The 57,227-nt window shown below is 66.4% G+C and carries 54 protein-coding genes and 1 riboswitch (1 of these 55 running past the window's edge); of the genes, 25 read left to right on the forward strand and 29 right to left on the reverse strand.

The genetic code is table 11. From position 1 onward, the window contains the following. The 3 genes from A5645_RS01115 to A5645_RS01125 form a co-directional block, all read right to left on the reverse strand. Positions 1–571 (reverse strand): nitrate reductase subunit beta (locus A5645_RS01115; protein WP_495525035.1); only part of this gene is annotated, 571 nt, incomplete at its 3' end. 1 nt (position 572) lies between these two features. Continuing rightward, entirely contained in the window at positions 573–4,265 is a 3,693-nt protein-coding gene (locus A5645_RS01120) for a nitrate reductase subunit alpha (protein WP_065128242.1), read from the reverse strand. A 108-nt stretch (positions 4,266–4,373) separates the two neighbouring features. Beyond that, positions 4,374–4,769, reverse strand: coding sequence for a (deoxy)nucleoside triphosphate pyrophosphohydrolase (locus A5645_RS01125; RefSeq protein ID WP_065128200.1), 396 nt, complete (start codon positions 4,767–4,769; stop codon positions 4,374–4,376). A gap of 26 nt (positions 4,770–4,795) precedes the next feature. Between A5645_RS01125 and A5645_RS01130 the strand changes: the two genes are divergently transcribed. The 3 genes from A5645_RS01130 (at position 4,796) to A5645_RS01140 (ending at position 8,198) form a co-directional block, all read left to right on the forward strand. Beyond that, positions 4,796–5,080: a 4a-hydroxytetrahydrobiopterin dehydratase gene (locus A5645_RS01130; protein ID WP_065128201.1), complete on the forward strand. Its 285-nt coding sequence runs from the start codon at positions 4,796–4,798 to the stop codon at positions 5,078–5,080. A gap of 86 nt (positions 5,081–5,166) precedes the next feature. Continuing rightward, positions 5,167–6,717: an alpha/beta fold hydrolase gene (locus tag A5645_RS01135; protein WP_065128202.1), complete on the forward strand. Its 1,551-nt coding sequence runs from the start codon at positions 5,167–5,169 to the stop codon at positions 6,715–6,717. Continuing rightward, complete coding sequence (locus A5645_RS01140; RefSeq protein WP_081288094.1) at positions 6,714–8,198, forward strand: serine hydrolase domain-containing protein; 1,485 nt, start codon at positions 6,714–6,716, stop codon at positions 8,196–8,198. Before A5645_RS01135 ends, A5645_RS01140 begins: the two co-directional genes overlap by 4 nt. A 41-nt stretch (positions 8,199–8,239) precedes the next feature. Here A5645_RS01140 and A5645_RS01145 read toward each other — a convergent pair whose 3' ends face one another. Then, positions 8,240–9,505, reverse strand: coding sequence for a mannosyltransferase (locus tag A5645_RS01145; protein ID WP_065128245.1), 1,266 nt, complete (start codon positions 9,503–9,505; stop codon positions 8,240–8,242). A 168-nt stretch (positions 9,506–9,673) separates the two neighbouring features. Between A5645_RS01145 and A5645_RS01150 the strand changes: the two genes are divergently transcribed. Both A5645_RS01150 and A5645_RS01155 read left to right on the forward strand, forming a co-directional pair. Then, positions 9,674–10,486 (forward strand): hypothetical protein, encoded by an 813-nt coding sequence (locus A5645_RS01150; RefSeq protein ID WP_065128203.1) that lies wholly within the window; start codon positions 9,674–9,676, stop codon positions 10,484–10,486. Positions 10,487–10,503: 17 nt separating this feature from the next. Continuing rightward, positions 10,504–11,679 carry an Rv1157c family protein gene (locus A5645_RS01155; RefSeq protein ID WP_155767795.1) on the forward strand — a complete coding sequence of 392 codons (1,176 nt, stop codon included), beginning with the start codon at positions 10,504–10,506 and terminating at the stop codon, positions 11,677–11,679. A 30-nt stretch (positions 11,680–11,709) separates the two neighbouring features. Here the strand turns inward: A5645_RS01155 and A5645_RS01160 are convergent, their stop codons facing one another. The 6 genes from A5645_RS01160 to A5645_RS01180 all read right to left on the reverse strand — a co-directional run bounded on the left by A5645_RS01160 (position 11,710) and on the right by A5645_RS01180 (position 14,092). Then, positions 11,710–11,856 carry a DUF1059 domain-containing protein gene (locus A5645_RS01160; protein WP_065037196.1) on the reverse strand — a complete coding sequence of 49 codons (147 nt, stop codon included), beginning with the start codon at positions 11,854–11,856 and terminating at the stop codon, positions 11,710–11,712. After that, positions 11,853–12,434 (reverse strand): HhH-GPD-type base excision DNA repair protein, encoded by a 582-nt coding sequence (locus A5645_RS01165; protein WP_065037197.1) that lies wholly within the window; start codon positions 12,432–12,434, stop codon positions 11,853–11,855. The genes A5645_RS01160 and A5645_RS01165 overlap by 4 nt, the downstream gene beginning before the upstream one ends. Before the next feature lie 65 nt (positions 12,435–12,499). Next, positions 12,500–13,189: an SMP-30/gluconolactonase/LRE family protein gene (locus A5645_RS01170; protein WP_253866824.1), complete on the reverse strand. Its 690-nt coding sequence runs from the start codon at positions 13,187–13,189 to the stop codon at positions 12,500–12,502. A 14-nt stretch (positions 13,190–13,203) separates the two neighbouring features. Beyond that, positions 13,204–13,347, reverse strand: a complete 144-nt coding sequence (locus tag A5645_RS28465) for a hypothetical protein (RefSeq protein WP_253866825.1) — start codon at positions 13,345–13,347, stop codon at positions 13,204–13,206. Positions 13,348–13,449: 102 nt separating this feature from the next. After that, a complete protein-coding gene (locus tag A5645_RS01175) occupies positions 13,450–13,638 on the reverse strand; it encodes a DUF5302 domain-containing protein (RefSeq protein WP_065037198.1) in 189 nt (62 codons plus the stop codon). 10 nt (positions 13,639–13,648) lie between these two features. After that, complete coding sequence (locus tag A5645_RS01180) at positions 13,649–14,092, reverse strand: PPOX class F420-dependent oxidoreductase (RefSeq protein WP_065037199.1); 444 nt, start codon at positions 14,090–14,092, stop codon at positions 13,649–13,651. A 55-nt stretch (positions 14,093–14,147) separates the two neighbouring features. Between A5645_RS01180 and A5645_RS01185 the strand changes: the two genes are divergently transcribed. Both A5645_RS01185 and A5645_RS01190 read left to right on the forward strand, forming a co-directional pair. Continuing rightward, on the forward strand, positions 14,148–14,663 hold the full coding sequence (locus tag A5645_RS01185) for a DUF1697 domain-containing protein (protein ID WP_065128204.1): 516 nt from the start codon (positions 14,148–14,150) through the stop codon (positions 14,661–14,663). Continuing rightward, complete coding sequence (locus A5645_RS01190) at positions 14,660–15,490, forward strand: class I SAM-dependent methyltransferase (RefSeq protein WP_065128205.1); 831 nt, start codon at positions 14,660–14,662, stop codon at positions 15,488–15,490. Before A5645_RS01185 ends, A5645_RS01190 begins: the two co-directional genes overlap by 4 nt. Here the strand turns inward: A5645_RS01190 and A5645_RS01195 are convergent. Continuing rightward, positions 15,487–15,852: an Rv1152 family transcriptional regulator gene (locus A5645_RS01195; protein WP_065037202.1), complete on the reverse strand. Its 366-nt coding sequence runs from the start codon at positions 15,850–15,852 to the stop codon at positions 15,487–15,489. The two genes, A5645_RS01190 and A5645_RS01195, sit on opposite strands and share 4 nt — an antisense overlap. A 37-nt stretch (positions 15,853–15,889) precedes the next feature. On the opposite strand from A5645_RS01195, the gene A5645_RS01200 reads away from it, so the two are divergent. Beyond that, positions 15,890–16,612: an NAD-dependent deacylase gene (locus tag A5645_RS01200; RefSeq protein ID WP_065037203.1), complete on the forward strand. Its 723-nt coding sequence runs from the start codon at positions 15,890–15,892 to the stop codon at positions 16,610–16,612. Positions 16,613–16,617: 5 nt separating this feature from the next. On the opposite strand, the gene A5645_RS01205 is transcribed toward A5645_RS01200, so the two are convergent. Beyond that, the gene (locus A5645_RS01205; protein ID WP_065128206.1) at positions 16,618–17,244 is read right to left on the reverse strand and encodes a methyltransferase domain-containing protein; all 627 of its coding nucleotides are present in this window, start codon (positions 17,242–17,244) and stop codon (positions 16,618–16,620) included. Beyond that, positions 17,237–19,597: an MMPL family transporter gene (locus A5645_RS01210; protein ID WP_065128207.1), complete on the reverse strand. Its 2,361-nt coding sequence runs from the start codon at positions 19,595–19,597 to the stop codon at positions 17,237–17,239. The genes A5645_RS01205 and A5645_RS01210 overlap by 8 nt, the downstream gene beginning before the upstream one ends. Positions 19,598–19,859: 262 nt before the next feature. On the opposite strand from A5645_RS01210, the gene A5645_RS29010 reads away from it, so the two are divergent. Beyond that, positions 19,860–19,991, forward strand: a complete 132-nt coding sequence (locus tag A5645_RS29010) for a hypothetical protein (RefSeq protein ID WP_142277073.1) — start codon at positions 19,860–19,862, stop codon at positions 19,989–19,991. Between the two features lie 135 nt (positions 19,992–20,126). Here A5645_RS29010 and A5645_RS01215 read toward each other — a convergent pair whose 3' ends face one another. Together A5645_RS01215 and A5645_RS01220 are read right to left on the reverse strand one after the other, a co-directional pair. Continuing rightward, a complete protein-coding gene (locus A5645_RS01215; RefSeq protein WP_065128208.1) occupies positions 20,127–20,891 on the reverse strand; it encodes a 3-hydroxyacyl-CoA dehydrogenase in 765 nt (254 codons plus the stop codon). 57 nt (positions 20,892–20,948) lie between these two features. Beyond that, a complete protein-coding gene (locus tag A5645_RS01220; protein WP_065128209.1) occupies positions 20,949–22,028 on the reverse strand; it encodes a CaiB/BaiF CoA transferase family protein in 1,080 nt (359 codons plus the stop codon). Positions 22,029–22,264: 236 nt separating this feature from the next. On the opposite strand from A5645_RS01220, the gene A5645_RS01225 reads away from it, so the two are divergent. Then, entirely contained in the window at positions 22,265–23,077 is an 813-nt protein-coding gene (locus tag A5645_RS01225; protein ID WP_065128210.1) for an enoyl-CoA hydratase, read from the forward strand. A gap of 33 nt (positions 23,078–23,110) precedes the next feature. Beyond that, positions 23,111–24,493 (forward strand): DUF2867 domain-containing protein, encoded by a 1,383-nt coding sequence (locus A5645_RS01230; RefSeq protein WP_065128211.1) that lies wholly within the window; start codon positions 23,111–23,113, stop codon positions 24,491–24,493. A gap of 6 nt (positions 24,494–24,499) precedes the next feature. Here A5645_RS01230 and A5645_RS01235 read toward each other — a convergent pair whose 3' ends face one another. Further along, positions 24,500–25,237 carry a CPBP family intramembrane glutamic endopeptidase gene (locus A5645_RS01235; RefSeq protein WP_065037210.1) on the reverse strand — a complete coding sequence of 246 codons (738 nt, stop codon included), beginning with the start codon at positions 25,235–25,237 and terminating at the stop codon, positions 24,500–24,502. Continuing rightward, complete coding sequence (locus tag A5645_RS01240) at positions 25,234–26,391, reverse strand: NAD(P)H-binding protein (protein WP_065128212.1); 1,158 nt, start codon at positions 26,389–26,391, stop codon at positions 25,234–25,236. Before A5645_RS01240 ends, A5645_RS01235 begins: the two co-directional genes overlap by 4 nt. Before the next feature lie 149 nt (positions 26,392–26,540). On the opposite strand from A5645_RS01240, the gene A5645_RS01245 reads away from it, so the two are divergent. Genes A5645_RS01245 through A5645_RS01255 form a run of 3 tightly spaced genes read left to right on the forward strand, consistent with a single transcriptional unit; the run spans position 26,541 to position 29,112 of the window. After that, positions 26,541–27,593, forward strand: coding sequence for a type III polyketide synthase (locus A5645_RS01245; protein WP_172830440.1), 1,053 nt, complete (start codon positions 26,541–26,543; stop codon positions 27,591–27,593). 5 nt (positions 27,594–27,598) lie between these two features. Then, positions 27,599–28,099, forward strand: coding sequence for an isoprenylcysteine carboxyl methyltransferase family protein (locus A5645_RS01250; protein WP_065128247.1), 501 nt, complete (start codon positions 27,599–27,601; stop codon positions 28,097–28,099). Continuing rightward, positions 28,096–29,112 (forward strand): NAD(P)/FAD-dependent oxidoreductase, encoded by a 1,017-nt coding sequence (locus A5645_RS01255; RefSeq protein ID WP_065128214.1) that lies wholly within the window; start codon positions 28,096–28,098, stop codon positions 29,110–29,112. Before A5645_RS01250 ends, A5645_RS01255 begins: the two co-directional genes overlap by 4 nt. On the opposite strand, the gene A5645_RS01260 is transcribed toward A5645_RS01255, so the two are convergent. Further along, on the reverse strand, positions 29,113–29,925 hold the full coding sequence (locus tag A5645_RS01260) for a crotonase/enoyl-CoA hydratase family protein (RefSeq protein ID WP_065128215.1): 813 nt from the start codon (positions 29,923–29,925) through the stop codon (positions 29,113–29,115). It lies immediately after the preceding gene. Then, entirely contained in the window at positions 29,922–31,079 is a 1,158-nt protein-coding gene (locus tag A5645_RS01265; RefSeq protein WP_065037215.1) for a thiolase family protein, read from the reverse strand. Before A5645_RS01265 ends, A5645_RS01260 begins: the two co-directional genes overlap by 4 nt. A 361-nt stretch (positions 31,080–31,440) precedes the next feature. On the opposite strand from A5645_RS01265, the gene A5645_RS01270 reads away from it, so the two are divergent. The 3 genes from A5645_RS01270 (at position 31,441) to A5645_RS01280 (ending at position 34,458) form a co-directional block, all read left to right on the forward strand. Then, entirely contained in the window at positions 31,441–32,259 is an 819-nt protein-coding gene (locus A5645_RS01270) for a MerR family transcriptional regulator (RefSeq protein WP_081288098.1), read from the forward strand. After that, positions 32,214–33,014, forward strand: coding sequence for an SDR family oxidoreductase (locus tag A5645_RS01275; RefSeq protein WP_253866826.1), 801 nt, complete (start codon positions 32,214–32,216; stop codon positions 33,012–33,014). The genes A5645_RS01270 and A5645_RS01275 overlap by 46 nt, the downstream gene beginning before the upstream one ends. A 118-nt stretch (positions 33,015–33,132) precedes the next feature. Further along, entirely contained in the window at positions 33,133–34,458 is a 1,326-nt protein-coding gene (locus tag A5645_RS01280) for an HNH endonuclease signature motif containing protein (protein WP_065128216.1), read from the forward strand. 122 nt (positions 34,459–34,580) lie between these two features. Here A5645_RS01280 and A5645_RS01285 read toward each other — a convergent pair whose 3' ends face one another. Continuing rightward, positions 34,581–35,879, reverse strand: a complete 1,299-nt coding sequence (locus A5645_RS01285) for a cytochrome P450 (protein WP_065037689.1) — start codon at positions 35,877–35,879, stop codon at positions 34,581–34,583. A 159-nt stretch (positions 35,880–36,038) separates the two neighbouring features. On the opposite strand from A5645_RS01285, the gene A5645_RS29520 reads away from it, so the two are divergent. Then, entirely contained in the window at positions 36,039–36,323 is a 285-nt protein-coding gene (locus tag A5645_RS29520) for a DoxX-related protein (protein WP_065128217.1), read from the forward strand. A 15-nt stretch (positions 36,324–36,338) separates the two neighbouring features. Here A5645_RS29520 and A5645_RS01295 read toward each other — a convergent pair whose 3' ends face one another. From A5645_RS01295 to A5645_RS01325, 7 genes are all read right to left on the reverse strand, one after another. After that, positions 36,339–37,826, reverse strand: a complete 1,488-nt coding sequence (locus A5645_RS01295; protein WP_065128218.1) for an aldehyde dehydrogenase family protein — start codon at positions 37,824–37,826, stop codon at positions 36,339–36,341. Positions 37,827–37,970: 144 nt separating this feature from the next. After that, a complete protein-coding gene (locus A5645_RS01300; RefSeq protein WP_065128219.1) occupies positions 37,971–39,188 on the reverse strand; it encodes a cytochrome P450 in 1,218 nt (405 codons plus the stop codon). A 3-nt stretch (positions 39,189–39,191) separates the two neighbouring features. Next, positions 39,192–40,184, reverse strand: a complete 993-nt coding sequence (locus A5645_RS01305; protein ID WP_065128220.1) for an SDR family NAD(P)-dependent oxidoreductase — start codon at positions 40,182–40,184, stop codon at positions 39,192–39,194. Beyond that, positions 40,177–41,304 (reverse strand): spirocyclase AveC family protein, encoded by a 1,128-nt coding sequence (locus A5645_RS01310; RefSeq protein WP_065128221.1) that lies wholly within the window; start codon positions 41,302–41,304, stop codon positions 40,177–40,179. Before A5645_RS01310 ends, A5645_RS01305 begins: the two co-directional genes overlap by 8 nt. Positions 41,305–41,306: 2 nt before the next feature. Next, the gene (locus tag A5645_RS01315) at positions 41,307–42,425 is read right to left on the reverse strand and encodes an ABC transporter substrate-binding protein (RefSeq protein ID WP_065128222.1); all 1,119 of its coding nucleotides are present in this window, start codon (positions 42,423–42,425) and stop codon (positions 41,307–41,309) included. Between the two features lie 90 nt (positions 42,426–42,515). Next, on the reverse strand, positions 42,516–43,361 hold the full coding sequence (locus A5645_RS01320) for a CbbQ/NirQ/NorQ/GpvN family protein (RefSeq protein ID WP_065128223.1): 846 nt from the start codon (positions 43,359–43,361) through the stop codon (positions 42,516–42,518). Positions 43,362–43,475: 114 nt separating this feature from the next. Continuing rightward, positions 43,476–45,131 (reverse strand): nitric oxide reductase activation protein NorD, encoded by a 1,656-nt coding sequence (locus A5645_RS01325; protein ID WP_081288100.1) that lies wholly within the window; start codon positions 45,129–45,131, stop codon positions 43,476–43,478. A 133-nt stretch (positions 45,132–45,264) separates the two neighbouring features. Here A5645_RS01325 and A5645_RS01330 point away from each other — a divergent pair, with 133 nt between their 5' ends. The 7 genes from A5645_RS01330 (at position 45,265) to metE (ending at position 54,314) form a co-directional block, all read left to right on the forward strand. Next, positions 45,265–46,416 (forward strand): acyl-CoA dehydrogenase family protein, encoded by a 1,152-nt coding sequence (locus tag A5645_RS01330; protein ID WP_065128225.1) that lies wholly within the window; start codon positions 45,265–45,267, stop codon positions 46,414–46,416. Beyond that, positions 46,413–47,507 (forward strand): acyl-CoA dehydrogenase family protein, encoded by a 1,095-nt coding sequence (locus A5645_RS01335; RefSeq protein ID WP_065128226.1) that lies wholly within the window; start codon positions 46,413–46,415, stop codon positions 47,505–47,507. The genes A5645_RS01330 and A5645_RS01335 overlap by 4 nt, the downstream gene beginning before the upstream one ends. Next, complete coding sequence (locus tag A5645_RS01340) at positions 47,504–48,439, forward strand: SDR family NAD(P)-dependent oxidoreductase (RefSeq protein WP_065128227.1); 936 nt, start codon at positions 47,504–47,506, stop codon at positions 48,437–48,439. Before A5645_RS01335 ends, A5645_RS01340 begins: the two co-directional genes overlap by 4 nt. Positions 48,440–48,442: 3 nt before the next feature. Then, positions 48,443–49,090, forward strand: coding sequence for a nitroreductase family protein (locus tag A5645_RS01345; RefSeq protein ID WP_065128228.1), 648 nt, complete (start codon positions 48,443–48,445; stop codon positions 49,088–49,090). A 130-nt stretch (positions 49,091–49,220) separates the two neighbouring features. Further along, positions 49,221–50,486: a TetR/AcrR family transcriptional regulator gene (locus A5645_RS01350; RefSeq protein WP_065128229.1), complete on the forward strand. Its 1,266-nt coding sequence runs from the start codon at positions 49,221–49,223 to the stop codon at positions 50,484–50,486. A gap of 51 nt (positions 50,487–50,537) precedes the next feature. Further along, positions 50,538–51,182, forward strand: coding sequence for an SDR family oxidoreductase (locus A5645_RS01355; protein ID WP_065128230.1), 645 nt, complete (start codon positions 50,538–50,540; stop codon positions 51,180–51,182). A 482-nt stretch (positions 51,183–51,664) separates the two neighbouring features. Beyond that, positions 51,665–51,907: riboswitch (cobalamin riboswitch) on the forward strand. Between the two features lie 148 nt (positions 51,908–52,055). Further along, positions 52,056–54,314, forward strand: coding sequence for a 5-methyltetrahydropteroyltriglutamate--homocysteine S-methyltransferase (metE, locus tag A5645_RS01360; protein ID WP_065128231.1), 2,259 nt, complete (start codon positions 52,056–52,058; stop codon positions 54,312–54,314). A gap of 78 nt (positions 54,315–54,392) precedes the next feature. On the opposite strand, the gene A5645_RS01365 is transcribed toward metE, so the two are convergent. Both A5645_RS01365 and A5645_RS01370 read right to left on the reverse strand, forming a co-directional pair. Further along, positions 54,393–56,117 carry a DUF3556 domain-containing protein gene (locus A5645_RS01365; protein ID WP_065128232.1) on the reverse strand — a complete coding sequence of 575 codons (1,725 nt, stop codon included), beginning with the start codon at positions 56,115–56,117 and terminating at the stop codon, positions 54,393–54,395. 49 nt (positions 56,118–56,166) lie between these two features. Next, on the reverse strand, positions 56,167–57,227 hold the 3' portion of the coding sequence (locus A5645_RS01370) for a cobyric acid synthase (protein ID WP_065128251.1). Its footprint extends 412 nt past the window's final position; 1,061 of the gene's 1,473 nt are visible here — the last part of the coding sequence; its start codon lies beyond the right edge, outside the window — the gene reads right to left on this strand; the stop codon is at positions 56,167–56,169.

The raw sequence follows: 57,227 nt of genomic DNA on the forward strand, positions 1-57,227 counted from the left end.
CGCACGACGGATTGAGGCAGTGCTCGCAGATCCGCGGGAGGTAGAACATGAAGGTCTCTTCGAGCTTCAGCCGCACCTCTTCGCTGATCTTCTTCAAGATCGGGTCGTCGGGCACGATTTCCGTTGAGCCGGCGAGGTTGTCGTCCCAGTTCGAACCCCAGGACACCTTCATCGGCTCACCGGTCAGTTGGCTGCGCGGTGCGGCTGTCGGGAAGGTGTCTCCCGCGGGCGCCTGGGTCAGGTTTTCGTAGTCGTAGGTCCACGGCTCGTAGTAATCCGAGATGGTGGGCAGATTGGGGTTGGCGAAGATACGCAGCAACTTCGACAACCGCCCGCCATCCCGCAATCGCAACCGTCCGTTGTTGTCGCGGACCCATCCCCCGCGCCACCGATTCTGATCCTCATAGCCACGTGGATAACCCACGCCGGGACGGGTTTCGACGTTGTTGAACCAGACGTACTCGGTGCCCGAACGGTTGGTCCATGCCTGCTTGCATGTCACCGAGCAGGTATGGCAGCCAATGCATTTGTCGAGGTTCATCACCATCGCCATTTGCGCCATGACCTTCATGTCAGTACCTGACCTCCTGGGTGCGGCGCCGCACCACGGTAACTTCGTCACGCTGGTTACCGGTGGGACCGAGATAGTTGAACGCGAACGAGTGCTGCCCATAGCCACCCGCCAAATGACTGGGCTTGATTCGCACCCGGGTCAGGGCGTTGTGGTTGCCGCCGCGCTTGTTGTTGGTTTCGGTGCGCGGCGTGTCGACGGTGCGCTCCTGTACGTGGTAGACGAACACCACCCCGTCGGGCATCCGGTGCGAGACGATGGCCCGGCACACGTAGATGCCGTTGGCATTGACCGCCTCGACCCAATCGTTGTCGCGCACATTGATTTTCGCAGCGTCCGCTGGACTCATCCACATGGTCGGGCCGCCCCGCGACAGCGACAGCATGTAAAGGTTGTCCTGGTAGGTCGAATGGAACGACCACTTGGAGTGCGGCGTCAGATAGCGCACGGTGAGTCCGATTCCGCCCGAACCGTCCGGGGTTGGGCCGAGCTGCGGTTGATCGAACAGCCGCGCCATGTCCAGCGGTGGCCGGTATACCGGCAGTTGTTCGCCGAGTTCCTCGACCCAGTCATGCGCCAGGTAGAAGTGCATCCGGCCGGTCAGGGTGTGAAACGGCTTGAGGTGCTCGATGTTGATGGTGAAGGGGGCGTAGCGGCGGCCGCCGGTCTCGCTGCCCGACCATTCCGGGCTGGTGATCACCGGTACCGGCCGCGCCTGCGTGTCGGCGTAGGTGATCCGCTTCTCTTCGCTGCCCTCGGCCAGCTGCACCAGCCGTTGTCCGGTGCGTTTTTCCAGCTCGAGGAAACCTTCGACGGCCAGCCGGCCGTTGCAGGTTCCCGACAAGGCCAGGATGGTGTCGGCCATCCGCTGGGCGGTGGTGATCGCCGGTCGCCCAGCACCCGCTCCGGAGTTCATCACGCCGAATTTGCTTGCCAGTTCGCTGATCTCCCGGAACGGGTGAACCGTGTAGCCCTTGACGGTCATGCCGAACTTGTCGACCAGCGGTCCCAGGGTCAGCCATTTGTCGTAGATCGCGGTGTAGTCGCGCTCCACGACGGTCAGCTTGCTCATCGTCCGGCCCGGAATCGGGACTTCGCCGGTGTGCAACCAATCGCGTTCGGTCCCATCGGGACAGGCCATCTCATCCGGGGTGTCATGTTGCAGCGCGGTCAGCACCACGTCCGCGCGCGTGCCCAGGTGGCGGCGAGCCAGCATGCTGAACGTGCGCGCGATCGCGGCGAATGCGTCGAAGTCCGAACGCGTTTCCCACGGCGGGTCGATCGCCGGGCTGAACGCGTGCACGTACGGGTGCATGTCGGTGCTGGACAGGTCGGCCTTCTCGTACCACGTCGCCGCCGGCAGCACCACATCGGAGACCAGCGTGGTCGACGTCATGCGGAAGTCGATCGACATCATCAGGTCGAGCTTGCCCTCGGGAATATCGTTATCCCACAACACGTCCCGTGGCCTCACACCGTCGGTGGCGGGTTCGGCCTGCACGTTGGAGTCGGTGCCCAGCAGGTGCCGCAGGAAATACTCGCCACCCTTGCCCGAGGAGCCGATCAGGTTCGCCCGCCACACCGTCAGCACCCGGGGCCAGTTGACCGGGTTGTCCGGGTCGGTGACCGAGAGCTGGAGCTTGCGCTCGGCCAGCTGCTCGGCCACATACTCGCCGACGTCGCGGCCGTAAGCCTTCGCCTCATCGGCGATCTCGAGGCTGGACCGGTCGAACTGCGGATAGAACGGGCTCCAGCCCATCGCCGCGGCCGAGGCGAGCAGGTCAATCGTGTGCTTGCCGGTGAATCTGCCGCGGCCCAAGGGGCTGGTCAGCTTGTCCGCGCCGAAGCCGTCGTAGCGCCACTGGTCGGTGTGGGCGTACCAGTACGACGCGCCCGGCACCTGGCGCGGCGGGCGCGCCCAGTCCGTGGCGTTGGCCATGGTCTGCCACCCGGTCAGCGGGCGAACCTTCTCCTGACCGACGTAGTGTGCCCAGCCGCCGCCGTTGCGTCCCATCGAACCGGTCAACATCAACAGCGCCAGCACCGACCGATACATCACGTCGCTGTGGAACCAGTGGCAGATCCCTCCGCCCATGATCACCATGGACCGGCCGCCGGATTCCTCTGCGTTGCGGGCGAATTCCCTGGCAATGCGAACGGCCTGCGCGGCCGGCACCCCGGTGATGGGCTCCTGCCAGGCGGGCGTGTTCGGTTGCGTGGCATCGTCGTAACCGGCCGCCCAGTCGCCGGGCAGCCCCGGGCGCCCAACCCCGTAGTTGGCCAGCATCAGGTCGAACACCGTGCACACCAGGTGGTTGCCCACCCGGCGTACCGGCACACCGCGTGACACGGTCTGTCCGTGGCCGTCGACGGTGTCAAAGTGGGGCAGGCTGACGAGTTTGGCGCCCCCGTCTTTGTTTTCGACGCTCAACGCCGGGATCACCGCACCGAGATCGAGGTTCCACTTCCCCACCCCGTCTTCGCCGAACCGGAACCCAAGCGAGCCCTGCGGAATCACCACAGTGTCGGTGACCTGATCCAGGACTGCGGGTTTGAAGGCCGAGTTCTCGACTTCCTCGCCGATGTCGGCCGCTGTCAGGAACTTTCCCGGTACCAGTTGTCCGCCCCGGGCCTCCAGCTTGATCAGGAAGGGCAGGTCGGTGTAGCGGCGTACATAGTCGGTGAAGAACGGAACCTGCTTGTCTACATAGCATTCCGAGAGGATCACATGGCCCATCGCCATGGCCAGCGCGGTGTCGGTGCCCGCGGCACACCGCACCCACTCGTCGGCGAATTTGGTGTTGTCGGCGTAGTCGGGACTGACGACCACGACCTTGGTGCCCCGGTAGCGCACCTCGGCCATCCAGTGCGCATCGGGGGTTCGGGTGATCGGGACGTTGGAGCCCCACATCACCAGATACGAAGCGTCCCACCAGTCTCCGGATTCCGGCACGTCCGTCTGATCGCCGAACACCTGCGGCGAGGCCACCGGCAGGTCGGCATACCAGTCGTAGAACGACGTCATCACGCCGCCGATCAACTCGATGAATCGCGAACCTGCGGCGTGGCTGACCATCGACATTGCCGGGATCGGGGTGAAGCCGGCGACCCGGTCGGGGCCGTAGGTCTTGACGGTGTGCACATGGGCCGCCGCGATCATCTCGGTAGCCTCGGCCCAGCTCACCCGGATAAGTCCGCCTTTGCCGCGGGCCTGCTGGTAGCGGCGCCGTCGCTGCGGATCGGCCTGGATGTCGGCCCAGGCCAGCACCGGGTCGCCCAAGCGGGCCTTGGCTTCGCGGTACATCTCCACCAGCACGCCGCGGGCGTAGGGGTAGCGGACCCGGGTGGGCGCATAGCTGTACCAGGAGAAGGAGGCGCCCCGCGGGCAACCCCGCGGCTCGTACTCGGGGCGGTCCGGGCCCACCGAAGGGTAGTCGGTTTGCTGGGTTTCCCAGGTGATGATCCCGTCCTTGACGTAGATCTTCCACGAACACGATCCCGTGCAGTTGACCCCGTGGGTGGATCGCACGACTTTGTCGTGACTCCATCGGTCGCGGTAGAAGACGTCACCCTGGCGACCGCCGCGCCGGGATACGGTGCGCAGGTCGGCCGATACTTCGCCGGGGGTGAAGAATCGAGCGCTGCGTGCCAACAGTTCCTCGAGGTGTCCACCGACATGCGGGGTCACAGTCAGGACGACCTCCTCTTCAGCGCATCGGTATTGAGTTGCCCTTTTCAACAGTTGATGTCGGCAACCTTCGGCTGCCCTGGATGTTCGCTGTACACGGACTGTGGAAACGTGTCAGGACAGCGCGCGCGTCAGGTCGCCGAGCCAGGCGCGATCCGCCGGCACCCAGTCGACGTCGCCGAGTTCGGCCGCGGTCACCCAGCGCAACGCGCGGTGGTCGTGGGCGCGGGGCTCTCCCGTCAGCAGCCGGACCCGGTAGGCCCGCAGGGTCATGGAGCCGCTCAAGGCGACATCACCACCGAGGCGTTCATCCACCACGACGTCGCCCGCCCGCAGTCCGAGTTCCTCAACGAGCTCCCGCGCCAGCGCGGCCGGTTCGGTTTCCCCGTCGGCGACCTTGCCGCCGGGCAGCTCCCAGCGGCCCGCCAGTTCCGCGGGACGAGCGCGTTGTGCCACCAGGACCGTGTTGCCGCGGATGATCGCTCCGGCAACGACGATCTGGGTCGGCATGGCCAGTGACGGTATACGGTCGAGAGATGGCTGTGTTAACGGATGAGCAAGTAGACGCCGCACTGCCCGAGCTCGACGGCTGGGAACGTGTCGATGGAGCATTGCGACGGTCGGTGAAGTTCCCGGAATTTCTGGCCGGAATCGATGCCGTACGCCGGGTGGGTGAACACGCCGAGGCCAAGGACCACCATCCGGATATCGATATCCGTTGGCGGACGGTGACTTTCGTGCTGGTCACGCACTCCGAAGGTGGCATCACCCAGAAGGACATCGACATGGCCCGCGACATGAACGGAATCATCGGTAGCTGAGCGCCCCGCGCGAACCCAACCACACCGCGAAATCGCGGGCCAAAAACGGCAACCAGGTTCGGTTCGCGAATATAGGGTGATCCGCGATGACGCTCCATGGCTCGTTGCGGTTGGCTCTTGCCATCGCACTCGCGGGCGCAGGCGTTGCCTGCTCGCATCCGGACACATCTGGCAGCGTTCAACCGGGGCCGCCGACCACAGTGAGCCACTCACCCGCCGGCTACGAGCCGAGCCCCTGCCCCGCCACCCCCGCGCCGGAACTGGCCGCCGCACACTGCGCGACCCTGACCGTCCCCGAGAATCGGACTAAACCAGGCGGGCGGACCTTACGGCTGGCCGTCGCCGTCATTCCGTCGCAGACACAACCCCCGACCAGCGACCCGATCCTCTTCATTACCGGCGGCCCGGGTGAGGACGCCATCATGGATCCGCCGATCGCGCAGGACGTGGGCCTCAACCGCAACCGGGACCTGATCCTGCTCGCGCAGCGTGGGAACCACTCGTCTCAACCCGCGCTGACATGCCCGGAGATCGACCAGTTCTACGCCCGCCGAGCGGGCCTGGTGTACGACGCACCCAGCACCGGCGATGAGTACGTACGAGCGGTGAAGACCTGCCATGACCGCCTGGCCGGCGGGGCGGACCTCGGCGCGTTCAACTCCATCGAGAGTGCCTACGACCTGATCGATCTACGCAACGCGTTGCACCTCAAGCAGTGGAATCTGTTCTCCCACTCCTACGGCACCGACCTGGCGCTGATCTATTCACGGTTGGACGCACCGGCCATCCGCTCGCTGGTGCTCGACGGGATGACGCCGCCGTCGATCGCAAGCCCGAGCTGGACCTGGGGCAGTGCACGCGAGGCGTTCGACAACATGATGAGTGCCTGCACCGTCCAACCGGACTGTCAGACGCGCTATCCGAACCTGGGCGACACGTTCGTGCGGCTGGTCAACGAACTCGAGGCCCATCCGGTGACCACCACGGTGAACGTCGAAGGCGTCGGCGACACGAAGATCGTGCTCGACGGTGGCGCCCTGTTGAACTGGTTCGTTCCGATGGCGACCCACTTCCCGGCCGAGATGCCCGCCGCGATAGATGAACTCGCGCACGGCAACCCCACGCGGATCGCCAAGCAATGGGCCATGGCGTGGGTGAACCCCGCCAAGGTCGGGGTCATGGGCTGGGGCCTGACGTTGAGCATCTGGTGCAGCGAGTGGGTGCCGTTCGATTCCGCGGAGGACCAGAATCGAGCGGCCCGACAAGCTTTCGCCGCGCTGCCCGAATCCGTGCGCGCCCAGGCGCCGCAATTGCCGTTCCTGCGGCAGGCCTGCGCGGCATGGAACGTGCCCAAGGCGTCCGACTGGGTACGCGGGGTCAGCGACGCCCCGATGCCGGCGCTGGCGTTGTCCGGCAGCTACGACGGACAAACCGGCGCTGCGTCCGGACAGTATGTGGCCCAGCATCTTCCGCATGCCATCTCGGTGACCGTCCCGGGCGTCGCGCACGGCATCTACGCCGACCGCTGCGGCGCCGCCGTCATCGCCTCGTTCTTCGATAACCCTCAGCAGCCCGACACCGGTTGTATCAACTCGACCCAACCGGCGACCTATGCGATCAACCCGCCGCCACCATGACCGGAGCGTTTGACCGGAGGGCCTTGCTGAGCGGCGCGCTGGCCGGAGCGGCGACACTCGCCCTGTCCTGCTCCGCACGGCCCGCCAACCCGACGTTGTTCGACGATCTCGACGCCAAGATCACCGCGGGCATGAAGGCCTACGGGATACCGGGTGCCGCGGTGGGCGTCTGGACCGGCGGCCGGGAGTACATCAAGGGTTACGGCGTCACCAACGTCGACCATCCGGTTCCCGTCGACGGCGATACCGTTTTCCGGATCGGCTCCACCACGAAGACATTCACCGGCACCGCGATCATGCGTCTGGTGGATGCGGGCAAGGTCTCGCTGGATGCGCCGGTGCGCAGGTATCTGCCCGACTTCGCCGTCGCCGATCCCGAGGTGAGCGCCGCGGTGACGGTGCGCCAGTTGCTCAACCACACCTCGGGCTGGTTGGGCGATGATGTCCAAGACTTCGGCAACGGCGATGATGCGCTGGCCCGGTATGTCGCCTCGCTGACGCGGCTGCCGCAGCTCAATCCGCGCGGTGCGGTATTCGCTTACAACAATGCGGGATTGGCCGTCGCGGGCCGGATCGTCGAAGTGGTGTCCGGCACGACCTACGAGTCGGCCGTGCAGAACCTGCTGCTGGATCCGCTGCAACTGGGCCACACTCACTTCTTCTCTGGCCAGCTGACGGGTTTGAGTGTGGCGACACCACACAACGTCATCGACGGCAAACCGGTTGTCGACGAGGGTTTCTGGGCCTTCCCGCGCAGCTGCAATCCCACGGGCGGGCTGATATCCAGCGTGCGGGATCAGTTGCGCTATGCCAGGTTCCACCTCGGCAACGGAATGGCGCCCAGCGGCACCCAGCTGCTCAGTGAGCAGGCGCTGCAGTCGATGCGCGCCAATCCCGGTGCCGGCGGCACGCTGCAGGTCGAGCTGACCGGAATGGGTGTGGCTTGGATGCTGCGCCCGTCAGCGGAGGACAAGGTGATCGTTCAGCACGGCGGAACGTGGAGCGGGCAGCGCTCCGGGTTCTTCATGGTTCCGGCCCGCGACTTCGCGATGACATTGCTGACCAATTCCGAAGGCGGAGCTCAACTCACCGTCGACCTTTTTGCGGATGACTGGGCGCTGCGCCGGTTCGCCGACGTCGGCAACCTGCCCGCCGCCGTCCAGCATCTCAGCGCGCGCGACTTGGCGCCGTACGAGGGGCGCTATGTCGCCGAGTCGATTCCGGAGTCCGGCGAGCTCGAGCGCGTGATCATCGAATTCCGTTCCGGGAATGGCCAACTGGACGGCACGATGGGCTCCGAGGATCCCACGGCGGGTCGTAGCCGGATGGGCCTCGCGTTCTACCGGCCGGACTACGGACTCGATCTCGGGCCGGACGGCAAGCCGGTAGGCACCCGATCGAATTTCGTCCGCGACAAGGTGGGCAACATCATCTGGTTCCGGAGCCACGGGCGGCTGTTCCGGCGCGAATACCCGGCGTGACGCTCTCCTACCCGTCGCCGAGCGTCACGCTAGCGTCGCACTCACCGTCGACCGTCACTCTGGCGTGACGCTCGGCGCAACGATATACCATTGCGCGACAATGCGATCCAGCCCAGCGTGGCCAGCGCCGCCAGCGCATACACCAGCCCGGCCCAAGCCAGATACCAGGGCCGGCTGATCACCCAGATGGTCGGCTGCGCGAAGCTGAGCAGCCACGGCACGCCGATCAGAGTCAGCACCAGCCAGCCCCACCCCAGAATCTTGGCGCCCAGGTGTTCCCGCAGCGGCCCGTGCAGCAACCACATCATCAGCGGCACCAGCCACACCCAGTGGTGCGTCCAGGAGATCGGCGAGAGCAGCAGCCCGAACACCTCGACCACCAGCAGCCGGCCGAGCGAATCGGAGGCGTCCAGCGCGCGCCAGGCCAGTACGGCAAGCATCAGCGTCACGCCGATCGCCGTCAGAACCAACGGCCCGTAGCCCGCGTCGTATCCGAGGATGCGCGAAATTGCGCCGCGCCAGGACTGATTGAACGAGGTGGCGATCGGCCCCACCCGGCGCGCATCGCCCAGCAGGTCGGTGAAGTAGTACCGAGCCTGGTCGCCGACGACAAACAGCGATATGCCGATCGTCACCAGAAAGGTGGACAGCGAGAACAGCGCCGCCGACCAGCGGCGCGCCCCGAGCAGGTAGATCCCGGCGATCGCCGGCGTCAGCTTGACACCGGCCGCGAGCCCGACCAGCAACCCCGACAACCACCACCGGGTGGTGTAGACGGCCCACAGCACCGCCAACACCAGGAACACATTGATCTGGCCGTAGTCGAAGTTGCTGCGCAACGGTTCGATCCAGATGGTCACCGCGGTCCACAGCATTGCGGCGCGCCGGTCTGCGGCGGTGCCCATCAGTCGCTGACTGACCCGCACCACGCCGTATAACGCCGCAACGATGGCCGCCTGCCACAGGAAGGCCAGCAACCCGAACGGCACCACATGCAGTGGGTAGAAGACCACCGCGGCGAACGGCGGATAAGTGAACGGCAGCGGGAAGTCCGGCGTCTGGTCGGCGTAGACGTAGCTGTACAGGGTGCCGGGATGGTTGAGCGCCGCGGCGCCGCCCACGTAGACGTGCAAGTCCACGAAGTTGGCACCGTTGGGCGCCAGATAGGTCCAGGCGAACCGTGCAACGACGCTCAGGATCAGCAGCGGCGCCGCCAGGCCGGCCTTCCGGGCGGGTGCCGCCACAGCGGCCGAAGTGGTGTCGATTCGACCGACTTTAGCGACCGCGCCGGGTGTCGGGCCGTTGATAACGGCTAGGACACAAATCGCAGGTGGTCGATCACCGCCGCCACTCGTATCGGTAACGATCAAATAAATGCCACACGTGTCACTTGAGTCACTTCTGTACCACGATAGCTTCGGCTACAGGTCCTGTGGGGGCCTGGAATAGCCCGTTGAAGACAACCAGGGAGAGTCATGCCAACCATCTGGACTTACGTACGTGCCGGCGCAGTATTGGTCGGTTCGTCCGCCGCATTGCTGACGGGCGGCATCGCCCACGCCGACCCAGCGCCCGCCCCGGCGCAGCCCAACATTCCGCAGCAGCTGATCGCTTCGGCCGCCAACGCACCGCAGATTCTGCAGAACCTGGCGACCGCCCTCGGCGCGACCCCGCCGGTGCAGGGCACCTCGCCGGCACCGCAGGGTGTGCTGCGCGCGCCAGACCCGGCTCCCGCTGCTCCCGGTGGGCTGAACCTGCCGTCGGTGCTGCCCGGCGCCAGCGCACCCGGGCCCTCGACCGCTCCCGCCACGGTTCCGCAGATTCCCGGCGTGAACACCCCGATTCCGGGGATCACCGCGCCGGCGGCGGCCGCGCCCGCGCCCGCACCTGCTGGCGTGCCATCCATTCCCGGTGTGAACACGCCCATTCCGGCGCTCGCAGCACCGGCACCGGCCGCACCCGCGCCGGCCGCAGTGCCGTCCATTCCCGGAGTGAACACCCCGATCCCAGGCATCACCGCTCCGGCCACTCCGGCGGCCGCGCCCGCGCCTTCGATCCCGGGCCTGGCGTCGGCGATTCCGGGTCTTGCCGCACCGGCGGCAGCGGCGCCGGCGGCTCCGGCTTCCGCATTGCCGGGGTTGGCCTCGGCCCTGCCGGGCTTGGCGCAGGCGGCACTCCCGGGCCTGACGTCCGGCATTCCCGGATTGGCACCGGCGTCTCCGGCCCCGGGTGCCAGTGCGCCCGCACCAGCGGGACCGCCGCAGACGCTGCTCGCCGCGCTGCCCTGAGCCATCTCATCTGACGGCTGACCTACCACCAACAACGGGAGAGAGAACACACCGTGGCAAGCACTTGGAGTCTGTCCAAAGGTTTGGCCGCAGTCGTCGTCACTTCGGCTGCCGCGTTCGCGCTTTGTCCGAGCGCGGCAGCCGACCCGGCGACGCCGCCGCCCAACCCCACCCAACAGCTCCCTGGGCTGCCCGCGTTGGCCGAGTTGAGCCCGATCATCCAGCAGGCCGCGGGCAATCCGGCGCAGGCGACACAGCTCCTGATGGCCGCGGCTCAGGCATTCACCCACAACCCGACGGCACCCGCAGAAGCCAAGAACGTCGCCACCTCGGTCAACCAGTTCGTAGCGGACCCGGCGATGCCGGTCGCCGGTACGCCCCATCACGGCGGACCGGCGACCGTGGCCGGCGTGACACCGCCACCGCCCGAAGCCGCGCCGGTGCCACAAGCGGCCCCAGTGCCGCACGTGCCTCCTCCGGGAGTGGAGCCGGGCACCCTGCCGCACCTACCGACGGGGGTTGACCCCAACCACGCGGCGGGACCCGCGCCCGCGGCGGCGGCACCCGCTCCGGCGGCTCCTGCTCCGGCGGCGGCACCCGCACCTGCCCCCGCGGCGGCGCCCGAACCTGCCTCAGCGGCGGCACCGGCCGCTGCTCCGGCGCCTGTCGCTGCTCCGGCAGCGGTTGCCGCTCCGGCTCCCGCGCCCGCCCCGGCCGCGGCGCCGGCTCCTGCCCCGGCTCCCGCGCCGGCCCCCGCGGCCGCAGCACCGGCATTCGGTCCGGACGCCCCGCCCACGCAGGACTTCATGTACCCCTCGATAGGCACCAACTGCCTTGGCGACGGCACCAGCGCCCTGGCGACCGCGCTGTCGGTGGCCGGGCCGGCCAGCATCCCGACACCCGGTCCCGGCGCCGGCCAGACCGCCTACGTGTTCACCGCCGTCGGAACCCCCGGGCCCGCGGAGGTGCAGCGCCTGCCGTTGAACGTCACCTGGGTGAACCTGACCACCGGCAAGTCCGGGACGGCCACCCTCAAGCCGCGCACCGACATCAATGGGGACGGGCCCACGACGCTGACCGCGATCGTCGACACCGGTTCGGGCAGCATCATGTCGACGATCTTCGGCCAGGTCACCACGAAAGACCGTCAGTGCCAGTTCATGCCCACCATCGGCTCGACTGTGGTGCCCTAGCGGACGCAGCCGGCAAGCAACCCCTGAGGGCTAGTAGGCCATGAACAGAATGGCGTCCCGGTCGTACTCCAGACCGGGGTGCACGCTGGCGAGATGAGCCTGCGTCAGTTCGACCAGCTCGTCCTCGTCCTTGCCGGTAATGGCCTCGCCGCACGGACACGTTATGTGTGTCTTCACGTTGTCGCCTTTCCTTTGGCTTCGGCTTTCATCTGCTTCTTATAGGACCGCACCCGCCCCAGCGACTCGGCATCGACGATGTCGGCGACCGAGATATGGGTGCCCGACTTGCCGAACTCGCCCGCCGCGGACCGCCAGCCCTTCGGGGTCACGCCGTACTGCTTGCCGAGCAAAGCCAGAAAGATCTGGGCCTTCTGCTCGCCGAAGCCGGGCAGGGCTTTGAGACGGCGCAACACCTCTTTGCCGTCGGGATCGCCCGCGGTCCACAGCGCCGCCGCATCCCCGTCATACCGGTCCACGATGATCTGCGCGAGCGTCTGGATGCGCTTGGCCATCGACCCCGGAAAGCGGTGGATGGCAGGCTTTTCCGAGCACAGCGCGGCAAACTTGTCCGGGTCGTACTCGGCGATGTCGGCCGCATCGATGCCGCCCATCCGGTCCGCGATCTTCTTCGGTCCGGCGAACGCCGTCTCCATCGGGACCTGCTGATCGAGCAACATACCGACGAGCAACGCGAAGGGATTGGAATCCAGCAAAGCGTCGGCGGCCGGTTCTTGGACGAGCTGCAGTTTCGGCACGCACTCAGTTTAGAACCGCGCCGTTTGCGGGCAGCCACACGGCGCCCACTGCACGGTTTGGCGAATTACGGCGATCCCGCGCCGGGCACCTCGACCCGCGCCCGCAGGATCCAACACGTGGACTTGCCCTGCACGAGGTCCTCGTGGGTCGTCTCGTCGGCCACCAGGTAAAGGGTGCGCCCGTCTGCTCCTCCAAGTGCGGGAGCGACCGCCCATCCCCGATCGATCGCTACGCGATGGGTGATGACACCACCATCGACGACCCTGAGGAACTCGCCGGTGTCATAGCAGCCGACCCATACCCCGCGGTCGACGTCCACGCAGAGTCCGTCGGGATGCCGGTCCTTGCCCATATCTGCGAAAACGCTTGGCGCGCCGAGGCTTCCATCAGCTTCGGTCGGAAACGCCAGGATTCGCGAACCGAATGTCTCGCTGACGACGAGCGTCGACCCGTCCGGCAGGAAGGCCAGGCCGTTCGGGCCGGCGAGGCCGGTGGCCACGATCCGAACGTCTCCGGTCCGGTCGACGAGGCCGATCGCCCCATCCATCACCGTCTCGCCCGCGCGATAGAGGTTGACGTAGCAGCGACCGTCGGGGGCGACGAACAGGTCGTTGGTAGACCAGGCGAAGTCGCTGAGGTCGTAGGTCGCCGCGACCTGCCCATCGGCGTCTACGTGATAGATCTTCGGGGCGAACAGTGCGGACACCACCAGCGTCCCGTCCGGTAGCCAGCCCAGTCCAGAGGCATGTTCCACCTCGGCCTCCACGGCTATTCGCCGGTTTCACCCACCGAACACACCCGGCCTGTCGGTCCGTCGCTGAACCAGAGCCGGTCCTCATGCCAGCGCGGCCCTTCCCCGTAGACGACGCCGTCGGTAAACGGTACCGCCTGGACAACTTGTGCCGTGGTCACGTCACACATGTTCGTCGACGCTGCGCCAAATAGCGAGACCCGCTATCACGCCACCGAGGCCCGGCCGGCATGCGGCACGAAACCTACGATGCAGGAACGCTTTTAGCCGCTCTTGCGGCGGAACTCCCGGCGGTTTCCCACCGCACCGTGCGCCCGCGACTGCTTGCCGCCGGAATCCTTGTGGTCGGAGCCACCCGACGACTTGGCCGTCTTGCGCTCCAGAGCCTCCCGGAACTTGCGCTTGTTCTCGTCCTCCGCGGACTCGCCTTCCGGGGCATTCGATTCAGCCATGCCCAGCAGCCTATCGCCTACCGGGGGGCATGCCGTAGACATGCGAGATCGGCAGCGTCAGCAACACGCGGCGGTCGGTGACCATCGCCTCGCGATACTCGTCCCAGTCCGGATGTTCGCCAGCGATGTTGCGATACAAGGCAATCAGCGCCTCGACCGTGTCGTCACCCGGCGAAGCGGCCGGTGGGGTCAGCTCGGCGATCCCTTCGGCGACGGCATACGACCAGCCGTCGTCGGCGTCCACCAGAAGCGATGCCCGTGGATCGCGCCGCAGATTGCGCGTCTTGGCCCGCGGCTCGGTGACCGACACCTGCAACACCAGACTCCGCGCATCGAAGTGATACTGCACGTTCGACAACTGGGGGCGTCCGTCCCGCTTGATGGTGGCCAGCACCCCAATCGAGTTGCAACTGATCACGGCCAACAGCTTGTCGTCGAAGACTTGGCGTCCCATGCCGAAAGCCTACGTCGCGTTGCATCATTCTCCGACGGGCTGCTGGAATCGATGCATGACCAAGTACGCGGCCTTCCTGCGTGGTGTCAACGTCGGCGGCGTCAACCTCAAGATGGCCGAGGTTGCCGACGCGTTGACCAGCGCCGGATTCAAGAACGTGCGCACCATCCTGGCCACCGGCAATGTGCTGCTGGAATCCAACTCCGGTGTCAAAGCGGTGCGCAAGGCGGCCGAGGCCGCGCTGCGGGAGCGGTTCGGGTATGACGCGTGGGTGCTCGCCTACGACATCAACACGGTGCGCGATATCGACCGGGCGTACCCGTTCGAGCGCGATGTCGAGGGATACCAGTCCTACGTCACTTTCGTCACCGAGGCCGACGTGCTCGACGAACTGGCTGGACTCACACCCGGGCCCCGGGAGCGCATCCAGCGCGGCGAGGGCGTCATCTACTGGCAGGTGCCCAAGGGCGGCACCCTGGACAGCACCATCGGACAGACCATGGGCAAGAAGCGCTACAAGTCCTCGACCACGACTCGCAACCTGCGCACGCTGGCTAAGGTGCTGAAATGAGCGAGCCCGAACGCGAACCACATAAGGCCGATCTGACCGGCGTCTCCGAGACGGCACTGCTGACGCTGAACGCCCGGGCCACCGAGGCGCGCCGTCCCGACGCCATCATCGAGGATCCGATGGCCGTCGCCCTGGTCGATGCCATCGACTTCGACTTCGCCAAGTTCGGCCGCACCGGCCAGGACATCGCGCTGCGGGCTCGCGCCTTCGACAGCGCCGCGCAGTCTTACCTCAGCGACCACCCCTCGGCGACGGTGGTGGCGCTGGCCGAAGGGTTGCAAACCAGCTTCTGGCGGTTGGACGCGGCGCTTGCCGATAGTGAATTCCGTTGGCTCACAGTGGACTTACCGCCGATCATCGATATCCGGGCACAGCTGCTCCCGGCGTCGCCGCGGATTTCGGTGCGCGCGCAATCGGCCCTGGACTACAGCTGGATGGACGCCGTCGACCCGTCCGACGGGGTGTTCATCACCGCCGAAGGGTTGCTGATGTACTTGCAGCCCGAACAGTCCATGGAGTTGATCACCGAGTGCGCCAGACGCTTTCCCGGTGGTCAGATGATGTTCGACCTGCCACCGCGCTGGTTCACCATGTGGACCCGATTGGGCCTGCGCACGTCGCTGCGCTACACGGTGCCCACGATGCCGTTCAGTTTGTCCGTCGCAGAGGCCGCAAATCTGCTGCACATCGTGCCGGGCGTGACGGCCGTCCGCGACGTGCATCTGCCGCCGGGCCGCGGCCTGCTGCTCAACACCGCCATGTCGGCCATCTACAGCGTTCCGCTGTTGGATCCGGTGCGCCCGAATCTGACGCTTTTGGAGTTCTAGTCGTCCGGCACGTTGGTCAGGTAGCGCATCGCGTCGGACTTGGTCAGCCCCAGCGCCCGGGCGACTTCGACGTATTCCTTGGCGGCGGCTGCCATCGCGGCATCGGTGGGGTCGAAGCGGGAGATGAAAGTGCCGAAGCGGCCGCGAGTTTCGACGATGGCTGCGGATTCGAGTTCGCGGTAAGCGCGGGCCACGGTGTTGGCGGCGACGCCGAGTTGGCCGGCCAGGTCGCGCACTGTCGGCAATCGGGTGCCGGGCGGTAGCGAACCCGCGCGGACACCGTCGATCACCTGGGTTCTGAGCTGGTCGAACAGCGGCTTGCCTGCCTTGACGTCGACCTTCAACAAATCGCGCAACTCCACATAACCAGTATTGCCCACGCGCAGCTATGTTTGTGGGATGCGAGTGGTGGTGCTTAGCGGCGCGGGGATCTCCGCGGAAAGCGGAGTGCCGACCTTCCGTGACGACAAGAACGGCCTATGGGCCAGCTTTGATCCCTACGAGCTGTCCAGTGTTCAGGGCTGGGAGAGCAATCCCGAACGCGTGTGGGGTTGGTACCTGTGGCGCCACTACCTGGTGGCCGACGTCCAGCCCAACGAGGGCCACCGGGCGATCGCGCAGTGGCAGGACCACCCGGAAGTCTCCTCGGTCACCGTCGTCACCCAGAACGTCGACGATCTGCACGAGCGCGCCGGCAGCACGACAGTCCATCACCTGCACGGCAGTCTGTTCGAATTCCGTTGTGCGCGTTGCAATATGCGCTACAGCGAACCGTTGCCGGTGATGACCGAAGCCGCCATCGAGGTAGAGCCCCCGGTGTGCCGCTGCGGCGGGCTGATCCGGCCGGACATCGTCTGGTTCGGCGAAATGCTGCCCCAGGGTCCGTGGCAGAGCGCCGTGGTGGCCACGGAGACCGCCGACCTGGTGGTGGTGGTCGGTACCTCGGCCGTGGTCTACCCGGCAGCCGGACTACCCGAGCTCGCGGTGGCCCGCGGCATACCGGTGATCGAGGTCAATCCGGAACCCACCCCATTGACCAGCAGCGTCAACCTCAGCATCCGGGAGTCGGCAAGCACGGCGCTGCCCGGCTTGTTGGAACGCTTGCCGGCCCTGTTGAAGTAGCGGTCTCAAGGCCGCCGCGCACGGCCCAACGCCAGCTCCGACACCGGTAGCGGCGCCCAGGCCGGCAATGTCCATTCGTGCCGTGACTCGGCGATCTCGAAGCCGGCGTCGACAATCGACCGTTCGGTATCGCGGTGGGTGTGGCAGTTACCCAACATCCGCGGCCAAAGCGTGGCGTCGGCCAATCGCTGCAGTCGGCCGCGGGCACCCGCACTGGCGATGTGCTCGAGAAAGCGCAGCTCCCCGCCGGGACGCAACAGGGCGCGCAGCCGTCGCAGCACCGCGACCTGGTCGTGCACCGAGCACAGGACCAGCGAACAGACCACCGCATCGAACGCTTCCCCGGCGCTGAACTCCTCGACCGCGACGCTGGTCACCTCGACCGGAATCGGTGCGTCTGCCGCCGCTGCCCTGGCTTTCGCCACCAAACGCGGTTCGGGCTCGACGGCGACCACCTGCGTGACGGTGTCGGGGTAATAGGCGAAGTTCGTCCCGCTGCCCGCACCGACTTCGAGCACCCGGCCGGACAGCCCGGCCAGATTCTCCCGGCGCAGGGTGCGCACCGATTCGGCCTCGTGCGCGGCGAAAATGGGCCACACCCGCGCGAAGAACGGGTTCTGCACCTCAGCCATTGCGCGTCACCGAAGCGTGGATCTCCTGCCCGTTACGCCCACTCGGATCCTTGGCCGCGCCGAATCCACTTTCGGCGGTTGGACCCGCGGTCGTGGAGCCTTCGACAGCGCCGCCCTCACTGATACCGAACCGCTCGTGCAGCCACACCAATGGCTTGGGCGCCCACCAGTTCCAACGACCCATGATGTGCATGAACGCCGGGACCAGGACCATGCGCACCAGGGTGGCATCGGCGATCACCGCGAGGGTCAGCCCCAGCCCGAACATTCGCATGAACGACACGTGCGCGGCGATCAACGCGGCGAACGACATCGACATGACCAGCGCGGCGGCGGTGATCACCCGGCCGGTGCGGGCCACCCCGAGCGCCACGCTCTCGTCGTTGGCGGCGTGCGCCTCCTTGGCAGTCGGCTTGGCGGGCCGCGCCGCGCCCGACGCGAGCCAGTACTCGCGGATCCGGGAGACCAGGAAGACCTCATAGTCCATCGACAACCCGAACGCGATGCAGAACAACAGCACGGGCATGTTCGCCACCAGCGTGCCGCTCGGAGTGGTGCCCATGGCGCCGAGATGGCCGTCTTGGAATATCCACACCAGCGCACCGAAGGCGGCCGTCAACGAGAGCACGTTGAGTACCAGTGCCTTCAGGGGCAGCACCACGCTGCCGGTCAGCAGGAACAGCAGAACGAAAGTCACCACCGCCATCAGACCCAGCACCAGCGGCAACCGGTCGGTCACCGCGTCGACACTGTCCCGGTTGACCTGCGCGACACCCGCCAGCTCCACCGAGCGGCCAGCCGGCGGCGCCACCTGGTGCAACCGCCTGAGCTGCTCGTCGGAGGCTTGCGAGAACAAGGGCGCCGTGCTGCTCACGGTCAGCAGCGCGCTGCCGTCCTTGATTCCGGTGGGCCCGACGGGCGGCCCTGCTGGCTTGCCGTTGATGAAGGTCCCGCCGGGTGCGGAGACGGCGGATACGTCGGGAACCAGTGACAGGTCGGCCGCGTAGGTGTCCAGGTCCGCGGGATTGAGGCCGCGGGCGTCGAGCATGACGATCGGCACGGCCCGTTCGGAGTCACGGGTGAAGTTGTTCCGCAGTTGGTCTCCCACCTGATGCGACGACGCCGACGTCGGCAGCACCCGGTCGTCGGGGAAGCCCCATTTGACCGAGATGAAAGGCAGTCCGAGCAGTAGGAGGAGCGCGACGACCGCGGTGCCGATCGGGAGCCAGAAACGCATGACGAACTTGCTCGATCGGTACCAGAACAACTGCTCAACCGGCTTGTGCACGGGTTCGGGACGGCGCAATATCCGGCGCACCAGGCGACGCACGTCGAAGGCGTCCAGCCGGGAGCCCATCAGCACGATGGCCGCCGGAGTCACCACGATGGACGCGGTTGCGACAAACGCGACGGTCGCGACCCCCGCGTAGGCGAACGACTTGAGGAAGTACATCGGGAACGCCACCGTGGCAGCCATCGACAGCGCCACCGTGACCGCCGAGAACAGCACCGTGCGACCCGAGGTGGCCATCGTCCGGATCAGCGCCTCGTCGCGGTCGCAACCTTCGGCCAGCTCGTCGCGATAGCGGCTGATGATCAGCAGCGTGTAGTCGATGGCCAGCGCCAGGCCCAGCGCGGTGCTCAAATTGAGGGCGAAGATCGACACCTCAGTGGTGAAGGTGACCAGTCGCAGCACCGACATCGACCCGACAACCGCAAGAGCGCCCAGCGCCATCGGCAACGCCGCCGCCAGCAAGCCACCGAACACCCAGACCAGTACCAGGAAGCTGAATGGGATGGCGATCATCTCCATGACCAGCAGGTCGGCCTGGTTCTGCTTGTTGATCTGGGCGTATTCCATCGCCGAGCCGCCGGCCCGGACGGTGACCCCGTCCCGGTCGTGGACGATGTCGTCGCTCAGGGTCTGGGCGTTCTTCTGCGCGTCGTTCTCGCCGCCCTTGAGGTTGACGACGATCAGCCCGGACTTACCGTCCTTGCTGATCAGGTCGGCAGCCGCTTCCGGCGGCGCGGTCCAGGCCGACGAGACGTTGTAGACCAGCGGCGATCTGTTCAGCTGTCCGACCAGGTCGGCGCCTACCGCGCGGGCCTGCTCGCTGCGCGCCCCGTCGGGCGCGGTGACCAGGATCATCATCTGCTGGCCGCTTTGCCCGAACTTGTCGCTCAAGGTGGCGATCGCACGGGCGGATTCCGAGTTGGGGTCCTGGAATCCGCCCGGGGACAAGCTGTTGGCGACCGGAATGCCGAAGACCGCGGCGGCGACGAAAACCAGGAGGGCGATGGCAATGATCCGCCGCGGTGCCGCCAGAGCCAGTCGAGCGATCCACTGCAGCATTTCATGTCCCTCCGCCGCAGGCGCCAACCGTCCCGATGGAGCCCCCGCAGCCTCGATAAAACGCGTTGTTTACCCACGCTAACGTACAGATGTCCAACAGCACCCGCGTCCTGTTTACGGGTATAGCCCCGGAACGGTTCAACCGGAGCCCAAATGGGTATCCTCGGCCGTCGCGAGGCAACCTACCGGTCGGTAAGAATTGCCACCATTTTCCGAATCGTGACTCACCGATTCCTTAATGCGGGCTTTTACGCTCAGTGTCATGTGGATCGACGACACCAGTGCCGATGTCATCAAGGCTGACTTCGAGGCTCTCTACCACGGCGACATGCTGGTGGAGGGTGAGACCTCGGAGCAATTCGAAGACTGGCAACCCCTGCCGACAGCGAGCTGAGGTAACACCATGGGCGTAATTGCACGACTTTTGATGGCAGAACCGACCGCCACACGTTGGTTCCGTCGGTAGCGAACCCGTGTCGTCGTTGAAGCCCCCCGCCATCGCGGGGGGCTTTTTCGTCGCCTCAGCCGATTAGCGCGGCGCCATCCGAATGGCACCGTCCAGGCGGATGACCTCGCCGTTGAGCATCGGGTTCTCCACAATGTGCTGAGCCAGCGCGCCGTACTCGTCCGGGTCGCCCAACCGGGCCGGGTGCGGAACCTGCTTACCCAACGACTTCTGCGCCTCCTCGGGCAGCGAACCGAGCAGCGGGGTCTTGAACAGACCCGGCGCGATGGTCACCACCCGGATGAGCTCGCGGGATAGGTCCCGCGCGATCGGCAGCGTCATGCCGACCACGCCGCCCTTGGACGCCGAGTAGGCGGCCTGGCCGATCTGGCCGTCGAATGCCGCGACCGACGCGGTGTTGATGATGACGCCGCGCTCGGGGCTTGTCTCGGGACCGATCGGCTCGGTCTTGGCGATCCGCTCGGCAGCCAGCCGCAGCACGTTGAAAGTGCCGATCAGGTTGACCTCGACCACCTTCTTGAAACCGTCCAGCGGGAACGGACCGTCTTTGGAAAGCGTCTTGATGGCGTTGCCGATGCCGGCGCAGTTGACGTTGATGCGTACCGGGCCCAGGGACTCGGCGGTGTCGAGCGCCTTGGTGACGCCGGCCTCGTCGGTGACGTTGGTCTGCACGAAGTATGCCCGCTCGCCCAGCTCCTGGACCGCTTCCTCACCCCTGAGATCAAGCACCACCACCTGCGCGCCGGCGTCGAGCAACCGCTTCGTGGTCGCCAGACCCAAGCCCGATGCGCCTCCCGTGACGACCGCTACGGCGTCCCTGATCTCCATGCGAGTCCTTCCTCCACCTTGTGTGGCCGCGTGGCCCTACCTACTGGTTGGTTGGGACTATACCCAGTCGTTGAGCAGGGCCTCGATCTCACCCACCTGCGCCGGGCGCGGAGTCTCCGCTGGGGTGCGCGAGAACCGCGGGGCCGGCATGGGCTGCAGGTTGCCGTCCACTTCGTACAACGTGTTGCGCTCGGCGATATGCGGCTCGGTGTTCGCCTCCCCAAAAGCCAGCACCGGCGTCACGCAGGCGTCCGAATCCGCAAACACCTTGGCCCAGTGGTCGCGGTCACGGCTGCCGAACGCCTCGGTGAGCACCGCTCGCAACTCGGGCCAGCGCGTGACATCGTTCTGCGGCGGGAGGGTGGCGGCATCCAGGCCCAGCCCCTGGATCATCGCGGCGTAGAACTGCGGCTCGATCGCGCCGACCGCGACATAGCGGCCGTCGGCGCACTCGTAGGTGTCGTAGTAAGGGGCGCCGCCGTCGAGCATGTTGGTGCCGCGCACGTCGGTCCACATGCCCGAGGCCCGCATCTGCCACATCATCTGCACCAGCACGCTGGACCCGTCGACCATGGCGGCGTCCACCACCTGACCTTTGCCGGAAGTCTGGCGCTCCCACAGCGCCGACAGAATGCCGAGCAGCAGGAACATGGAGCCGCCGCCGAAGTCACCGACCAGGTTCAGCGGCGGCACCGGGCGCTCGTTGACCCGGCCGATCGAGTGCAGGATGCCGTTCAGCGAGATGTAGTTGATGTCGTGGCCGGCCTGCTGGCTGCGCGGGCCGGTCTGGCCCCAGCCGGTCATCCGGGCATAGATCAGCCGGTCGTTGACCTTGGCGCAGTCGTCTGGCCCCAGGCCGAGGCGCTCGGTGACGCCGGGCCGGTAGCCCTCGATCAGCACGTCGGCCTTGGCGACGAGCTTGAGCACCGCTTGGCGCCCCTCGTCGGACTTGAGGTCGGCAGTCACGACGCGACGGTTGCGGCTCATCGCGTCTTTGACGATGCCGCCCGGGGCTCCCGACGGGCGATCGACCCGCACCACGTCGGCGCCGAGGTCTCCCAGGATCATCGCGGCGTGCGGGCCTGGCCCGATCCCCGACAGTTCGACTACTCGCAATCCACTCAGCGGTCCCGCCATGGGAATACCGACCTTTCGTCCGCTCTGACGTCCTCGACCCGCACTACGGGCCGAACAACCGGTTGATTGCATCTTGGCAGCCGCGCCCGACGGGGTTGCAGGCCGGGGGCTTCGTGGCGATCGCAAGCGCGGCGAAGCCGGGCGCAGCGGGTCGCCACCATCCAGCTTTCGTGGCGATCGCAAGCGCGGCGAAGCCGGCCGCAGCGGGTCGCCACCATCCACCTAATCTAAAGCGCATGTCCGAATCTGGAATCGCCACTCTCGCCCCTGTCGCGGGTCTCGACGTCGACCTCACCGACGGCGTGCTGTCGCTCACCATCAACCGGCCCGACAGCCTCAATTCGCTGATCATCCCGGTGATCACCGGTCTGGCCGATGCGATGGAGCGCGCGGCCACCGACCCGGCCGTGCGGGTGGTCCGCCTGGGTGGCGCCGGCCGCGGGTTCAGTTCGGGAGCCGGCATCAGCGCCGACGACATGTCCGGCGGCGGTGGTGTGCCGCCGGACGAGATCATCCTGGAGATCAATCGCCTGATCCGCGCCATCACTGCCCTGCCGCGCCCGGTGGTGGCCGTCGTGCAGGGACCGGCGGCCGGCGTCGGCGTCTCGATCGCGCTGGCTTGCGATGTCGTATTGGCCTCGGAGAAGGCATTTTTCATGCTGGCGTTCACCAAGATCGGGTTGATGCCCGACGGCGGCGCGTCGGCCCTGATCGCGGCCGCGGTCGGCCGGATCCGCGCACTGAAAATGGCCCTGTTACCCGAACGGTTGACCGCCGCCGAGGCGTTGTCCTGGGGCCTGGTCAGCGAGGTCTATCCGGCCGAGGAGTTCGACGCCGAGGTGGACAAGGTGATCGCCCGGTTGCTGGCGGGTCCGGCGGTGGCTTTCGCCAAGACCAAAGGCGCGATCAACGCCGCCACCCTGACCGAACTGGACGCCACCCTGGACCGCGAATTCGAAGGCCAATCCGGGCTGTTGCAGGCACCCGATTTCAAGGAGGGCACCAAAGCCTTCCAGGAACGCCGCGCCCCCAGCTTCACCGATTCCTGAGTTAGATCGCCTGAAACCGGGCAATCCCCGGGTGTGGCGGCTGAACGAGTTCGTTGTCTGGTGACCGGTGCCACCGGTTACGTCGGCGCGCGGTTGGCACCGCGCCTGCTGGACGAGGGGCACTCGGTGCGCGCGCTGGCACGAAAACCGGAGAAGCTGGACGACGTACCGTGGCGTCCCCGAGCCGAGGTCGCACAGGGCGATCTGAGCGACGCCGACTCGTTGGTAAAGGCCTTCGACGGGATCGACGTCGTCTATTACCTGGTCCACTCGATGGGCGGCTCGAAAGACTTTGCCGCCGAGGAAGAGCGCGCGGTCCGCAATGTGGTGACGGCCGCCAAACGCACCGGCGTGCGCCGAATTGTGTATCTGGGTGGCTTGCATCCGGATAGCAGCCAGCTCTCGCCGCACCTCGAGTCGCGCAAGGCGGTGGGTGACCGCCTGATCGAGTCCGGCATCGAGACGGTCGTGCTGCAGGCGGGCGTGGTCGTCGGCTCGGGGTCCGCGTCGTTCGAGATGATCCGGCACCTCACCGACCGGTTGCCGGTGATGACCACGCCGAAATGGGTGCACAACAAGATCCAGCCGATCGCGGTCCGTGACGTGCTGTACTACCTGGTCGCGGCCGCCACCGCCGAGGTGCCCGATTCGCGGACCTGGGATATCGGCGGGCCGGACGTGCTGGAGTACGGCGACATGATGCAGGTGTACGCCGAAGTGGCCGGGCTTCGTAGGCGCCGCATGATCGTGCTGCCGTTCCTGACTCCGACCATCGCCAGCCTGTGGGTCGGCACGGTGACCCCGATTCCGTCCGGCCTGGCGCGTCCGCTGGTCGAATCGCTGGAATGCGATGCGGTGATGCGCAACAACGACATTGACTCGATCATCAAGCGACCACCGAACGGGTTGACCAGCTACCGCCAGGCGGTCGCAACGGCGCTCGACCGCGCCGGCCGCGGTCTACCGGAGCCGACCTGGGCCTCGTTGCAGTCCGAACCCGGCGAGCCACTGCCCAGCGACCCAACCTGGGCCGGTGAGATCGTCTACACCGACGAGCAGACCCGCGTCACCTCCGCCGCGCCCGGCGATGTTTGGAAGGCGGCGGAAAGCGCTGTGAGCGAAGGGCGTTGGCGCTGGTTCCCCGTCGGGCCGCGGCGCGGCGGTGCCGCGCAACGCTGGCGCATCGCAGAATGTGATCCGGGCGCCAAGTTGCGGTTGCAGGCCGAGGTGCGGGCACCCGCGCGTACCTGGCTGGAAGTCAGCGTCGCCCCGCAGGACACAGGTGGGAGCAGGTACACGCAGCGGGCCGTGGTCATTCCCTGCGGAATCGCCGGCCGGTTCTACTGCTTCCTGCTACGGCCCGTACACGGCGCCGCGTTACGCGCACTGGCGAGCAATGTCGCCGCTTCCGATTAACGCGAGCTAGACACCGAACATGGGCGGCAGCACCAGGACCATGATCAGGCCCCAGAAAAAATGCGTCAGCATCGGCGCCAGGATCCCGCCGGTGGCTCGCCGCTGCAAAGCATTCACCGTGCCCAGAATGATTCCGGCAAAACCCAGCATCGGGTTTCCGGCAGCCATCGTCGCGAGGACGTAGAGCACCGTGGAAATCACCAGCGGGTGATGTCGGCACAACGCCGTGTAGAGCGCGCCCCGGAAGAATGTTTCCTCGGCGACCCCGTTCACCACTGTTATCAGCACGACGAGCAAGAACGAACCCTGGTTCGCGTACAGCAGCACCCGGGTTATCAACGCCGCCACCGGGGTGATCTCGCGGACGATCAGCGCACCGACGATGAAGACACCGCCGAGCAGCAAACCGGTGGCGATCCCGGTGATCACGGGACGCTGGTTACGACCACGCCAACATATGCCGCCCAGGTGCAGCGGCCCGGAAATGAAGGCACCGAGAAACCAGACCGCCGCCAGCGTCAAGGTCAACCAGTAAAAGGCGGGATCTCCTGGCTTGGTTCGCAGCGAGAAACCCAATATCGCGGCACCGACCACCAGAGTGATTGCGACGATGATGCGCCGGCGCCGTATGACGCGGGGCGACTCGTGATGCGGCACAGCCACATTGGTGATGGCACGGCGAAATTCTTGGAACGGCGTCGTGGCGTGGGGCGGTGCGCAGGGAGCCGCCGTCGGCTGACTCATGCAGGGCGTACCTTCGGGGCCAGGGACAGCAGGACGTCGAGATAGGTCCGCACCGCCCCGGCCACCGGGCCGGGAACCAGGTTCACCAGACCCAGTGTGTGGCGTGCGAAGGACGGCGTGATCATGCGGGCTAGCCTACGGATGCGCAGTGCGTCGCCGCCGGCCCATCCCGGATCGGTGTCGGCGAGGTCGTGCGGATCGGCCAACTCGTTGACCGGCCGCGCCGACCGCTTGGTGCCGGCGATTGCCAGCGCCATGGATTCGTCCACACCCAGCAGGCCGCCAGGTGGGTCGGGCACCAGACCCCGCAGGCCGGTGCCGGACGCCCGCATCGGGTGATCCAGCGACTCGACCAGGTCGCCGGCCAGACCCGGCGGCACGGGCAGCGCCAGTGCGGTGACCCGCGAGGCCAGGGCGGTGTTGATTCCCACCACCGGAAGCGCGGCCCGCCAGCGGCCGGAGTTGCGCGCGTACGCCTTGTACAGACCCCGATAGGACGTGGTCTCCGGCCCGGCGATGTCGTAGGCGCCGGCGGGCACCTGGTCGGGATCGGCCGCGGCGACGAGGTAGTGCAGGACGTCGCGGATGGAGATCGGATCGATCGGGTTCTCCATCCAGTTCGGCATCGGCATCACCGGGAACCGGTCGGCCACATAGCGCAGCATCTCGAACGATGTCGATCCGGCGCCGATGATGATCGCCGCACCCAGCCACACCAATTCGGGACCGTTCTCCACGCTGAGCGCCTCGGCCACCTCGGCGCGACTGGTCAGATGCTCGGACAGCGCCTCGTCCTCCGGAACGAAGCCGCCGAGATAGACGATGCGGCGCACGCCGGCCTCCTTGGCCGCGGCCGCCATGTTCGCGGCCGCCTTGCGGTCCGCGTCGCGGAAGTCGGCCTGCCCGATGCCGTGAACCAGGTAGTAGACCACCTCGACCGGGTCACCGCTGTCTGCGGCGGAAGTAAAGGCCGCGTTCAGCGATAACGGGTCGGCGGCATCGAGCGCGACCGGAGTGACCTCGCGATACCAGCCGAACTCCTTGAGGCGAGCCAGTTTCCGACTGGCTACCACGACCTGGTGGCCCTCTGCCAGCAACGCCGTCACCAGCCGCGAACCGATGTATCCGGTGGCTCCTGTCACCAGAATCCGCATATTTCCAACCTAACCATTCTGCTTTCGGGGTCGTTCGAGTCCCCTGACACATACCCGGTCGCTGTCAGTACAAATCTGCGCTGGTCAGGGCGGCAATTGAACCCACCCGACGGCGGCACCGTCAGTTTCATATGCCCAGCAGCACCACCATGTCAGGGTTGAACCCCGCGGTAGCGGGTGTGGCCGTCAAGTTCCCGCGGCACCTGCACAGTCAGGAGGACACCGTCACCGCGCTGGTTGAGTTCGCCGGCCCGGAGTTCAAACGGTTCGCGATGCGCAGCGGTGTGCAGTCCCGGCACACTGCCCTGCCGCTGTCGCGTTACTCGGAGCTCAGCGGCTTCACCGAGGCGAACGACGCCTTCGTCGACCTGGCACTCGACCTGGCCGAAGAGGCGTTACTGGAAGCGCTCCGGCGAGCAGATGTCGAACCGTCCGAGGTTGACATCGTGTTCTCGACGACGGTCACCGGGCTCGCGGTGCCCACGCTCGAGGCCCGGCTGGCCTCCCGGGTGGGCCTGCGCCAGGACATCAAGCGGGTCCCGCTGTTCGGCCTCGGCTGTGTCGCGGGCGCTGCCGGGGTGGCCCGGATGCACGACTATCTACGGGCGTTTCCCGACCAGGTCGGCGTGCTGTTGGCGGTCGAGTTATGTTCGCTGACCATTCAGCGGGAAGATAACTCTGTGGCCAACCTGGTGGCTTCCAGCTTGTTCGGCGACGGCGCGGCCGCCGTCGTCACCAAGGGCGCTCATCGGGCGACCGGCGGCGGGGTGTGCCCCCGCGTCCTGGCAACGCGCAGCCGTCTCTATCCCGACACCGAAGACGTGATGGGCTGGAACATCGGCAGCGATGGTTTCCGCATCGTGCTGTCGGTAGACGTTGCGACGGTGACGGAGAAGTACCTGGGCGACGACGTCCGCAATTTCCTGGCCGACCACGGCCTGACCGTTGACGACGTGTCCACCTGGGTGTGCCACCCCGGCGGCCCCCGGGTGATCGAAGCCGTCGAGAAAGGACTCGGGCTACCCACCGACGCCCTGGACTATACTCGAGAGTCGTTGCGCACCAACGGGAATCTGTCTTCAGTTTCGGTGCTGGACGTGCTGGGAGCCAACATGCCCGATCCGCCGCCGGCCGGGTCGATCGGGCTGATGATCGCGATGGGTCCGGCCTTTTGCTCGGAGTTGGTGCTCTTATTGTGGTGACGACGATGTATTACGTACTGATCTGGGCCGTCGTGCTGGAACGACTGGCCGAGCTGGTGGTGTCCCGGCGCAACGCACAATGGTCATTTGCTCAGGGCGGCAAGGAGTTCGGTCGCCCCCACTACGTGGTGATGGTGATCCTGCACACCGCGCTGTTGGCCGGCTGCCTCGTCGAACCGGCCGCGCTGCACCGGCCCTTCCTGCCCTGGCTGGGTTGGCCGATGTTGGTCGTCGCGGTGCTGTGCCAGGGGCTGCGGTGGTGGTGCATCACCTCGCTGGGCAAGCGGTGGAACACCCGCGTGATCGTGCTGCCCCACGAGCCCCTAGTGGTACGCGGGCCCTACCGGTACCTGCACCACCCGAATTATGTTGCGGTGGTGGTCGAAGGAATCGCGTTGCCGTTGGTGCACACCGCGTGGTTGACGGCGGTGTGCTTCACGGTGGCCAACGCGGCGCTGCTGTCGGTCCGATTGCGGGTGGAGAACTCGGTGCTGGGGTACACATGACCGGTTACGACGCTGATCTGCTAGTCGTCGGTGGCGGGCCCGGAGGGCTCGCCACCGCGTTACAGGCGCGCAGGCAAGGGCTTTCGGTACTGGTGGCCGAGCCGCGGGAGAACCCGATCGACAAGGCCTGCGGTGAGGGTCTGATGCCCGGTGGGCTGGCCGAGCTCACCTCGCTCGGCGTCGACCCGGCAGGTATGCCGTTTCGCGGGATCGCCTACGTCAGCGAGAACCGGCGTGCCGAGGCACGGTTCCGCACCGGTCCCGGTCGCGGGGTGCGACGCACCACGTTGCACGCGGCGCTGGCGGCGCGCGCCAAAGAGCAAGACACCGAATGGATTCGGGCGAAGGTGACCACCGTTACGCAGGACGCCCACGGGGTGAACGCGGCAGGTGTGCGCACCAGGTGGCTGGTGGGGGCCGATGGACTGCACTCGGCGGTCCGGCGCGCGGTGGGCATCCCGGCGATGACGGGAACACCCCGCCGGCACGGGTTGCGCTGGCACTATAGAGTGCCGGCCTGGTCGGAGTTCGTCGAGGTGCACTGGTCGCGGTTGGGCGAGGCATACGTGACGCCGGTGGAACCGGACCTGGTCGGAGTCGCCATTCTGTCCCGGCAGCGACCGGACATCAATTGGTTTCCTTGGCTGGCAAAGCATTTGGACGCCGGCAGCCGGGGACAGGCCCGCGGTTGCGGCCCGCTGCGGCAGGTGGTGTCGCGCCGTGTCGCCGGCCGGGTGCTGCTCGTGGGCGACGCCGCGGGCTACGAGGACGCGCTGACCGGTGAAGGTATCAGCCTGGCCGTCAAGCAGGCGGCCGCCGTGGTCCGCGCGATCGTCGACGACGCACCGGAGTCGTACGAGCGCTCGTGGCACCGCGTGACCCGTGACTACCGGCTGCTGACCCGCGGGCTGGTGCTGGCCAGCACACCGCACGCGGCTCGCCGCGCCATCGTGCCGACGTGTGCCACGTTGTCGCCCCTATTCCGTTGGGGCGTCAACATTCTGGCGTCCTAGCTAACGGGCCTTCCAGACCGGCTGGCGCTTTTCTGCGAAGGCCAGTGGCCCCTCGCGGGCGTCCTCGGAGCGGATCAACGTGGCCATCTCGCGCGTCGTGCGCTCCCAGCCGGCTTCTTCGGAGGCGATGACGCCCTCGTCGACGCCGTAGGCGATGCGCTTGCTGGCCTGCACCGACAGCGGGGCGTTTCCGGTCACCCGCGCGGCCAGCGCCAGCGCGGCATCCAGCACCGAACCCTCGCTGACAACCTGGTTGATCAGGCCCCACTCGGAAGCGTCGGAGGCCGTCAGCGGTTCGCCGGTCAGCAACAGCTCCATGGCGACCTTGCGGGGCAACTGGTCGACGATCCGGAAAACCCCGCCAGCGGCGGCGATCAGCCCGCGCTTGACCTCCGGCAGCCCGAACTGAGCCCGCTCGTCGGCCACCACCAGGTCACTGGCCAGCGCCAGTTCGGTGCCGCCGCCAAGTGCGGTGCCGTTGACGGCGGCGATGGTGGGCTTATCGATGAAGTGGTGCACATAACCGGCGAAGCCCCACTCCGGGCGGTCCGGGTGGTAGATGTTCTCCCGCCGCGAGATCGCCTTGAGGTCGGCCCCGGCGCAGAAAGACTTGTCTCCTGCGCCGGTGATCACGACCGCCCGCACCTCGGGATCTCGCTGCGCCTCATCGAGCGCGTTGCCCACAGCAATGCTGACGGCACCGTTGACCGCGTTGCGCGCCTCAGGCCGGTTGATCGTGATGATCAACACATTGCCGCGGCGCTCGGTGAGCGCGCCGGGCTGAGCTTCGGAGCCGTTGCCGGCCTCCGTCACAGCAGCTCCAGGATGGTCGCGTTGGCCTGGCCACCACCCTCGCACATGGTTTGCAGGCCGTAACGAATTCCCTTGTCGCGCATGTGGTACAGCAGCGTGGTCATGATGCGGGCACCGGAGCCGCCGAGCGGGTGGCCCAGCGCGATCGCACCACCGTTGGGGTTCAGCTTCTTCTCGTCGGCCCCGATGTCTTTGAGCCAGGCCAGCGGAACCGGCGCGAAGGCCTCGTTGACCTCGTAGGCGCCGATGTCGTCGATGGACAGCCCGGAGCGTTTGAGCACCTTCTGGGTGGCCGGGATCGGGGCGGTCAGCATGATCACCGGGTCGGCGCCGGCCAGGGTTGCGGTGTGCACCTTGGCGATCGGCTTCATGCCAAGTTCTTTGGCCTTCTCGGCGGACATGAACAGCAGTGCCGCCGAGCCGTCGGAGATCTGCGAAGAGTTGCCGGCATGGATCACGCCATCCTCTTTGAACGCCGGCTTCAGCGAGGCCATCTTCTCCATCGGGGTGCCGCGGCGGATGCCCTCGTCCTTGAGGACGACTGATTTTTCTGGCCCTTCGGCCACCGTGATGCCGACGATCTGGTCGTCGAAAGCGCCGGAATCCTGTGCGGCAGCAGCCTTTTCGTGTGAGTCGAGGGAGAACTGATCGAGGTCCAGGCGAGAGAAGCCCCACTGCTCGGCGATCATCTCCGCGCCGATGCCCTGGTTGGGGATCTTGCCGTCGTAACGGCCCAGGAAGTTCTCCGGGTACGGCCGGCCGCCGTTGGCCAGCGAGGCCCCCATCGGCGTGCGAGACATCGACTCCACACCGCCGGCGACCACCACGTCGTAGTGACCGGCCACCACGCCGGCCGCCGCGAAGTGCACTGACTGCTGGCTGGATCCGCACTGCCGATCCACGGTGACGCCGGGCACGGTCTCGGGCCAGCCCGCCGTCAGCAGCGCGGTGCGGCCGATGTCGAGGGCCTGTTCGCCGGCCTGCATGACGCAACCCCAGATCACGTCGTCGACCAGTTCGGGGTCGATGCCGGCCTTGGTTACCAATCCGTTGAGGACCTGCGCCGATAGCTCGGCCGGGTGAACGCCGGACAAGCCGCCGTTGCGCTTGCCGATCGGGGAACGCACTGCCTCGACGATGACTGCTTCAGCCATGAGATGTCTCCTTTGACAAGTTTGAGTACCTCGATTGTCAACCAAGGGGTTGGCCGGTGCGGGGGCGGGGTGCCATTTAGGTATAAAACCTATGCTTCTGCCCGGTGGCGGTGTCGCGACGGGGAGAGGGGCGGCGACAACTTCTTCGAATGGGGCTTCGAATGAGCATTGTGTCTACCCTCAAGCGGTCACTGCCCCCGGTGTGAGGCGTCAGCTGCGGTTGAAAACGATGAACAGCCCGGCGATCAAGTCATCCCGGACCACGATGTAGTTGGCCACCGTGGGCTTTGCCGTCACCGGAGAGTCAAGCCGAGGCGCCGGCCTTGACCCTCCCGTAACGGGAGCCTTGAAAAATGAATCGGTGACCACCGCTTTGTCGATCGGCGATTTCTCCCGGATGACGCAGCTGTCCGTCAAGACGCTGCGCCACTACCACGATGTGGGCCTGCTCGAGCCGCATCGTGTCGATGCTGTTACCGGCTACCGGTACTACAGCACCGATCAGGTGGCGACTGCCCAGGTCATCCGTCGGCTGCGCGACCTCGATATGCCCCTGGCCGACGTGCGCGCCGTCCTGATCGCGGCACCGGCCGACCGCAACGCCTTGATCAGCGGCCATCTCGCAAGACTCGAAAATCAGCTCGCCGCAACGCGCAGCGCCGTGGAGTCGCTACGCGCGATTCTCCAAACGCCGGCGCCCGAGTCGCGCATCGAACACCGCACCGTAGCCGACGCCCCGGCCGCCGCGATAACGGCGACTGTCGATCGCGAGGACCTACTACCCTGGTGGCAGGGTGCAATGGGCGAACTGCGGGCGACGGTGGATGCTGGCCGCCTGCTCACCTTGACCGGTCCACCCGCGACATTGTTCGACTTCGATATCTTCTCCGATGACCGCGGCGGCACAACGGTTTTCATCCCGGTTGACGGGGAGGTTCGGCCGGTCGGCCGAGTGGTGCCGATGACCATCCCAGGCGCGGAATTGGCGGTTATCTCGCACCACGGTACGCACGACGACGTCGATCTCGCTTACAGCGCGCTTGGCACCTACGCGTCGAGCCACGAGATCAGCGTTGAAGGCCCGCTGCGCGAGTACTACGACCGGTTCTCCTGGGACACAGACGATCCCACACAGTGGGTCACGTCGCTGTGCTGGCCGATCTTCCGGGCCGACGCGTGAGCGCGCTGCAGGGCCGGCGCGCGGTTGTCACCGGCGGCACCAAAGGTACCGGTGCCGCAGTCAGCGACTGGCTCCGGTCGCGCGGAGCACACGTCACCGCGGTGGCCCGTCATCGTGGCTCCGGAACAGACGACTTCATCGCTGCGGACCTCGCGTCTCCGGCGGGAGCGCGGCAGGTAGCCAACGAGATTCGCGAACTCGGCGGGCTCGACATCCTGGTACATGTTGCCGGCGGATCCGGTGCCCCGTCGGGCGGCTTCGCAGCCCTCGACGATCAAGACTGGGCCGACGAGCTAAACCTCAACCTTTTGGCCGCGGTCCGGCTGGATCGCATGCTGCTGCCGCTGATGATCGAGGCGGGTTCAGGGGCAGTGGTGCACATCGGTTCCATTCAGAGCCGGATGCCGCTTTTCGACGGCACCCTGGGATACGCCACCGCCAAGGCAGCGTTGCGGGCGTACAGCAAGGGATTAGCGAACGAGCTGGCGCCGAAGGGGATTCGCGTCAACACCGTGTCGCCGGGATTCATCCAGACCGAGGCGGCCGAGGGTCTCATTGACCGGCTCGCCCGGGAAAACGGCGACCGCGAGGCCGCTCTGCAATCGCTGATGGCCGCACTCGGCGGCATTCCGCTCGGCCGGCCGGCCCGGCCCGACGAGGTGGCAGCGGTGGTCGGATTCCTTGTCTCGGATGCGGCGGCCGCCGTCGTGGGCGCGGACATCGTGGTGGATGGCGGTACCGTCCCGACGGTCTGACAAGCTGTCTTAGACGCAGCGCGCCGTCGGATGGTTCCATATTCAAATCTGTTGCATCAATTTGGAATTGGTGATTTGCAAGGGAATTCTTGTCAGTGGCTCCGCATAGCATGTGGCTATGGTTTCGGGTTCGCGTGAGGAGATCGTGGGGGTCTTCGATGCGCTCGATGCCGAGTTGGATCGGTTGTGTGCGTTGTCCTTTGAGGTGTTGACGAATCCGGAGCGGTTGCGGGCCTTGGAGCGTTTGGAGCGGGTGAGTCGGCGGCTGCGGGTGCCCCAGCATGTGTTGATCAACGAACTCGGCGCCCAAGCGAGCACCGAAGAATTGGGCGGCACCCTGTCGTGCGCGTTGGCTGATCGGTTGCGGATCACCAAAGCCGAAGCCAGCCGCCGTATCGGCGAGGCCGAGGATCTCGGTGAACGGCGCGCATTGACCGGGCAACCCTTGGCGCCGACGTTGAGCGCTACCGCACGCGCCCAGCGACAAGGATTGATCGGCGACGGACACGTCAAGGTGATCCGCGACTTCTTCACCCACCTGCCCACCCACGTCGATGTGTTCACCCGCGAGGCCGCCGAGGCCGACCTAGCCGGCAAGGCGCGCGAGTACCGCCCCGAGCAGGTCGCCAAATACGCCCGCCAACTCATGGACCTGCTGCACCCCGACGGCGACTACTCCGATGAGGACCGCGCCCGCAAACGCACGCTGATGCTGGGCAAGCAGGAGTTTGATGGCATGTCACGCCTGTCCGGGTTGATCACCCCGGAGTTGCGTGCGCTGATCGAAGCCATGCTGGCCAAACTCGCCGCCCCCGGCATGGCCAACCCCGCCGATGAGACCAAGGCTGATATCCGCAGCACCGGGCAACGCAACCACGACGCCCTGGCCGCCGCGATACGGACGCTGTTCGCCTCCGAACAGCTGGGCCAGCACCGCGGCCTACCCGTCACCGTGATCGTCACCACCACGCTCAAGGATCTCGAAGCCGGCGCCGGCAAGGCCCGCACCAGCGGCGGCTCCCTAATACCGATGGCCGACCTGATCCGCATGGCCGCCCAGGCACATCACTACCTGGCGATCTTCGACGACGCCAAACCGCTGGCCCTCTACCACGCCAAGCGCTTCGCTAACCCCGCGCAGCGGCTCATGCTGCACGCGCTCGAGGGTGGCTGCACCCGACCGGGCTGCGACCAACCGCCGTATCACACCGAGGTCCACCACGTCACCGGCTGGACCACCACCGGGCGCACCGACATCACCGACCTCACCCTGGCGTGTGGACCCGACAACAGACTGGCCGAAACAGGCTGGACCACCCGCAAAAACAACCGCGGCCAAACCGAATGGCTTCCACCGGCCCACCTCGACCACGGCCAACCGAGAATCAACACGTTCCATCACCCGGAAAAGCTCTTCGCGGATGAAGACGCCGAGGATCCCTAGCCGCGCAGCGCCTTCGGCGCAAAAGATGCACGCCAGCAGGAAGGTGCGGCCGATGAAGGCGGCTGGATCCACCGCGCCACCGCCAGCGAGCCCGACATCACGTGGACATCACGTCCAACGGCTCAGGCGGGAGTGAGATGGATTGGGAGGTGGGTAGGGCCCCGAAGGGAGCTGTGGCTTGACCAGATTGTCTTGCCACCGGGAGAAATTCGCGAAACGTGGGTCACGAGCTCTCGGAGTACCGCCTGTGCCTCCATTCGGGCCAGCGGCGCTCCCAGGCACATGTGTGCGCCATAGCCAAAAGCGACGTGTGTACGGGGATTCCGGTCTGCGCGGTACTGGTCTGGATTGTCGAAGGCGAGTGGGTCACGGTTCGCGGCGCCGAAAGACAGCAGGATCCGTGATCCGTCCGGGATGGTGACATCACCAACTTGGTAGTCGGCTCGGGTGTAGCGGTAGAGATTCTGGATAGGGGTAGTGATCCGAAGTTGCTCCTCGACGGCCATCGGTATGAGGTCGGGATCAGCACGGATCATGTCGTACTGCTCTGGGTTGCGCGCGAGAGTGTCGAACATGCCGCCTAGCAGGTTGGTGGTTGTCTCATTACCTGCGATCAACAGATGTATCGCGATGAGGAACAGTTGCTTATCGGTGAGACTTCCATCGGTGTTGTGTTCGAGCAATTTGCCCAACACTGTGTTGGAATCCTTCAGGCCGCCGGCGGAGAACTGCTGTAGGAAATAGCGGCGCAATGCGGTCATTGCCGCCATCGATCTGGCGGTGCCCGTCAGGCCGCGAGTGGTCAGCGAGAAGTCCATGACGCGAACAGCGTCCTCCGACCATCGCCGGAATTCCCCGATATCGCATTCGGGCACCCCAAGGATATGAGCGATCAATCGGATCGGCATGGGTATCGCCAACTGCTGCACTACATCACAGCCGGGGTGAGCAAGCACATCCGAAACCAGTTCGACGGCCAGCTTTTCGGTCATACCGCGCCATAGGTCCATAGCGCCCTTGCTGAACCCCGGCTGGACCTGCTTGCGGAGGCGCGCATGCTCCTTGCCATCGGTAAGCACCGCGAGCGGAGCCGAAAATTTCAGCCGGGTCACACCCTGGGTGCTGGTCACCTGTTCGGTGTCACGTAGCGCAGCTTTGACATCATCGAGCCGATTCAAAATGAAGGTCGCCCGCTTCGGGCTGTAATGCACACGACCAGCCCTGTGCAACGCCCGGTAGGCGTCGAATGGTTGCGCGGCGGTGACAGGGTCCATCGGGTCATAGTCGGTGTTCACCGCACCGGTCCAGCCTGCGTAGCCTCGCCGCCGGGTACGAATCGCGGCGGTTGCGTTGAGTCGCACGGCGCTGACGAAGGGCTGGAATATGTCCACCACGCTGCGCGCCGTCTCGGTGATCGCCATGGTTGACCCCTGAACAACGTCGTTCGCGTCGTGTATGCACTTCATTGCAACAAATGCAGGCTCAAATGTAACGTCCCGGTTCGAACAAGACCAGGACTTGGCTGATGTCCGTTCCAAGTTGAGACCGCTACCGACGGCCTGGTCAGGACGGGAAGCCGGATGCACGACACTGGGAAAGTCGACTGCCAGCGTGGCCCGTACTGCGCGTGGGCGGTCATCGCAATCGGGCTGTCGCACTTTCTCTGGCCAAGCGCATTCGATCCCATCAACCGGCTCGCGTTCCCGCGATATCCGCGCCGATTCACCTACGTCAATGGTGCTATTGAAACCGCGATCGGGGTTCTGATGGTCCGCTCAGAAACCCGTCGGCTCTCGAGGGTGGCGGGCGCGTGCTACGCCACTTATCTGGCCGGCAATGTAGCCCGACATAAGCGACGGATTTAGTTGCGGCGCGGCGTCTTACGAGCCGACGGGATAACCCACCGATTTGACCTCGGTGTACTGGTCGAAGCCGGCCACACCGTTCTGGCGCCCCACCCCGCTGTACTTGTAACCGCCGAAGGGAGTGTCGGCACCGTACGGAGCGCCACCGTTGACGCCGATGAAGCCGGCCCGGATGCGCCGCGCCACCGCCAGCGAGCGTTCCAGCGAACCCGACATCACGTTGCCCGCCAGGCCGTACCTGCTGGTGTTGGCGATCCGGATCGCGTCCTCCTCGTCGTCGAACGGGATGACCGACAACACCGGCCCGAAGATCTCTTCCTGGGCAATCGTCATCGAGTTGTCGACATCGGTGAAAAGCGTTGGGCGGACGAAGAATCCCTTGTCAAACCCGGTTTCGGCGTCCGGCCCGCCGACCAGGGCCGTCGCCCCCTCCTCGACACCCTTGCGGATATAACCCATCACCCGATCGCGCTGCCGCTCCGAAATGACCGGACCACAAAGGGCTCCGGGGTCCTGCGGGTCGCCGCAGGTGACGTTCTCGTAGATGCTCTTGAGGATCGCGACGCCCTCGTCGTACCGCGACCGCGGCAGCAGCATCCGGGTCGGGTTGGCGCAACCCTGGCCGGCGTGCATGCACGGCGCGATCCCGATCGCGCAGGCCAGCCCGAAGTCGGCGTCTTCCAGAACGATCGTCGCCGATTTCCCGCCCAATTCCAGGAACAGCCGCTTCATGGTGGCGGCACCCTTTTCCATGATCCGCTGCCCCACCACCGTCGAGCCCGTGAACGAGATCAGGTCGACCTTCGGCGACAACGTGAGCTCCTCGCCCACAAAGTGATCCGAAGCGGTGACGACATTGACCACACCCGGCGGGATGTCGGTCTTCTCGGCGATCAACCGGCCCAGCCGGGTGGCGTTGAACGGAGTATTCGGGGCCGGCTTTAGCACCACGGTGTTGCCGGTGCCCAGGGCCTGGCCGAGCTTGTTCACGGTGACCTCGAACGGGAAGTTCCACGGCACGATCGCGCCGACCACGCCCACCGGTTCCCGCCACACCTTGATCGACGTGTTCGCACCCGTCAGGCTGATCACCCGGTCACCGAGGTCGGTCTCCCACGCGTACTCGTCGATCAGCCGGGCCGGGTACTTCAAGCCGTCGGCGAGCGGGGCATCCAGTTGCGGGCCGAAGGTGATCGCGCGCGGCGAACCGACCTCGAGAATCAGCTCCTCGCGCAGCTCCTCCTTCTCCTCCTCGATCGCGTCGTGCAACTGCAGCAGACAGCGCTTGCGCAACTCGCGGTTGGTCGACCAGTCGCTCTCGTCGAAGGCCCGACGCGCGGCGTCGATGGCCCGGTGCATGTCCTCTTTCGACGCGTCCGCCACCTCACCGAGCGGCTCCTCGGTGGCCGGGTTGAGATTGGTGAAGGTGCCGGCCTGGCCGTCGACGAGCTTGCCGTCGATCATCATCTTCGGCTCGAACCGGACCTTTACAGTGTCAGCCATATCTGTTCAGCTCTCTTTCGACGATGCGCTGGTTGAGGCGCCGGGACCAAAAATTGCCTACGGATGCCATCCCCACGACGGCTCCCCTACGGAGAGCCTTACCGGAAACTAGCCGATTGGCAAGTTGCAACTTCGAAACACTCCCTACTGGGGGTCGAACAGAACCGGTACCGACGTCGGTGACCGGAACACCTGACCGCGAACATGTGGGTCGTCGACGTCGGGATCCAGCCGTAGATTCGGCAGCCGATCGAGCAACAGATTGATCGCGGTGCGCATCTCCAGTCGGGCCAGGTGCATGCCCAGACAGACGTGCACGCCGTGTCCCCAACCCAGGTGCGCGCGGGCCTGCCGATGGATGTCGAACTTGTCCGGGTCGGGATAGCGGTCCTCTTGACGGTTCGCCGCGCCCAGCATCGGCATCACCGTCGCGCCGGCCGGGATAGCCACCCCACCCAGCTCGGTGTCGCGGGTCGCCACCCGGGTGATGGTGAGCAGCGGCGACTCCCACCGCACGCCTTCTTCGATCGCCTGCGGCAGCAGCGATCGATCGGCGCGGATCGAGTCCAACTGGTCCGGATTGGACAGCAGCGCCAGCAGCAGGCTGCCCAGCGACCGATAGGTCGTCTCCACACCCGCCGGGAGCAGCAGTCGCAGGAACGAGAAGATCTCCTCGTCGGCGAGCTTCTCGCCGTCGATCTCGGCCGCGCCCAACGCGCTGATCAGATCGTCCTTCGGCTCGGCGCGGCGCGCCTCGAGAATGGGTGCGAAGTATTCGCACAACGCAGAGGCGGCCGCCAGTCCCCGTTCGGGGTTCATCAGCCAGCTGAGCAACGAGATCGACCAGCGCTGGAATTGCGGGTAGTCCTGCTCCGGCAAGCCGAGCAGGCCCGCTATGACCTGGCTGGGATAGTCGAAGGTGAACTCCTTCACCAGATCCGCTTTGCCATTCGGCGCGAACTTGTCGATCAGGCTGTTGGCGACCCGGCCGACCAACTCGTCCTGCCAGCGCGCCAATGACTTCTGCGAGAAGGCCTTCGACACCAGTGACCGCAGCCGACCGTGCACCGGTTCGTCCATGCCGAGCATGACACGCTCGCCGAGCACCGGGCCGAACGCGGCGATGACGGCCGCCGACGAGAAGGTCTCGTTGTCACGCAGCATCTGCTGGATGTCCTCGTGGCGATACACGATGAACATCGGCAACGACTCCTCGTGCGGCAGGGCGCCCGAGGTCTCCAGGCGTTGCACCGGTTCCTCGCGACGCAACCGGGCCAACTCGGTGTACGGGTCGCGAACGTCGCCGGAGATGGCGTCGTCGAAGGCGCCGAAGTCCTCCAGATCGTCGAATAGCTGTTCCATTTATCAGTCCCCTTCATTCGCCTTGCCGCGCCGCGCCGCCAGCGCAGCCAGACGCTGCAGTACGGGCTGCGGAAGAACGCGCGCGGCGAAAACCATCCCTCGTTGAGCAGCCGTCAGTGGATAGGCCCCGCCGCGCATCGAACCCTGCCTCGGTATGCCCAGCACGATGCGGGACACCTGATGCATGCCGGAAGCGGGAAGAACCCTGTTGAGCGCCAACAACATCGATGCATCCAGACCGACTCCGCGGCGGCGGAACGGTCGCTGGTCGTGGAGCGCCTTGACCAGTCCGTCGGTGAACCGCTCCGGTGGCCGGGCGAAACTGACCGCGAAGCGCCCGCGGGTGTTCATGGTGTGGTGCAGCCGCGCGTAAGGGCCGTCGAAGTTACGGTCATCAATGGTGCCCGCGTCGGTGATGATCTCGGTGTCATAGGTGCCCGCCACCAAGACGGTGACACCGAGACCGAAGGGCGCGATCTCGCACGCCAGCGATTCACCCCACCGCTCCATGGCTCCCTTGGCCGCCGAGTAGGGCGCCGTGCCCGGCTGACCACGCACCCCGGCCGAGCTGGCGACCAGCACGATGCGTCCCTGCCCGGCGGCACGCATCGAGGGCAGCAGCGCCTGGGTCAGGGCGACCGGACCCAAGACGCTGGTGGTGAACATCTTCTGCCACAACGTCATATCGGTCTCTTCCACCATGCCCGCGGCGGAGATCCCCGCGTTGTGGACGAGCGCATACGGTGCGCCCACCGCTTCGTCGATCGCCTTGGCCGCGGCGGCGATGGACGCGGCATCGGTCAGGTCGAGTTGGACCGGGATCAGCCGGTCGTCGTCCTCCATCGCGCCAGTTGCTTGGCGTAGCAACGCAATACCTGGCTCCGGGGTACGCATGGCCGCGACGACCCGCCACCCTTCGCGGTAAAGGCGAACGGCCGAGGCGAACCCGAGTCCGCGGGACGCGCCGGTGATGACGACGGTGCGGAGCTCAGCCATTCTTGCTCGCACAGGGGCCTTGGCCCGGTGGCGGCGGGTCGACGTGCGGGCGTCCGTCGGGCTGCCCGCTCATCCAGGTCGACCAAATGCCCACCGAGAACGGCCCCTGGGCGCCCGCCTTCTCGTAGAACCCTTGCGGGTCATAAACTTTCGCCTCGGGGTAGGGCCACGGACAGGCCACCGACGTTGCCAACTTGCTGGTCTTGATGGCGGCGAACCAGCCGCCGTACGCGAAGTACGAGACGTTGATGATGGCGAACATGACCAGGAACGTCCCCAGCACCGGCCGGCTCGGGAACAGTTTGGCCTTCGCCGCCAGCTTCTCGGCCACCGATTTTCCGGTGTCATCGCGGTAGACCAGGATTGCCGCCGGCACCATCACGAACGTCACCGAGAACGACTCCCAGATCAGCGGGAACTGGAAAGTCGTGCCAGTGAACACCGAACCCCACGGGATCACCTGCGAGTAGATGTACATGCCCCAGTGCGTCAGCGTGATCTCGAGGAAGGCGTCCATGACGAAGCCGAACACCATGGTGATCAAGCCCAGGCTGATCAACGGGTGCCGCGAAACGAACGACTCGGGGCCGCGTTTCGCCTGTTGCTTGCGCAGTAGCCAGACCGCGGGGAAATAAGGACCGAAATAGAACATGACATAACCGAATACAACGAACGGCTCCACCGTCGGCGACAGCGACACCAGCGGCCAGGACTCCGGCCAGTGGATCAGGTCGGGGTTGTACACCGCGAACGGCGCCCAGTTCATGATCGGGTCCTGCCATACGATCAGCGTGGTGCACAGGAACATCAGCATCGCCGGGCTGCCCGGATTCCGGCGCCAGCCCCTGATGAACACGATCAGCAGGACGAGCAGCGCGACCGCAGTGGCGCTGTCGAGGAAGGTGATGTAGTCCAGGCCGAACATGAACTTGACCGGCCGGGGTCGGCCCTCGACATTCGGGTTGGCCACGCGCGGATCCAGTGCGGTGCGACACACCGAGATGAACATCAGCGCGAACGCCGCCAGGGCGGCGCCGGCAATCCAACGGCCCCAATTGATCTGACGAGGCGCCGGGGCCTGCGCCGTATCGGGAGGCAGCGAGGTCTGGTCGGTACTCATGGTCAACTGTCCTCTCCGAAGCGATCAACCAGGTGCGAGTTGACGCCGTCGGCATCCAAGGTCCGTGCCACCAGATAGCCGGCGCCCATCCACGCCCGCCGCGTCCACTTGCCGAAGGACACCCGGGTGCCGGGCGCACCCGAGGCGGCCGGCAGCATCTTCACCCGTTCCAACGCCTCTTTGACCCCGCGCGGGCTGAGCGGGTGCGCGTCGCTGAACGCCCGCACCAAGGTGGCGGCGACGTCGCGGTTGACTACCGTCACGCAGTACTCCGGGCGACTGCCGTTGTATTTCTGGGCATAGGTGTCCAGGAAGTCCTGTCCGATCCGGTTCGCCTCGTCGTACTGATCGATACCGGTCCAGCCCATGAACGCATTCCACATGATCGGGTTCACCCAGGCGTTCTGCCACGCGGTGGTGGTGAACCGGGGCGGATCCCAGCCCAGCGCTTCAAGTGCCGGGTTGATGAAGACGATGCCGAAACCGAAGCCGAGGTGCACGATCGCCTCGGCCTTAGCCTCATGCAGCGTTCGCACGGCGCCATTGATGTCTTGAGCGGTCTGGGCGATGGAAACCTCGGCGACGATCCGAATGCCCTTGCGGCGGCACGCGCTTCGCAGATTCTTCAGGTAGCTCTCGCCGATCAGGCTCTGCTCCACCAGAACACCAATCTCGGCGAGGCCGCGTTTGGCCACCAGATCGGCGATGAAGATCGGCTCGTCGGTCATCGACCCCTGCGGAAAGGAGAACGTCCACTCCCCCAGCCAGTCGTCGGTGCCGGTTACGCTGATCGCCGGCACCTTGAATCGCTCTTCGATCGCCTCACGCAGCGGCACGCAGTTGTCGGTGATATTCGGCCCGAACACGACCAGGCAGCCCTCGTCGACCAGTTCGCCGTACGCGTCGATCACCGCCTTGACCGAACCCTTGGGCAGCCCCTCCACTTCGCGGTAGATCATCTGCACGGGGCGGTCCATCACACCCTGCTGCAACGCCTCCTCGAAAACCAGGTCGAAAGTCTGGGTGAACGAAGCGAACAGCTCCTCCGGAAATCCGGGCGGAAGCCGGAAGTCCATCAGGTAGCCGACCTTGATCGGTTCTGCCGTGCTTTCGTAGGACATCAGACCTCCCGGTGGACGAGCACCTTGCTTGGCTGAGCCGCTCGACCTAATATTTGTTCACACCCTAGCGGCGGCGATATGCAGCGTCAATCATCGTGGTCCCGCGCCGAGGTATACATCGACCATCTCGTCGAGCGCCCGCCCCACCGCGGCGTCGTCAGTGAGCGGTCCGGCAATCGCGGCCCGCGCCGCCTCGGCGATCGGCAGACCCTCGGCGACGAGCCGGCCCGCGGCGATGAGCACCCGGGTGGATGCGACCTCGCGCAAGCCACCTGTCTCCAGTCGCCGGATCGCTTGGCCGAACCGCACCAGCTCCGCCGCGGTCGATCCGTCCACCCCCGCCTCGTGGGCCACGATCTCCTGCTCGAGTTCGGGTGCCGGAAAACCGAATTCGATGGCGACCATGCGCTGCCGGGTGGAGTCTTTGAGGTCCTTGAGCACGCTCTGATAGCCCGGGTTGTACGACACCACCAAGCCGAATCCGGGAGCAACGTCCAGCGTCACACCGAGTCGCTCAATCGGGAGTTGCCGCCGGTGGTCCGCCAGCGGATGCAACACCACGGTGGTGTCCTGCCGGGCCTCCACCACTTCGTCGAGATAGCAGATCGCACCCTCGCGCACCGCCCTGGTCAACGGGCCGTCGACCCACACCGTCTCGTCACCACGCAGCAGGTACCGCCCGACCAGGTCGGCCGTGGTGAGGTCGTCGTGACAGGCGACGGTGATCAGCGGCCGGCCCAGGTCGTGCGCCATGGCCTCGACGAAGCGGGTTTTACCGCAGCCGGTCGGACCCTTGAGGACCAGCGCCAGACCTTGACGGTAGGCAGCCTTGAAGATCGCCTCTTCGCGTCCGACCGCCGTGTAATAGGGCCGCACCATTTCCGCCACCTCAGTGGCCGCACCGTTCCGCTGGGCAATGCCGGACTCGTTGGCCATAACTTCCCTTCTGCCGTGCCCGGAGCCTATCCGGAACAGATCTTTGTTTCAAGTCTGACGCTGCACCGCGCGGCACCGCTACCCGGCCAACTGTGTTCTGGGACAGGGCATTACTCATGACACCCGACGCCGGACTTCCGCCGAGCGCAGTGCCGATCTGAACAGGGGTCCGATGACACCGGCGAGTTGATCCGGCCGTGCGACGGTGGCATGTGCGGTGCTGCCGAACACCCGGCGCAACGAAGCCACGTCGGTTCCGGCGCCGATCGTCAGGCACACGCAACCGGTCCCCCGCCGGCGGGCTTCGGTCAGCGCACGACGCGCATCGGCGGCGCCATAGGGCCGCTCGTAGCCGTGGTCATATGCCAACCCGTCAGACAGCACCACCAACAGCCGCCGGGAGGTACCGCCGCACGTTTCCAGCACCGCCGAGCCGTGCCTGATCGCCGCGCCGAGACGCGAGTACGCGCCAGGTTCCAGACTGTTCAACCGTCTCATGACGCGGGTGTCGAGGTGGTCGTCGAACCGCTTGACGGGCACCAAGCTGACCGCGCGTCGGCCTTGAGAGTAGTAGGCGTACAGCGCAATTCGGTCACCGAGGTCGTGCAGGGCCACCATCAGGTTGGCAACGGCCGTCCGCTGCTGTTCGTGCACGGTGCGACCCGCCGTACCCGGTTCGGCGGCCGACCCCGAAACGTCGAGGAGCAACAGCACCGACAGGTCGCGCCGGCGCCGCAAGCTGTCGAGGTACACCGCCTCGTCGGGCACCGATCCGGCCCGGACCTCCACGCGGGCCTCCACCGCCGCGTCGATGTCGATGTCGTCACCCTGCGCCTGACGGTGGCGACGATGCAGACCCATGCCGAGCCGCGACAGCGGACGCCGCACGCCGATCGCGGCATCGATCCCAGGAGTGGCCGATGCTTTGATCCTCGGCTCCACCTCCTGCACGGTGCACCACTGGGGCCGATAACTCTTCCGCGCCACGTCCCACTCCGGATACTTCACGCCACTGGAACTACGTTGGGATTGCGGATCGTTGACGTCCTCGCTCGACACCGCAGCCAGTGAGGAGACGGCGTGCAAGCCGCGATTGCCCGCGTTGGTGCGATGGGTCGGGGAATCCGCGCCGGGCGGTCCGCCGCCACTGCCGGTCTTACGTGCGGAGGAGAACAACTTCTTGAACCACTTGCCGATGAAGCCACCGCCGCCCACTGGGCTGGTGAACAGGTCTGGATCGTCGGAGTCGTCGACTTCACCGTCGTCCAACTCGGCAAGCTCTGCCGCGCCCTGACTCCGCGGCACGTGCCGGGGGTCCGCTTCATCTTGCTGCTTGTTCACTCGCGCGCAGGCGGCCAGCACCTTGGCGGCGCGGATCACCCCGAACTCGGGCGGGACCTCGTCGAGTGCCCCGCGCCCTTCGGCAACCTGCAATGACGCCAGGGGCGACTCGCTGCGACCGGCGATGTCCCGATCGCCCAGCTTCGTCAGAAACGGCGGCAGCAGGCCGCTATTAGCGACGAGCGCGCGGTGGGCCTCGATCGCCAAGTACCTTCTGGCCAGCCGGGCGTGCCGGACCAGCGGGCGGACCACATCGGGATCCAGGCTGCCGGCCGCGATCAGGGAAGCCTGGACAGCCACGGTCTCCAACCGGGCCCGCGGCGCGGCGGCAACGTCGAGGTAGATCGTCTGACCATCCGTCCAGGGCGCGTCACCCGGGCGCAACTGGTCGACCGCCACCGCCCGGCCTGCGAGCGCCGAGGCGAGCATGCCCAAGCCGCGGAGCTGATCGTCGGGAGCGCCGTCTCCCACGTTCGACCCCCGAAGTTCTGTTGACCAAATATCTGTTCCAACGTAGAGTCCGGCTTGGCTGCAGTCAAACACGTGAGGTCGAATAGCAAACGTGGATTTCTCCTACCCCGCGGAAGTGGAACGGTTCCGCGACGAGTTGCGTGGCTGGCTGTCCGAAAATCTCACCGAGGAATTGATCGCCGCGCGCCGGCCCTCCGGCCGCAGTGACGCGGTCTTCGAAAAGCTCCGCGCGTGGAACGCGACCATGGCGGATGCGGGCTGGGCTGCGGTGTCCTGGCCACGCGAGTACGGCGGCCGCGGGGCGACGGTACTCGAGCAACTCGTCTACACCGAGGAGACCACCCGGGCACGGGCGCCGTTGCCGCTCAACGTCATCGGGATGAACAACATCGCTCCGGCGATCATGCAGTACGGCACCGAGTCGCAAAAGACGACGTTGCTGCCCCGGATGATGCGCGCCGACGACATCTGGTGCCAGGGGATGTCCGAGCCAGAGGCCGGCTCCGATCTGGCCGCGCTGCGGACCAAGGCGGTGCGCGACGGTGACCACTTCGTCGTTTCCGGACAGAAGATTTGGACATCGCTGGGCCACCAGGCGAACTGGTGTCAGCTGTACGTTCGCACCGATCCGGAAGCTCCGAAGCACAAGGGGATTTCCTGTTTGATCGTGGACATGAGCCTGCCCGGTATCGAGGCCCGCCCGCTGACGACGCTCAACGGTGACACAGATTTCGCCGAAGTGTTCTTCCATGACGTTCGGGTGCCGGCCGATGCGCTGCTCGGTCCCCTCAATGGCGGCTGGCGGGTTGCCACCACGACGTTGAGCCACGAGCGTGCCGGCGCCGCCCGGCTTTACGCTGAATTGCAGGTACGGCTGGAAGAACTGGTGGCCGACTTCGCGGAGGTCGACGGCGGCGACGCGCTGGATGACCCGGTGATCCTGCGCCGCCTCGGCGAGATATCGGTGCGCATCAAGTATCTGGAAGTTCTTTGCCAGCGGGCGATCTCGGCGACTTTGCACGGCGGCGACCCGCTCGGCTCGGCAAGCCTGGCGAAGACGGTGTGGGGCGAGATCGGACAGGATCTGGCCGCCCTGGCGTTCGACGTGCTGGGCACCCGAGGGGTGCACGGCCGCTGGGCTGATTACCGGCTGACCTCCCGGTCGCTGACCATCGCCGGCGGCACCAGCCAGATCAACAAGAACATCACCGCCCAACGAGTCCTGGGGTTGCCGCGCTCATGAATCTCGAACTCACCGAGGAACAGATGGCGCTGCGTGACACGGTGCGCCGCTTCTTGGCCGAGCGGACGCCAGTTTCCGGACACGTGCGAGCACTGCTCGACGAGCCCACCGGCAGCACCGAGGCCGTGTGGCGCGGCCTGGCGGACATGGGCGCGACCGGCCTGCTGGCACCGGAGGCAGCCGGGGGGGCCGGCCTGACAATGGTCGACGCCGGCATTGTCGCCGAGGAACTCGGCGCAGCTCTGTACCCGGGTCCATGGCTGTCCACGGCGGTCGGTGCAGTACGGACGTTGACTCGGCTCGGCGGTGAGGCGGCGTCGAGGATCCTCGCCGAGATCGCAGCCGGAACCTCCGTAGTGACGGCCGCGGTGCTGGATGCCGGCACGGTCGCAGCGATCGAGCGCGAGCCGCACGTCGTGCTCAAGGGTGAGATCGCCCTGGTGCCCGACGCGGCGGCCGCCGACACCATCCTCGTCGTGGCGCAGGACCGCGACGACACCGGGTTTTTCGCCGTCAAGACCGCGGATTCCGGCCTCTCCGTCACACTCGAACGCGGGATTGACCCGACGCGCAAGCAATTTCGAGTCGAGCTCGATGGCGTGTCCGCGCAGCGGTTGGGCACGCTGTCGGCCAACGCCATCCGGGCCACGGCTGACGACGTGCTGATCGCGACGGCCGCCGACGCGCTGGGCGCCGCGCGTGCCGTGATGACCATGGCGATCGAACACGCAAAGGCGCGAAAGCAATTCGGCCAAGCCATCGGATCGTTTCAAGCGGTCCAGCACCTGTGTGTCGACATGTTCGAGACGGTGGAGTTGGCCCGCAGCGGGGTGATTCATGCGTTGTGGGCGGCCGATGCCGCCGATGCCACGGAGCACCACTTGTCTGCGGTGCGGGCCAAGGCGTTCGCTGGGCGGTTGGCCGCCGTGGGGGACACCGCCATCCAGGTGTTCGGCGGCATCGGATACACCTGGGAGCACGATGCGCACCTCTACCTCAAGCGGCTGCTCGGCTGGAGCGCATTCGGTGGTGGACCCGACACGTATCTGGCCGAAGTTGGTGCGCGCCTTGCCAAGAAGGGACCGCGATGATCGATTTTGCCGGTCAGGTTGCGATTGTTACCGGCGCGGGCCGCGGCCTCGGCCGGCTGTATGCGCTCGAGTTGGCTCGCCGCGGAGCGTCGGTCGTCGTCAATGATCTCGGTGGAACCATGCACGGCGAGGGCGCTGACACAACCGTCGCCGACCAGGTGGTCGCCGAAATCGAAAACGCGGGCGGCGCGGCGGTGGCATCCCACGACTCGGTGGCCAGCCCCGAAGGCGGCGTCGCGATCGTCCAAGTTGCCCTGGACAACTACGGCCGGCTGGACGCGGTGATCAGCAACGCCGGCATCTTCAACAGCATCGCCTTCGACGAAATGTCCCCCGACGACTGGCGGCGGATGCTCAGCGTGCACCTCGACGGCGGGTTCTATCTGAGCCAGCCCGCCTATCGAGTGATGAAGACCCAGGGCTATGGCCGGTTCGTGTTCATCTCCTCCTCGGGCGGAATGTTCGGGCAGCCATGGGAAGCGCATTACGCGGCCGCCAAGGCGGGCCTGGTAGGGCTCACCAACGTCATCGCGATCGAGGGCGCCGAACACGGTATTCTCGCCAACACAGTTCTACCATTTGGCTTTTCGCGCATGGTGACCGAAACCGTCGGGGACCCCGAAGCGCTGGAACGCATCGGTTTCCTGGAGCTGATCAAGCCCGAGTTGGTGGTGCCGATGGTGGTCTTTTTGGCCAGCCGCGCCTGCGAATTGAGCCACCAGAACTTCTCCGCGTGCGCGGGCCGCTTTGCGCGGGTGTTCGTCGGCCTTGGCCAGGGCTGGCTGGCCGAACCCGACAATGCACCGACTGCCGACGACATCGTGACGCATCTGTCCGAGGTGAGCGCTACCGAACCGTACACGGTGCCGGGCTCCATCTTTGAGGAAGTCTTTGGCGTCTGCGCGCAACGTGGCGTCGACGTCGGGGTCTGATCCGTGGACATCCCGTATCTGCTGAACGCGACTCGCTCGGCGCGTAAGTCGCTCGACCTGGACGCGCCGGTCGACTTCGACGAGATCCGCGACTGCCTGCGGATTGGTCTGCAGGCCGCCAATGGGTCCAACCAGCAGACCTGGCGCTGGCTGTTGGTGACCGATCCGGCGTTGCGGGGCGAAATCGCGCAGTTCTACCGGGAGGCGTATCTGCGCCGCGTAGGCGGTCAATTCTTGGCCGAGATGATGCCGGCCGGCGCGCCGGAAACCCGGCTGATGTCGTCGACGGAGTGGCTGGTGGAGAACCTGGCCCGGATTCCGGTGCTGGTGATTCCCTGCTACCGGCCCTACCTGCCCCGCATCGACGGCGATGAGTCGTTCTATCTGGCGACGCTGTACGGCTCGATCTTTCCCGCGGTGTGGAACTTCCAGTTGGCCCTGCACACCCGCGGGTACGGCACCTGCATCACCACCCTGCACCTGCACCATGAGGCGGCCGTCGCGGAACTGCTCGGTATCCCAGCGGACTACGTGCAGGGCTGCCTGCTGCCCGTCGGCCGCCTGCGCGCCGGGACCACGTTCCGGCCCGCCCGTCGCCTGCCCGTCGACGAGGTGATCGCGGTCGATCACTGGTCGGCTCCGCCCGGCTAGGATGGGTCGTCGGGGCCGTACGCAGCGCGTTTGGCGCGGCGATTCTGGTAATCTCTAACAAAGATTTGGTTCAGCAGGAGGACGCGATTCGCATGGTGCCGACGCTGCGATTCACCAAGTCCAGCCGACCATGACCGACAGCGCAACCGAATCCCGGACACGGCGGACCGAGATCCTCGAGACCGCGGCAACGTTGATCGCGTCGTCGGGACTGCGCACTTCGCTGCAGGAAATCGCCGATGCGGCAGGCATTCTCCCGGGCAGCCTCTACCACCACTTCGAATCCAAAGAAGCGATACTGGTCGAGCTCATTCACCGGTATCAGGCCGACCTGGATCGGATAGGGCAAGACGCCCAAGCGAAATTGGACGAGCCGGACTCACGCCCGCCGGCCGAGCAGATCATCGAGCTGGGCTCGGCGATCGCCAACTGCGCTGTGCGACACCGCGCCGCCTTGCAGATGTCTTTCTACGAGGGACCGAGCGCGGATCCCGAACTGATGAAGCTGACGCAGCAGCGCCCCGTCGCGATCCTGGAGGCGATGCTGCAGACACTGCGCGCCGCCAGATGGAGCGGTTACATCAAGTCCGACATCGACCTGCCCACGCTGGCGGACCGTATCTGCCAGACCATGCTGCAGGTCGGTCTCGACGTGATCCGGCACAACTCCTCCCCCGACCAGGTCGCCGGATTGATGTGCCGAATCATTCTGCAGGGACTGGCATCCCAGCCTCCTGCCGATCGCGCGCTGGACCGGTCCCCGGCATTCGCCGCCGCCGCCGAGGTCATCCAAAGCTGGGCCGACGACAGTGCGGCCGACCCCAGCGACAAGGCGGCGCACCTGCGGGCAGTGGCACGAACCGAGTTCGGCCGCAAGGGATATGAAGTCACGACGATCAGGGATATTGCGTCGGCGGCCGGGTTGGGCACCGGAACCGTGTACCGGGTGATCGGGTCCAAAGACGAACTGCTGGCCTCGATCATGCGCTCGTTCGGTCAAAAGGTCGAAGCCGGCTGGGTCGACGTGCTGCGATCCGAAGCTACGCCGGTCGAGAAGCTGGATGCGCTCAGCTGGGTTAACGTCAATGCGTTGGACCAGTTCTCCGACGAGTTCAGGATTCAGCTGGCCTGGATGCGCCAATCGCCGCCTCGGGACACCGTGAACCCCGGCTGGTCCTACACGACGCGGCTGCGCCAAATGAAATCGCTTCTCGCCGAGGGAATTCGGTCGACCGAGATCCGTACCGACGCGGCGTCGACGACGATGCTGGCCCGGTGCATCATCGGCATGCAGTGGATACCGGAGAACATTCTGCGCGCGGTCGGCACCCGCACGTCGTTGCTCCTGGCCCGCGACACGGTCTTGCGGGGCGTGGCGGTTCGGGACAAGCAGTAACCAAAGATCTGGTCCGGACGCCGGTTCGGCGATGCGCGTAGCGTGACCGGCATGGCACACATCATCATCATCGGCGGGCACGGCAAGGTCACGCTGCACCTGGCCCGGATCCTGCACGAGCGCGGCGACCGCGTGAGTTCGGTGTTCCGCAATCCCGATCACAGCGCCGACGTCGCGGCCACCGGTGCCGAACCGGTGACGGCCGACATCGAGCAGCTCGGCACCGATGAGCTGGCCGATCTGGTGGCTGGGCATGACGTTGTCGTCTTCTCAGCCGGGGCCGGCGGCGGCAACCCGGCCCGGACCTATGCCGTCGACCGGGATGCCGCGATCCGGGTGATCGACGCCGCCGAACGGGCGGGAGTGCGGCGGTTCGTCATGGTGTCCTACTTCGGCGCCGGCCCCAATCACGGTGTCCCCAAGGACGATTCGTTCTTCGCCTATGCGGAGGCCAAAGCCGCCGCTGACGAGCACTTGCGGGCCAGCGGCCTCGACTGGACGGTGCTCGGACCGGGCCGGTTGACGATGGAGCCGTCGACCGGACGGATCGCGATCGGCGAGGCGAAGGGTTCGGTTTCCCGCGAGGACGTCGCGCTGGTGGCGGCCGCCGTGGTGGCCGACGATGCAGCTATCGGCCGCACGATCGAGTTCAACAACGGCGATGTGCCTATCGCGGAGGCGTTGGCGAAGAACTGAATCGCCTCCAAATGCTGCCACCCGGACCGCCAGGCCCGCCTGGTGGAGAATGCTTCCGTCGGCGCCCCGGTCCCCGTTTCCAGCGGTGCCGGCAACTGCTGACCCGCACAAACCGCCGTCTCCCCCAGTGCCGCCGGCGCCACCCATAAATCCGGTACCGCCGGTGCCGCCGATTCCACCCTGACCGCCCGCGCCGCCGTCGTTGAGGCCGTCTGCGCCGTTCCCGCCATCGCCCCCGTTGCCGCCGTTGACCACCGTGTCGCCAGCTGCTCCGGTGTCGCCCGTGCACTTGTTAACAACCCGCCCGAGATACACAGTGCAAACTGCACATGCGTTCCCGCTCGGCGCGTGGTACGACCTGGCGTGCCAGATTTAATCGAATCACGTTGGCGCCCGACGGGGCCCGACACCGCCGGCCGCGACTCCGGGGCAAACAACAACCGGCGTCGATGGCGGCGCGTTGTCCTCAGCAGCGACGGAGTAACTTGGTCAGCGCAGCTGGTCCGCTGTCGCCGCATCCCGCGGCGCCGGCATCGAGCGAGGCACCACGCTTCGTGAGAGGGAACCCGGTGAGAATCCGGGACTGTCCCGCAGCGGTATGCAGGAACGAAAGCCGTCAACCGCACTGGTCGTGAAAATTTACGACTGGGAAGCGACGGCCGGTAGGAATCACCACCCGGTGCGTGCCTGCGAGTCCGAAGACCTGCCAGCTGTGCCGGGCGCGCCGCGTCCGGCGGCACATCGCCTCGTGGAATGGGCGTTTGGCCGAACCCGTTGAGGTGTATGCGACTGATGACAGTCCGGCACCTCCAACGGATAGGCTGCGCGTCCGCGGGCGGTGTCCACTCCGTCAACTGAAGGACGAACCAGCTCGTGAACGCCACACCATTCACCGCCACCATTACCGGCTCCCCCCGTATCGGTCCGCGCCGCGAACTCAAGCGCGCGACCGAAGGCTACTGGGCGGGACGCACCAGCCGCGCCGACCTGGCAGCCGTCGCCGCCACGCTTCGCCGCGACAGCTGGGCGGACCTGGCCGCCGCGGGACTGGACTCGGTGCCGATCAACACCTTCTCCTACTACGACCAAATGCTTGACACCGCAGTGCTGCTCGGTGCTCTACCGCCCCGGGTCAATGAGATCTCCGACGAGCTGGACCGCTATTTTGCCGCGGCGCGGGGCAATGACGAGGTTGCCCCGCTTGAGATGACGAAATGGTTCGACACCAACTACCACTACCTGGTGCCCGAGATCGGGCCGTCGACCACGTTCGCCCTGCATCCGGACAAGGTGCTTACCGAGCTGAAAGAGGCTCTGGAGCAAGGGATTCCGGCACGGCCGGTAATCATCGGGCCGATCACCTTCCTGCTGCTGAGCAAGGCGGTGGACGGCGCGGCGGCACCGGTCGAACGGCTTGAGGAGCTGATGCCGATCTATGGCGAGTTGCTTTCGCTGCTGGCTGACAACGGCGCGCACTGGGTGCAGTTCGACGAGCCGGTACTCGTCACCGACATCTCCCCCGACGCGCCCGCACTGGCCGAGGCGGTCTACAACGCGCTCGGAGCCGTGGCCAACCGGCCGGCCATCCACGTCGCCACCTACTTCGGTGATCCCGGCGCCGCGTTGGCCGGGCTGGCCCGCACACCCATAGAAGCGATCGGAGTCGACCTGGTCTACGGCGCGGTAACGCCGGTGCCCGAGTTGGCCGACAAGACTTTGGTGGCGGGCATCGTCGACGGGCGCAACATCTGGCGCACCGACATCGAAGCGGCCCTGGACAAGCTGACGACGCTGTCGGGTTCGGCTGCCGCGGTGGCGGTTTCGACATCGTGTTCGACGTTGCACGTGCCCTACTCGCTGGAGCCCGAAACCGACCTGGACGACAACCTGCGCAGCTGGCTGGCATTCGGCGCGGAAAAGGTGCGCGAAGTGGTCGCGCTGGCCCGTGGACTGCGTGAGGGGCGCGACGCGGTCGCCGACGAGATCGCCGCCTCGAACGCCGCCGTCGACTCCCGCCGCAAAGACCCGCGGCTGCACAACAGCGAGGTTCGGGCCCGGATCGAGTCGATCGTCGCGTCCGGCACCAAGCGTGGTGACGCGGCCGAGCGGCGCGCTAGCCAGGAGGCACGGCTGCACCTGCCGGTGCTGCCGACCACGACGATCGGGTCCTATCCGCAGACTTCGGCGATCCGCGTCGCCCGCGCGGCACTGCGCAAGGGTGAAATCGACCAGGCCGAGTACGAGCGCCGGATGAAGCAGGAGATCGCCGACGTCATCGCGTTGCAGGAAGAGCTCGGGATCGACGTGCTAGTACACGGTGAGCCGGAACGCAACGACATGGTGCAGTACTTCGCCGAACAGCTGGTGGGGTTCTTCGCCACCGACAACGGCTGGGTGCAGTCCTACGGCAGCCGGTGCGTGCGGCCCCCGATCCTGTACGGCGACGTCGCCCGCCCTACGCCGATGACGGTCGAGTGGATCAAATACGCGCAGTCGCTGACTGACAAGCCGGTCAAGGGCATGCTGACCGGGCCGGTCACAATTCTGGCGTGGTCGTTCGTCCGGGATGACCAGCCACTGGCCGACACCGCCAACCAGGTCGCGCTGGCCATCCGCGACGAGACGGTGGATCTGCAGGCCGCGGGGATCGCGGTGATTCAGGTCGACGAGCCCGCCCTGCGGGAGTTGTTGCCGCTGCGCCGCGCCGACCAGGACGACTATTTGCGTTGGGCCGTCGGGTCTTTCCGGTTGGCCACCTCCGGCGTCGACGACTCGACCCAGATCCACACCCATTTGTGCTACTCGGAGTTCGGTGAGGTGATCGGCGCGATCGCCGATTTGGACGCCGACGTCACGTCCATCGAGGCGGCCCGGTCGCACATGGAGGTGCTGGACGACCTCAACGCCGCCGGCTTCTCCAACAGTGTGGGCCCCGGCGTCTACGACATCCACTCGCCGCGGGTCCCGGGCACCCAGGAGATGGCCGCTTCGTTGCGGGCCGCGTTGAAAGCCGTTCCCGCCGAGCGGCTTTGGGTGAATCCGGACTGCGGGCTGAAGACCCGCAATGTCGAGCAGGTGAAAGCGTCGCTGCGCAACATGGTCGCCGCGGCGCAGGAGCTGCGCGCGCAGTAGCGCGACGTTCGCGCGAGTCGAACCGCGCTGCGGTTTCCAGCCCGGAATCACGCAGTGCGGTTCGGCTCGCGGGCATTCCTAACCAGTCTCCACGTGGACGGGGACGTCGTCGTCCCACGGCTGACGGGTCACCATGTCGGCCACCCGCACGTAGCCGCGTTCGAATTCCCCGGTGGCGGCGTCGACGAGCCGGTACCGCTGGGTCTGCCGGTGGATCGGCTGGGCGTCGAGCAGGACCACCCGCACCTCGCCCGGTTCGAACCGGCAGCGCCGCTGCATCGCCGCGATCAGCTGCTCGTTGTGCATGTGGCCGTCCCCGAAGTTCCAGCCGATGGCGGTGCTGCAGATGCGTTCACCATCGGTGATGACGTAGTCGTCCTCGTTCTGTCCGGCCATCGCCCGGTGGGCCAAAGTGAACAGAGCCCGGCCGTGAGTGTTGAAGCCGCGGAACGCATACCCCATGTAAAGCGGGATCTGCGCGGCCTCCGGGCTGCCGTAGAACCGTTCCAGCTGGGCTTGCGGCATACTGGCGATCGCCACGATGCCGCGGGAGATCTTGTCGCTTGCCGACGGCTTGATGCACCACAGGGTGGTGTCCCAGTTGCCCGCGTAGTACCGCATGCCGGGCAGGAACGAGATCTTGCGGGGAAACATGTTGCCCGCGATCACGATGCCGGCGATAACCGCGAAAAGGACCGCCACCGGCACCGGATGTTTCACGTCGTCCAACCGGAGGCCGGCATGGCCGACGAACAGGCTGAGCACCCCGAAGATCATGAACACGTTCCATTCCAGCGGGACGCCCATCGGGATGGCCGAGAGGATCCCGAAGTGGAACAGCACCATGACGATCGCCGCCGCCTTCAGCGGCCAGCCGGCGGGCGCGAAGAACAACGCGAGCGGCACGAACATCTCGATCAACGTGCTGAGGTGGGCGACGATCCGGGACAGACGGCCGGGCCGCAGGTCGTCGGGGAAGTTCTCGAAAAACAGCCGCTTCAGCCACCGCGGTCGCATCAGCGGGTTGTTCGACATCATCGTCGAGATGACGAACGGGAAGTGCTTGTTGAGCTTCGACGTCGCCGCGCCCACCCAGATCACCAGGAACACCAGCTTGGCGGCGACGATCATGTCGACGCCACCGAACAGGAAGGTGACGGTCAGGGTGCCGTAGACCTCGCCGCGCGCGGCCAAAAAGATCACCTTGTCGCGCAGGCCGGCCATGGCCAGCACGACCAGGATCGCCACGATCTCCCAGGTCGGCAGCACCCCAACCGTGGTGCCCAACTCGGGTATCGGGCCCGAGCCGTCGGTGAACAGGGCGGTCACCAGCAGGATCAGCAGCAGTGCGTAGAGCGCGACGTCGGCGGGCTTACGTTTGGTGCCAAAAGTCAGCGGGACGCGGTCGGGCCACGGTGGTAGCCGGATGGTGCCGAACCGCAGCCAGTACAGGATCGAGCCCATCGGCGGGAAGAACCGGTTGTTGAGCGGCCCGAAGCCGCAGCCCAGCCCCACCACTTCGAACAGCATCGTGTAGAGCACGACCTTCTGGAACACGATCGGCTCGGCGTACCAGGCCCGGACATTGGTGAACCCGTCAATACCCTTGGTGCTCAACACGATCAGCCAGGCAATCAGGACGTACAGCAGGATCTTCACCACGTAGAACAGGTGCAGCACCACCGGCGTGCCGAAGCCCACCTCGGCCCAGTGCCGGGCCATCGGGCGGATCTTCTCGCTTCGGGTGCCCTTGCTCCACTCGTCGAACTCGATCTCCGGCAGCTGGGGCTTCAGGAATCCCATGGTTTGACAGATTAGAACGTGTTCTAGGCGAGCGCGCTCCGGTAGCCGATTACGGCGCACCCGGCGCCAGAAACGGCAACCCGCGCGGGCAGCCGTGCCGGGCCAGATCCAGCAGGGCGTCGACGTCGAGGTGCCGTTCGGCGAGCTCGCCGAGCAGGTCGAGACGGCGTTCGCGCGCGGCAGCGAAGCTGGCTGCGGACGTGACACCCAGCGTCTCGCGCAGGAAGGCCGTCCGCAGCGCGTCCCCTTCGAACGCGCCGTGCCACATCGTGCCGAATACGCGGCCGTCGCGCAGGCCGCCGAGGAACTCTTCGGCACTTGGGCCGACGATGACCCTGCCGTGGTGGATCTCGTACCCGGCGGCGGGCGCCCCCAGCCAATCGCCGCGCGGCAGCCGCAGCACCTTTTCGACGCCGAATGCGGTCTCGACGTCGAGCAGACCCAGCCCGTCGACCTCTCCCGCGGCTCCCTCGACGCCGTGCTCGTCGCGGATGACGCGGCCAAGCATCTGGAAACCGCCGCAGATCCCCAGCAGCGGTTTGCCCGCCGCGACGTGGTCCCGCACCGCGCGGTCCAGGCCCCTGGCCCGCAACCAGGCCAGGTCCGCGATCGTTGCGCGGGTGCCGGGCAGTACCACCAGGTCGGCATCGCTCAGCGCACGGGCGTCGGAGGCGAACACGATGTCGAGGTCGGGTTCTAGGCCCAGTGCGTCGATGTCGGTGAAGTTGCTGATCCGGGGGAATCGCACGACGGCCACCCGGCGGGCGCCCGTGCCCGTTGCGCGCCGCCCGGCCAGGTCGAGGGCGTCCTCGGAATCCAGCCACAGGTCGGGATGCCAGGGCAGGGTGCCGTAGACGGTCCGCCCGGTCAGCCGCTCCAGATCCCGCAGACCCGGCGCCAACAGGTCGAGGTCACCGCGGAACTTGTTGACCACGAAGCCCGCTAAAAGGGCCTGGTCCTCGGCGGACAACAGCGCCACGGTGCCCAGGAAGGCCGCGAAAACTCCGCCGCGATCGATGTCGCCGACGACGACGGTCGGCAGTCCCGCATGACGGGCCAGACCCATGTTGACGTAGTCACCGGCGCGCAAATTGATTTCGGCGGGACTGC

The organism is Mycobacterium asiaticum, from assembly GCF_001673635.1.
Classification (GTDB): domain Bacteria; phylum Actinomycetota; class Actinomycetes; order Mycobacteriales; family Mycobacteriaceae; genus Mycobacterium; species Mycobacterium asiaticum_C.

Excerpts from the sequence above, each read along its gene's own strand:
- A5645_RS29010 (WP_142277073.1), top strand. The coding sequence starts at position 19,860 with ATGTGGATCGACGACACCAGTGCCGATGTCATCAAGGCTGACTTCGAG.
- A5645_RS01325 (WP_081288100.1), bottom strand. The coding sequence starts at position 45,131 with ATGCTCGCCTCGGCGCTCGCAGGCCGGGCGGTGGCGGTCGACCAGTTG.
- A5645_RS01220 (WP_065128209.1), bottom strand. The coding sequence starts at position 22,028 with ATGGCGGGACCGCTGAGTGGATTGCGAGTAGTCGAACTGTCGGGGATC.
- A5645_RS01265 (WP_065037215.1), bottom strand. The coding sequence starts at position 31,079 with ATGGCTGAAGCAGTCATCGTCGAGGCAGTGCGTTCCCCGATCGGCAAG.
- A5645_RS01235 (WP_065037210.1), bottom strand. The coding sequence starts at position 25,237 with ATGAGTCAGCCGACGGCGGCTCCCTGCGCACCGCCCCACGCCACGACG.
- A5645_RS01240 (WP_065128212.1), bottom strand. The coding sequence starts at position 26,391 with ATGCGGATTCTGGTGACAGGAGCCACCGGATACATCGGTTCGCGGCTG.
- A5645_RS01355 (WP_065128230.1), top strand. The coding sequence starts at position 50,538 with ATGGCACACATCATCATCATCGGCGGGCACGGCAAGGTCACGCTGCAC.
- A5645_RS01210 (WP_065128207.1), bottom strand. The coding sequence starts at position 19,597 with ATGCTGCAGTGGATCGCTCGACTGGCTCTGGCGGCACCGCGGCGGATC.
- A5645_RS01350 (WP_065128229.1), top strand. The coding sequence starts at position 49,221 with ATGACCGACAGCGCAACCGAATCCCGGACACGGCGGACCGAGATCCTC.
- A5645_RS01180 (WP_065037199.1), bottom strand. The coding sequence starts at position 14,092 with ATGGGACGCCAAGTCTTCGACGACAAGCTGTTGGCCGTGATCAGTTGC.
- A5645_RS01315 (WP_065128222.1), bottom strand. The coding sequence starts at position 42,425 with ATGTCCTACGAAAGCACGGCAGAACCGATCAAGGTCGGCTACCTGATG.
- A5645_RS01245 (WP_172830440.1), top strand. The coding sequence starts at position 26,541 with ATGTCAGGGTTGAACCCCGCGGTAGCGGGTGTGGCCGTCAAGTTCCCG.
- A5645_RS01295 (WP_065128218.1), bottom strand. The coding sequence starts at position 37,826 with ATGGCTGACACTGTAAAGGTCCGGTTCGAGCCGAAGATGATGATCGAC.
- A5645_RS01280 (WP_065128216.1), top strand. The coding sequence starts at position 33,133 with ATGGTTTCGGGTTCGCGTGAGGAGATCGTGGGGGTCTTCGATGCGCTC.
- A5645_RS01190 (WP_065128205.1), top strand. The coding sequence starts at position 14,660 with ATGAGCGAGCCCGAACGCGAACCACATAAGGCCGATCTGACCGGCGTC.
- A5645_RS01310 (WP_065128221.1), bottom strand. The coding sequence starts at position 41,304 with ATGAGTACCGACCAGACCTCGCTGCCTCCCGATACGGCGCAGGCCCCG.
- A5645_RS01250 (WP_065128247.1), top strand. The coding sequence starts at position 27,599 with ATGTATTACGTACTGATCTGGGCCGTCGTGCTGGAACGACTGGCCGAG.
- A5645_RS01200 (WP_065037203.1), top strand. The coding sequence starts at position 15,890 with ATGCGAGTGGTGGTGCTTAGCGGCGCGGGGATCTCCGCGGAAAGCGGA.
- A5645_RS01255 (WP_065128214.1), top strand. The coding sequence starts at position 28,096 with ATGACCGGTTACGACGCTGATCTGCTAGTCGTCGGTGGCGGGCCCGGA.
- A5645_RS01365 (WP_065128232.1), bottom strand. The coding sequence starts at position 56,117 with ATGGGATTCCTGAAGCCCCAGCTGCCGGAGATCGAGTTCGACGAGTGG.
- A5645_RS01135 (WP_065128202.1), top strand. The coding sequence starts at position 5,167 with ATGACGCTCCATGGCTCGTTGCGGTTGGCTCTTGCCATCGCACTCGCG.
- A5645_RS01320 (WP_065128223.1), bottom strand. The coding sequence starts at position 43,361 with ATGGCCAACGAGTCCGGCATTGCCCAGCGGAACGGTGCGGCCACTGAG.
- A5645_RS01215 (WP_065128208.1), bottom strand. The coding sequence starts at position 20,891 with ATGGAGATCAGGGACGCCGTAGCGGTCGTCACGGGAGGCGCATCGGGC.
- A5645_RS01285 (WP_065037689.1), bottom strand. The coding sequence starts at position 35,879 with ATGGCGATCACCGAGACGGCGCGCAGCGTGGTGGACATATTCCAGCCC.
- A5645_RS01225 (WP_065128210.1), top strand. The coding sequence starts at position 22,265 with ATGTCCGAATCTGGAATCGCCACTCTCGCCCCTGTCGCGGGTCTCGAC.
- A5645_RS01150 (WP_065128203.1), top strand. The coding sequence starts at position 9,674 with ATGCCAACCATCTGGACTTACGTACGTGCCGGCGCAGTATTGGTCGGT.
- A5645_RS01205 (WP_065128206.1), bottom strand. The coding sequence starts at position 17,244 with ATGGCTGAGGTGCAGAACCCGTTCTTCGCGCGGGTGTGGCCCATTTTC.
- A5645_RS01125 (WP_065128200.1), bottom strand. The coding sequence starts at position 4,769 with ATGCCGACCCAGATCGTCGTTGCCGGAGCGATCATCCGCGGCAACACG.
- A5645_RS01340 (WP_065128227.1), top strand. The coding sequence starts at position 47,504 with ATGATCGATTTTGCCGGTCAGGTTGCGATTGTTACCGGCGCGGGCCGC.
- A5645_RS01305 (WP_065128220.1), bottom strand. The coding sequence starts at position 40,184 with ATGGCTGAGCTCCGCACCGTCGTCATCACCGGCGCGTCCCGCGGACTC.
- A5645_RS29520 (WP_065128217.1), top strand. The coding sequence starts at position 36,039 with ATGCACGACACTGGGAAAGTCGACTGCCAGCGTGGCCCGTACTGCGCG.
- A5645_RS01185 (WP_065128204.1), top strand. The coding sequence starts at position 14,148 with ATGACCAAGTACGCGGCCTTCCTGCGTGGTGTCAACGTCGGCGGCGTC.
- A5645_RS01335 (WP_065128226.1), top strand. The coding sequence starts at position 46,413 with ATGAATCTCGAACTCACCGAGGAACAGATGGCGCTGCGTGACACGGTG.
- A5645_RS01140 (WP_081288094.1), top strand. The coding sequence starts at position 6,714 with ATGACCGGAGCGTTTGACCGGAGGGCCTTGCTGAGCGGCGCGCTGGCC.
- A5645_RS01300 (WP_065128219.1), bottom strand. The coding sequence starts at position 39,188 with ATGGAACAGCTATTCGACGATCTGGAGGACTTCGGCGCCTTCGACGAC.
- A5645_RS01175 (WP_065037198.1), bottom strand. The coding sequence starts at position 13,638 with ATGGCTGAATCGAATGCCCCGGAAGGCGAGTCCGCGGAGGACGAGAAC.
- A5645_RS01130 (WP_065128201.1), top strand. The coding sequence starts at position 4,796 with ATGGCTGTGTTAACGGATGAGCAAGTAGACGCCGCACTGCCCGAGCTC.